Origin of the sequence: Butyrivibrio sp. DSM 10294, from assembly GCF_028539135.1 — a bacterium.
In the GTDB taxonomy this organism is placed as follows: Bacteria; Bacillota; Clostridia; order Lachnospirales; family Lachnospiraceae; genus Butyrivibrio.
In genome coordinates, this window is record NZ_JANSWL010000062.1 from 57672 (window position 1) to 115342 (window position 57671).

General features: G+C 44.3%; 63 protein-coding genes (2 of these 63 cut by a window edge). 58 read left to right on the top strand and 5 right to left on the bottom strand.

Annotated elements, in window-relative coordinates; translation table 11 throughout:
• The 15 genes from rpoB to NXH67_RS06195 all read left to right on the top strand — a co-directional run.
• A protein-coding gene (rpoB, locus tag NXH67_RS06125) for a DNA-directed RNA polymerase subunit beta (protein ID WP_272796788.1) crosses the window boundary here: on the top strand, positions 1-3024 show its 3' portion. It extends 846 nt beyond the left edge of the window; 3024 of the gene's 3870 nt are visible here — the last part of the coding sequence; the start codon falls outside the window, past its left edge; the stop codon is at positions 3022-3024.
• 52 nt (positions 3025-3076) lie between these two features.
• Complete coding sequence (gene rpoC / locus NXH67_RS06130) at positions 3077-6805, top strand: DNA-directed RNA polymerase subunit beta' (protein ID WP_272796789.1); 3729 nt, start codon at positions 3077-3079, stop codon at positions 6803-6805.
• Between the two features lie 206 nt (positions 6806-7011).
• Positions 7012-7434, top strand: a complete 423-nt coding sequence (rpsL, locus tag NXH67_RS06135) for a 30S ribosomal protein S12 (protein ID WP_022770014.1) — start codon at positions 7012-7014, stop codon at positions 7432-7434.
• A 180-nt stretch (positions 7435-7614) separates the two neighbouring features.
• Entirely contained in the window at positions 7615-8085 is a 471-nt protein-coding gene (gene rpsG / locus NXH67_RS06140; protein WP_026516618.1) for a 30S ribosomal protein S7, read from the top strand.
• Between the two features lie 57 nt (positions 8086-8142).
• Complete coding sequence (gene fusA / locus NXH67_RS06145) at positions 8143-10260, top strand: elongation factor G (protein WP_022778068.1); 2118 nt, start codon at positions 8143-8145, stop codon at positions 10258-10260.
• A 137-nt stretch (positions 10261-10397) separates the two neighbouring features.
• Positions 10398-11588: an elongation factor Tu gene (gene tuf, locus NXH67_RS06150; protein WP_022778069.1), complete on the top strand. Its 1191-nt coding sequence runs from the start codon at positions 10398-10400 to the stop codon at positions 11586-11588.
• Between the two features lie 366 nt (positions 11589-11954).
• Positions 11955-12317 (top strand): HIT family protein, encoded by a 363-nt coding sequence (locus tag NXH67_RS06155; protein ID WP_272796790.1) that lies wholly within the window; start codon positions 11955-11957, stop codon positions 12315-12317.
• A gap of 34 nt (positions 12318-12351) precedes the next feature.
• Complete coding sequence (locus tag NXH67_RS06160; RefSeq protein WP_272796791.1) at positions 12352-12504, top strand: hypothetical protein; 153 nt, start codon at positions 12352-12354, stop codon at positions 12502-12504.
• Positions 12505-12840: 336 nt separating this feature from the next.
• Complete coding sequence (locus NXH67_RS06165; RefSeq protein ID WP_272796792.1) at positions 12841-13398, top strand: sce7726 family protein; 558 nt, start codon at positions 12841-12843, stop codon at positions 13396-13398.
• A gap of 71 nt (positions 13399-13469) precedes the next feature.
• Positions 13470-14396, top strand: coding sequence for a GNAT family N-acetyltransferase (locus NXH67_RS06170; RefSeq protein ID WP_272796793.1), 927 nt, complete (start codon positions 13470-13472; stop codon positions 14394-14396).
• 123 nt (positions 14397-14519) lie between these two features.
• Positions 14520-15305, top strand: a complete 786-nt coding sequence (locus tag NXH67_RS06175; RefSeq protein WP_272796794.1) for a hypothetical protein — start codon at positions 14520-14522, stop codon at positions 15303-15305.
• Positions 15306-15485: 180 nt separating this feature from the next.
• Positions 15486-15950 (top strand): 8-oxo-dGTP diphosphatase, encoded by a 465-nt coding sequence (locus NXH67_RS06180; protein WP_022778075.1) that lies wholly within the window; start codon positions 15486-15488, stop codon positions 15948-15950.
• Entirely contained in the window at positions 15947-16504 is a 558-nt protein-coding gene (locus tag NXH67_RS06185; protein ID WP_272796795.1) for a histidine phosphatase family protein, read from the top strand. The genes NXH67_RS06180 and NXH67_RS06185 overlap by 4 nt, the downstream gene beginning before the upstream one ends.
• Before the next feature lie 207 nt (positions 16505-16711).
• The gene (locus tag NXH67_RS06190) at positions 16712-17275 is read left to right on the top strand and encodes an NUDIX hydrolase (RefSeq protein WP_022778078.1); all 564 of its coding nucleotides are present in this window, start codon (positions 16712-16714) and stop codon (positions 17273-17275) included.
• A 203-nt stretch (positions 17276-17478) separates the two neighbouring features.
• Positions 17479-18294: an MBL fold metallo-hydrolase gene (locus NXH67_RS06195; RefSeq protein ID WP_272796796.1), complete on the top strand. Its 816-nt coding sequence runs from the start codon at positions 17479-17481 to the stop codon at positions 18292-18294.
• Here the strand turns inward: NXH67_RS06195 and NXH67_RS06200 are convergent.
• A complete protein-coding gene (locus NXH67_RS06200; protein ID WP_272796797.1) occupies positions 18287-18991 on the bottom strand; it encodes a GAF domain-containing protein in 705 nt (234 codons plus the stop codon). The genes NXH67_RS06195 and NXH67_RS06200 overlap by 8 nt on opposite strands.
• Positions 18992-19074: 83 nt before the next feature.
• On the opposite strand from NXH67_RS06200, the gene NXH67_RS06205 reads away from it, so the two are divergent.
• The 6 genes from NXH67_RS06205 to NXH67_RS06230 all read left to right on the top strand — a co-directional run bounded on the left by NXH67_RS06205 (position 19075) and on the right by NXH67_RS06230 (position 27686).
• Positions 19075-22215, top strand: coding sequence for an InlB B-repeat-containing protein (locus NXH67_RS06205; RefSeq protein WP_272796798.1), 3141 nt, complete (start codon positions 19075-19077; stop codon positions 22213-22215).
• A gap of 65 nt (positions 22216-22280) precedes the next feature.
• The gene (locus NXH67_RS06210; protein WP_272796799.1) at positions 22281-23369 is read left to right on the top strand and encodes an NHL repeat-containing protein; all 1089 of its coding nucleotides are present in this window, start codon (positions 22281-22283) and stop codon (positions 23367-23369) included.
• On the top strand, positions 23359-25173 hold the full coding sequence (locus NXH67_RS06215) for a CHASE2 domain-containing protein (RefSeq protein WP_272796800.1): 1815 nt from the start codon (positions 23359-23361) through the stop codon (positions 25171-25173). The genes NXH67_RS06210 and NXH67_RS06215 overlap by 11 nt, the downstream gene beginning before the upstream one ends.
• Before the next feature lie 119 nt (positions 25174-25292).
• Positions 25293-25508 carry a hypothetical protein gene (locus tag NXH67_RS06220; RefSeq protein WP_272796801.1) on the top strand — a complete coding sequence of 72 codons (216 nt, stop codon included), beginning with the start codon at positions 25293-25295 and terminating at the stop codon, positions 25506-25508.
• 9 nt (positions 25509-25517) lie between these two features.
• The gene (locus tag NXH67_RS06225; protein ID WP_272796802.1) at positions 25518-26756 is read left to right on the top strand and encodes a bacterial transcriptional activator domain-containing protein; all 1239 of its coding nucleotides are present in this window, start codon (positions 25518-25520) and stop codon (positions 26754-26756) included.
• A 195-nt stretch (positions 26757-26951) separates the two neighbouring features.
• On the top strand, positions 26952-27686 hold the full coding sequence (locus NXH67_RS06230; RefSeq protein WP_022778086.1) for a GTP pyrophosphokinase: 735 nt from the start codon (positions 26952-26954) through the stop codon (positions 27684-27686).
• 101 nt (positions 27687-27787) lie between these two features.
• Here NXH67_RS06230 and NXH67_RS06235 read toward each other — a convergent pair whose 3' ends face one another.
• The gene (locus tag NXH67_RS06235) at positions 27788-28657 is read right to left on the bottom strand and encodes a class I SAM-dependent methyltransferase (protein WP_272796803.1); all 870 of its coding nucleotides are present in this window, start codon (positions 28655-28657) and stop codon (positions 27788-27790) included.
• Between the two features lie 568 nt (positions 28658-29225).
• On the opposite strand from NXH67_RS06235, the gene rpsJ reads away from it, so the two are divergent.
• The 25 genes from rpsJ to infA all read left to right on the top strand — a co-directional run bounded on the left by rpsJ (position 29226) and on the right by infA (position 42074).
• Positions 29226-29537, top strand: a complete 312-nt coding sequence (rpsJ, locus tag NXH67_RS06240; protein WP_013279995.1) for a 30S ribosomal protein S10 — start codon at positions 29226-29228, stop codon at positions 29535-29537.
• Positions 29538-29668: 131 nt separating this feature from the next.
• Entirely contained in the window at positions 29669-30352 is a 684-nt protein-coding gene (rplC, locus tag NXH67_RS06245) for a 50S ribosomal protein L3 (protein WP_022778088.1), read from the top strand.
• A 27-nt stretch (positions 30353-30379) separates the two neighbouring features.
• Entirely contained in the window at positions 30380-31003 is a 624-nt protein-coding gene (rplD, locus tag NXH67_RS06250) for a 50S ribosomal protein L4 (protein ID WP_022778089.1), read from the top strand.
• Positions 31003-31302, top strand: a complete 300-nt coding sequence (gene rplW, locus NXH67_RS06255) for a 50S ribosomal protein L23 (RefSeq protein WP_022778090.1) — start codon at positions 31003-31005, stop codon at positions 31300-31302. The genes rplD and rplW overlap by 1 nt, the downstream gene beginning before the upstream one ends.
• Positions 31303-31401: 99 nt before the next feature.
• The gene (gene rplB / locus NXH67_RS06260; RefSeq protein WP_022778091.1) at positions 31402-32244 is read left to right on the top strand and encodes a 50S ribosomal protein L2; all 843 of its coding nucleotides are present in this window, start codon (positions 31402-31404) and stop codon (positions 32242-32244) included.
• Between the two features lie 11 nt (positions 32245-32255).
• Positions 32256-32546: a 30S ribosomal protein S19 gene (rpsS, locus tag NXH67_RS06265; protein ID WP_013280000.1), complete on the top strand. Its 291-nt coding sequence runs from the start codon at positions 32256-32258 to the stop codon at positions 32544-32546.
• Positions 32547-32574: 28 nt separating this feature from the next.
• Positions 32575-32970: a 50S ribosomal protein L22 gene (gene rplV / locus NXH67_RS06270; RefSeq protein ID WP_022778092.1), complete on the top strand. Its 396-nt coding sequence runs from the start codon at positions 32575-32577 to the stop codon at positions 32968-32970.
• Positions 32971-32989: 19 nt separating this feature from the next.
• Positions 32990-33661 carry a 30S ribosomal protein S3 gene (gene rpsC, locus NXH67_RS06275; protein ID WP_022778093.1) on the top strand — a complete coding sequence of 224 codons (672 nt, stop codon included), beginning with the start codon at positions 32990-32992 and terminating at the stop codon, positions 33659-33661.
• Entirely contained in the window at positions 33661-34098 is a 438-nt protein-coding gene (rplP, locus tag NXH67_RS06280; protein ID WP_022778094.1) for a 50S ribosomal protein L16, read from the top strand. Before rpsC ends, rplP begins: the two co-directional genes overlap by 1 nt.
• Positions 34088-34291 carry a 50S ribosomal protein L29 gene (gene rpmC, locus NXH67_RS06285; RefSeq protein ID WP_022778095.1) on the top strand — a complete coding sequence of 68 codons (204 nt, stop codon included), beginning with the start codon at positions 34088-34090 and terminating at the stop codon, positions 34289-34291. Before rplP ends, rpmC begins: the two co-directional genes overlap by 11 nt.
• A 37-nt stretch (positions 34292-34328) precedes the next feature.
• On the top strand, positions 34329-34583 hold the full coding sequence (rpsQ, locus tag NXH67_RS06290; RefSeq protein ID WP_013280005.1) for a 30S ribosomal protein S17: 255 nt from the start codon (positions 34329-34331) through the stop codon (positions 34581-34583).
• Positions 34584-34603: 20 nt separating this feature from the next.
• Positions 34604-34972 (top strand): 50S ribosomal protein L14, encoded by a 369-nt coding sequence (gene rplN, locus NXH67_RS06295; RefSeq protein ID WP_013280006.1) that lies wholly within the window; start codon positions 34604-34606, stop codon positions 34970-34972.
• 12 nt (positions 34973-34984) lie between these two features.
• Positions 34985-35314 (top strand): 50S ribosomal protein L24, encoded by a 330-nt coding sequence (gene rplX / locus NXH67_RS06300; RefSeq protein ID WP_022778096.1) that lies wholly within the window; start codon positions 34985-34987, stop codon positions 35312-35314.
• 22 nt (positions 35315-35336) lie between these two features.
• Positions 35337-35876, top strand: a complete 540-nt coding sequence (gene rplE, locus NXH67_RS06305) for a 50S ribosomal protein L5 (RefSeq protein ID WP_022778097.1) — start codon at positions 35337-35339, stop codon at positions 35874-35876.
• A gap of 21 nt (positions 35877-35897) precedes the next feature.
• Entirely contained in the window at positions 35898-36083 is a 186-nt protein-coding gene (locus NXH67_RS06310; protein WP_022764364.1) for a type Z 30S ribosomal protein S14, read from the top strand.
• A 163-nt stretch (positions 36084-36246) separates the two neighbouring features.
• The gene (gene rpsH / locus NXH67_RS06315) at positions 36247-36648 is read left to right on the top strand and encodes a 30S ribosomal protein S8 (protein WP_022778098.1); all 402 of its coding nucleotides are present in this window, start codon (positions 36247-36249) and stop codon (positions 36646-36648) included.
• Between the two features lie 15 nt (positions 36649-36663).
• On the top strand, positions 36664-37203 hold the full coding sequence (rplF, locus tag NXH67_RS06320; protein WP_022778099.1) for a 50S ribosomal protein L6: 540 nt from the start codon (positions 36664-36666) through the stop codon (positions 37201-37203).
• A gap of 21 nt (positions 37204-37224) precedes the next feature.
• Positions 37225-37593 (top strand): 50S ribosomal protein L18, encoded by a 369-nt coding sequence (gene rplR, locus NXH67_RS06325; RefSeq protein WP_022778100.1) that lies wholly within the window; start codon positions 37225-37227, stop codon positions 37591-37593.
• Positions 37594-37611: 18 nt separating this feature from the next.
• Positions 37612-38121 carry a 30S ribosomal protein S5 gene (gene rpsE, locus NXH67_RS06330; protein WP_022764367.1) on the top strand — a complete coding sequence of 170 codons (510 nt, stop codon included), beginning with the start codon at positions 37612-37614 and terminating at the stop codon, positions 38119-38121.
• 16 nt (positions 38122-38137) lie between these two features.
• Entirely contained in the window at positions 38138-38326 is a 189-nt protein-coding gene (gene rpmD / locus NXH67_RS06335) for a 50S ribosomal protein L30 (RefSeq protein WP_022778101.1), read from the top strand.
• Positions 38327-38473: 147 nt separating this feature from the next.
• Entirely contained in the window at positions 38474-38914 is a 441-nt protein-coding gene (rplO, locus tag NXH67_RS06340; protein WP_022778102.1) for a 50S ribosomal protein L15, read from the top strand.
• Positions 38915-38916: 2 nt separating this feature from the next.
• Entirely contained in the window at positions 38917-40236 is a 1320-nt protein-coding gene (secY, locus tag NXH67_RS06345; RefSeq protein ID WP_022778103.1) for a preprotein translocase subunit SecY, read from the top strand.
• A 152-nt stretch (positions 40237-40388) separates the two neighbouring features.
• Positions 40389-41033, top strand: a complete 645-nt coding sequence (locus tag NXH67_RS06350) for an adenylate kinase (RefSeq protein WP_272796804.1) — start codon at positions 40389-40391, stop codon at positions 41031-41033.
• Between the two features lie 18 nt (positions 41034-41051).
• A complete protein-coding gene (gene map / locus NXH67_RS06355) occupies positions 41052-41804 on the top strand; it encodes a type I methionyl aminopeptidase (RefSeq protein ID WP_022778105.1) in 753 nt (250 codons plus the stop codon).
• A gap of 51 nt (positions 41805-41855) precedes the next feature.
• Positions 41856-42074 (top strand): translation initiation factor IF-1, encoded by a 219-nt coding sequence (gene infA / locus NXH67_RS06360; RefSeq protein ID WP_013280019.1) that lies wholly within the window; start codon positions 41856-41858, stop codon positions 42072-42074.
• 62 nt (positions 42075-42136) lie between these two features.
• On the opposite strand, the gene NXH67_RS06365 is transcribed toward infA, so the two are convergent.
• A complete protein-coding gene (locus tag NXH67_RS06365) occupies positions 42137-43129 on the bottom strand; it encodes an aldo/keto reductase (RefSeq protein ID WP_272796805.1) in 993 nt (330 codons plus the stop codon).
• Positions 43130-43314: 185 nt separating this feature from the next.
• Here NXH67_RS06365 and NXH67_RS06370 point away from each other — a divergent pair, with 185 nt between their 5' ends.
• The 7 genes from NXH67_RS06370 to NXH67_RS06400 all read left to right on the top strand — a co-directional run bounded on the left by NXH67_RS06370 (position 43315) and on the right by NXH67_RS06400 (position 48512).
• Complete coding sequence (locus tag NXH67_RS06370; protein ID WP_022778107.1) at positions 43315-44697, top strand: uracil-xanthine permease family protein; 1383 nt, start codon at positions 43315-43317, stop codon at positions 44695-44697.
• Positions 44698-44848: 151 nt separating this feature from the next.
• A complete protein-coding gene (gene rpmJ, locus NXH67_RS06375) occupies positions 44849-44962 on the top strand; it encodes a 50S ribosomal protein L36 (protein WP_013280022.1) in 114 nt (37 codons plus the stop codon).
• 195 nt (positions 44963-45157) lie between these two features.
• Positions 45158-45526, top strand: a complete 369-nt coding sequence (gene rpsM, locus NXH67_RS06380; protein WP_026663745.1) for a 30S ribosomal protein S13 — start codon at positions 45158-45160, stop codon at positions 45524-45526.
• A gap of 99 nt (positions 45527-45625) precedes the next feature.
• Positions 45626-46036: a 30S ribosomal protein S11 gene (rpsK, locus tag NXH67_RS06385; RefSeq protein ID WP_022778109.1), complete on the top strand. Its 411-nt coding sequence runs from the start codon at positions 45626-45628 to the stop codon at positions 46034-46036.
• 148 nt (positions 46037-46184) lie between these two features.
• Positions 46185-46778: a 30S ribosomal protein S4 gene (rpsD, locus tag NXH67_RS06390; protein WP_022778110.1), complete on the top strand. Its 594-nt coding sequence runs from the start codon at positions 46185-46187 to the stop codon at positions 46776-46778.
• A 72-nt stretch (positions 46779-46850) separates the two neighbouring features.
• Entirely contained in the window at positions 46851-47810 is a 960-nt protein-coding gene (locus tag NXH67_RS06395; protein WP_022778111.1) for a DNA-directed RNA polymerase subunit alpha, read from the top strand.
• Between the two features lie 165 nt (positions 47811-47975).
• Positions 47976-48512 (top strand): bL17 family ribosomal protein, encoded by a 537-nt coding sequence (locus tag NXH67_RS06400; RefSeq protein ID WP_026668646.1) that lies wholly within the window; start codon positions 47976-47978, stop codon positions 48510-48512.
• A 149-nt stretch (positions 48513-48661) separates the two neighbouring features.
• Here the strand turns inward: NXH67_RS06400 and NXH67_RS06405 are convergent, their stop codons facing one another.
• A complete protein-coding gene (locus tag NXH67_RS06405) occupies positions 48662-49558 on the bottom strand; it encodes a M15 family metallopeptidase (RefSeq protein WP_022778113.1) in 897 nt (298 codons plus the stop codon).
• 173 nt (positions 49559-49731) lie between these two features.
• On the opposite strand from NXH67_RS06405, the gene NXH67_RS06410 reads away from it, so the two are divergent.
• The 5 genes from NXH67_RS06410 (at position 49732) to truA (ending at position 56688) form a co-directional block, all read left to right on the top strand.
• Entirely contained in the window at positions 49732-53208 is a 3477-nt protein-coding gene (locus NXH67_RS06410; RefSeq protein WP_272796806.1) for a sensor domain-containing diguanylate cyclase, read from the top strand.
• Between the two features lie 119 nt (positions 53209-53327).
• Complete coding sequence (locus NXH67_RS06415; RefSeq protein ID WP_026668648.1) at positions 53328-54176, top strand: energy-coupling factor transporter ATPase; 849 nt, start codon at positions 53328-53330, stop codon at positions 54174-54176.
• A 50-nt stretch (positions 54177-54226) separates the two neighbouring features.
• Positions 54227-55078 (top strand): energy-coupling factor transporter ATPase, encoded by an 852-nt coding sequence (locus NXH67_RS06420; RefSeq protein ID WP_272796807.1) that lies wholly within the window; start codon positions 54227-54229, stop codon positions 55076-55078.
• The gene (locus NXH67_RS06425; RefSeq protein WP_022778117.1) at positions 55072-55893 is read left to right on the top strand and encodes an energy-coupling factor transporter transmembrane component T family protein; all 822 of its coding nucleotides are present in this window, start codon (positions 55072-55074) and stop codon (positions 55891-55893) included. Before NXH67_RS06420 ends, NXH67_RS06425 begins: the two co-directional genes overlap by 7 nt.
• An 18-nt stretch (positions 55894-55911) precedes the next feature.
• Entirely contained in the window at positions 55912-56688 is a 777-nt protein-coding gene (gene truA, locus NXH67_RS06430; protein WP_272796808.1) for a tRNA pseudouridine(38-40) synthase TruA, read from the top strand.
• Positions 56689-56728: 40 nt separating this feature from the next.
• On the opposite strand, the gene NXH67_RS06435 is transcribed toward truA, so the two are convergent.
• Positions 56729-57671, bottom strand: partial view of a 5-formyltetrahydrofolate cyclo-ligase gene (locus NXH67_RS06435; RefSeq protein ID WP_272796809.1) — the 3' portion only. It continues 176 nt past the right edge of the window; only the last 943 of its 1119 coding nucleotides appear in the window; its start codon lies off the right edge, out of view — the gene reads right to left on this strand; the stop codon is at positions 56729-56731.

Consider the following 57671-nt stretch of genomic DNA (forward strand, 5'->3'; position numbering starts at 1 on the left):
AATAAGAAGCTTCATTTCAAGAACCGTATCAACGGACATGTTCTTGCTGAGGACGTTGTTGATGAGACAACAGGCGAGATGATCGCATCAGCCGGAACTAAGGTGGACCGCGCTCTTGCAACAGAGATTCAGAATGCGGCTATTCCTTATGTTCTTATTCAGGGTGAGGAGAGAAACATCAAGGTTCTTTCCAACATGATGGTAGATATCACCAGCTTCATCGAGTGTGATCCTGCTGAGCTCGGAATCAATGAGAACGTATATTATCCTGTTCTTAAGGAGATCCTTGACGAGTACACTGCCAAGAACGATCCTGAGGGACTTGCTGATACAATCAAGAAGCGTGTTCATGAGCTTATTCCTAAGCACATTACCAAAGAGGATATCATCGCATCCATCAACTACAATATTCATCTTGAGTATGGTATCGGTAACGATGATGATATCGACCACTTAGGAAACAGACGTATCCGTTGCGTGGGCGAACTTCTTCAGAACCAGTATCGTATCGGTCTTTCAAGACTTGAGAGAGTTGTTCGTGAGAGAATGACAACCCATGATACAGAGGAGGTTTCTCCTCAGGCTCTTATCAACATCAAGCCTGTACAGGCTGCTGTTAAGGAGTTCTTCGGATCTTCACAGCTGTCACAGTTCATGGATCAGAACAACCCTCTTGGTGAGCTTACTCATAAGAGACGTCTTTCGGCTCTTGGTCCCGGTGGTCTTTCAAGAGACAGAGCCGGATTCGAGGTTCGAGACGTTCACTATACTCACTATGGACGTATGTGCCCTATCGAGACTCCCGAAGGTCCTAACATCGGACTTATCAACTCACTTGCAAGTTATGCAAGGGTTAACGACTATGGCTTCGTAGAGGCTCCTTATCGTAAGGTAGACCAGTCAGATCCTGAGAATCCAAGGGTTACTGACGAGGTTGAGTACCTTACAGCGGATGAAGAGGATAATTACCATGTAGCTCAGGCTAATACTCCTCTTGATGAGAACGGATACTTCAAGAAGAAGACTGTATCAGGCCGTTTCAAGGATGAGACATCAGCTTATCCTAAGACAGCTTTTGAATATATGGACGTATCTCCGAGAATGGTATTCTCAGTTGCTACAGCACTTATCCCGTTCCTTGAGAACGACGATGCTAACCGTGCGCTGATGGGTTCAAACATGCAGCGTCAGGCTGTGCCGCTTCTTACAACAGAAGCTCCTGCAGTAGGAACAGGTATGGAGAGAAAAGCTGCTGTTGACTCAGGTGTCTGCGTAGTTGCAAGAAAAGCAGGAACCATCGATTTCGTTGACAGTAAGCTCATCCAGATGACATATGATGATGGAGAGAAGGAAGAATTCCACCTGATCAAGTTCCAGAGATCCAACCAGAGTAACTGCTACAACCAGAGACCTATCGTATTCAAGGGTGATCACGTTGAGGCAGGACAGGTTATCGCAGATGGTCCTTCAACATCACAGGGAGAACTTGGTCTTGGTAAGAACCCTCTTATCGGTTTCATGACCTGGGAAGGTTACAACTACGAGGACGCTGTTCTTCTTTCAGAGAGACTTGTACGTGACGATGTTTATACATCTGTTCATATTGAGGAATACGAGGCAGAGGCTCGTGAGACCAAGCTTGGACCTGAAGAGATTACTCGTGACGTTCCCGGTGTTGGTGATGATGCCCTTAAGGACCTTGACGATCGCGGAATCATCCGTATCGGTGCAGAGGTTCGTGCCGGTGATATTCTTGTAGGTAAGGTTACACCTAAGGGTGAGACCGAGCTTACTGCTGAGGAGAGACTCCTTAGAGCAATCTTCGGTGAGAAGGCTAGAGAGGTTCGTGATACATCTCTTAAGGTTCCTCACGGAGAGTATGGTATCGTTGTTGATGCCAAAGTATTCACAAGAGACAACGGAGATGAGCTTTCACCCGGAGTTAACCAGGCTGTTCGTATCTACATCGCACAGAAGAGAAAGATTTCTGTAGGTGATAAGATGGCCGGCCGTCACGGTAACAAGGGTGTCGTTTCAAGAGTACTTCCTATCGAAGATATGCCTTATCTTCCTAACGGCAGACCTCTTGATATCGTGCTTAATCCTCTGGGCGTACCTTCCCGTATGAATATCGGACAGGTCCTGGAGATTCACCTTTCTCTTGCAGCAAAGGCACTTGGATTTAACATCGCTACACCTATTTTCGACGGTGCTAACGAGATTGACATTCAGGATACTCTTGAACTCGCTAACGACTATGTAAATTCTACATGGGATGAGTTCGAGGCTAAATATAAGGATCTTGTAGATCCCGATATCATGCAGTATCTGTATGATAACAGAGACCACAGAGAGCTTTGGAAGGGCGTTCCGATCAAGTCAGACGGAAAGGTTCAGCTTCGCGACGGTAGAACCGGTCAGAAGTTTGATTCACCTACAACCATTGGTCACATGCATTACCTCAAGCTGCACCATCTGGTTGATGATAAGATCCATGCACGTTCAACCGGCCCTTACTCACTGGTTACACAGCAGCCTCTTGGAGGTAAGGCACAGTTCGGTGGACAGCGTTTCGGAGAAATGGAAGTTTGGGCGCTGGAAGCTTACGGTGCTGCTTATACACTTCAGGAAATCCTTACAGTTAAGTCTGATGACGTTGTAGGACGTGTTAAGACATATGAAGCAATCATCAAGGGTGACAACATCCCTGAACCCGGTGTACCTGAGTCATTCAAGGTTCTCTTGAAGGAGCTTCAGTCACTTGGTCTTGATATCAAGGTGCTTCGTGAGGACAACACAGAAGTAGAGATTATGGAAAGCGTTGATTATACAGATTCTGATTATCGCTTCGAGATCGAGGGTGATACATCAGGACGTGATTACAGTCAGGAGTCATTCGGAGCTAACGGATATACAGAGCAGCACTTCGACGAGAGCGGCGAGCTTGTATCCGATGAAGAAGCAGCTGATGATTTCGGTTCAGATGATTCATTTGAAGACGATTTCGGTTCAGATGAAGAGTAATTATTGTAACTATTAACGCACAGAAAAGAGGTTACGAATGTCTGATTCAACTATGAATAAAGCAATAAATGAAGCTTCAAGCGGAAGATCTACTCAGCAGCAGACTTATCAGCCCATGACTTTTGACTCCATCAAGATCGGCCTTGCTTCTCCTGAGAAGATCAGAAGCTGGGCTCACAGAATTGATAATGATCCACACAGTGGAGAGGTTACTAAGCCTGAGACAATCAACTACAGAACACTTAAGCCTGAGAGAGACGGTCTGTTCTGCGAGAAGATATTTGGACCTACCAAGGACTGGGAATGTCACTGTGGTAAGTATAAGAAGATTAGATATAAGGGTGTTGTCTGCGACCGTTGCGGCGTAGAGATCACCAAGTCAAGTGTACGTCGTGAGAGAATGGGATACATCGAGCTTGCTGCTCCTGTATCACATATCTGGTACTTCAAGGGAATTCCCAGCAGAATGGGTCTTATCCTTGACCTCTCTCCCCGTGTACTTGAGAAGGTTCTTTACTTTGCATCATACATCGTACTTGATCCCGGAGAGACCAACCTTGAGTACAAGCAGGTTCTTTCTGAGAAAGAGTATCAGGATGCAAGAGAAGAGTGGGGCGGAAGATTCCGCGCCGGAATGGGAGCTGAGTCTATCAAAGAGCTCCTTCATGATATCGACCTTGAAGCTGAGTACAAGGAGTTAAAAGAAGGTCTTGATACCTCCAGCGGACAGAAAAGAGCAAGAATCATCAAGAGACTCGAAGTTGTAGAAGCCTTCAGAGAGTCAGGAAACCTTCCTGAATGGATGATCATGGATTGCATCCCGGTTATTCCTCCGGATCTTCGTCCTATGGTACAGCTTGACGGTGGACGTTTTGCTACATCAGATCTTAACGATCTTTACAGAAGAATTATCAACAGAAACAACCGACTTAAGAGACTTATCGATCTCGGTGCGCCGGACATCATCGTTCGCAATGAGAAGAGAATGCTCCAGGAGGCTGTTGATGCCCTTATCGATAACGGCAGAAGAGGAAGACCTGTAACAGGACCCGGTAACAGAGCACTTAAGTCACTTTCAGACATGCTCAAGGGTAAGTCAGGACGTTTCCGTCAGAACCTTCTTGGTAAGCGTGTAGACTACTCAGGACGTTCAGTTATCGTCGTAGGACCTGAACTTAAGATTTATCAGTGCGGCCTTCCTAAGGAAATGGCTATTGAGCTGTTCAAGCCTTTTGTTATGAAAGAGCTTGTTTCCAGAGGAATCTCACAGAATATCAAGAATGCCAAGAAGCTCGTTGAGAGACTTGACGAGCAGGTATGGGACGTACTTGAAGATGTTATCAAGGAGCATCCTGTTATGCTTAACCGTGCTCCCACACTTCACAGACTTGGTATTCAGGCATTTGAGCCCATCCTTGTAGAAGGTAAAGCTATTAAGCTTCATCCTCTTGTATGTACACCTTTCAACGCCGACTTCGACGGTGACCAGATGGCTGTACACCTTCCTCTGTCAGTAGAGGCACAGGCTGAGTGCAGATTCCTTATGCTTGCACCCAACAACCTGCTTAAGCCTTCAGACGGTGGTCCGGTTAACGTTCCTACACAGGATATGGTACTTGGTATCTACTATCTTACACAGGAGAGACCCGGAGCCCTTGGAGAGGGCAAGTTCTTCAAGAGTGTTGACGAGGCAATTCTTGCTTATGAGAACGGCTACCTCACACTCCAGACAAGAATCAAGATCAGAATGGACAGAACAACTCCCGATGGAGAGATTGTTAACGGTATCGTAGAGTCCACTCTCGGAAGATTCCTCTTTAATGAGATCATCCCTCAGGATCTTGGATTTGTAGACAGAAGCAACCCTGAGAACTACTTCAAGCTTGAGGTAGACTTCATGGTTGGTAAGAAGCAGCTTAAGAATATCGTAACTGCTATGATAAATACCCACGGAACATTTGCTACAGCAGAAGTTCTGGATATGATCAAATCAACAGGTTATCACTACTCAACACGTGCTGCCATGACCGTTTCTATCGCAGACATGACCGTGCCTAAGCAGAAGCAGGAAATGCTCGACGAAGCACAGGCAACAGTTGATAGAATCGCAGCTAACTACCGTCGTGGTCTTATTACCGACGAAGAGCGTTATCGTGCGGTTGTTGATACCTGGATGGAGACAGATAAACAGCTTACAGAAGAACTGCTTAAGGGACTTGATAAGTACAACAATATCTACATGATGGCTGACTCCGGTGCCCGTGGTAGTAACCAGCAGATCAAGCAGCTGGCCGGTATGCGTGGACTTATGGCCGACACAACCGGACGTACCATCGAGCTTCCTATCAAGTCAAACTTCCGTGAAGGTCTTGACGTACTGGAGTACTTCATGTCAGCTCACGGAGCTCGTAAGGGTCTGTCAGATACAGCTCTTCGTACTGCCGACTCAGGATACCTTACACGTCGAATGGTAGACGTATCACAGGAACTTATCATCCGTGACATCGACTGCTGTGCAGACAAGGAAGTTATCCCCGGAATGACCGTTAAGGCATTCATGGACGGCAAGGAAACAATCGAGCCTTTGAAGGACAGAATTACAGGAAGATATTCCTGCGAGACTATCAAGGATAAAGATGGAAATGTGATCGTTAAGAAGAACCACATGATCACACCTTCACGTGCTGCTAAGATCCTTTCAGTTGGTGTTAACGCAAAGGGTCAGCCTGTTGAAGCTGTTAAGATCCGTACAATACTTACCTGCCGTTCACACAACGGTATCTGCGCTAAGTGCTACGGTGCAAACATGGCAACAGGTGAGGCTGTTCAGGTCGGCGAGGCAGTTGGTATCATCGCTGCTCAGTCAATCGGTGAGCCCGGAACACAGCTTACAATGAGAACCTTCCATACCGGTGGTGTTGCCGGTGGCGATATCACACAGGGTCTTCCCCGTGTAGAGGAGCTTTTCGAGGCAAGAAAGCCTAAGGGACTTGCCATCATCTCCGAGCTTGATGGAAAGGTTGAGATCAGAGATACAAAGAAGAAACGTGAAGTAATCGTTACCAACGATGAGACCGGAGAGTCTAAGGCATACCTTATTCCTTACGGATCACGTATCAAGGTTCAGGACGGCGTAACAATTGAAGCCGGTGATGAACTTACAGAAGGTTCAGTTAACCCTCATGATCTTCTTAAGATCAAGGGAATCAGAGCCGTTCAGGACTATCTCCTTAGAGAGGTTCAGAGAGTATATCGTCTGCAGGGTGTTGATATCTGCGATAAGCATATCGAAGTTATCGTTCGTCAGATGCTTAAGAAAGTAAGAATCGACGAGAGCGGCGATACAGATTTCCTTCCCGGAACTCTTGTAGATGTTCTTGATTTCGAGGACAGCAACGAAGAACTTATCTCTGACGGCAAGAAGCCCGCTGAAGGCAAGCAGGTAATCCTTGGTATCACCAAGGCAGCCCTTGCTACCAACTCATTCCTTTCAGCTGCTTCCTTCCAGGAGACAACCAAGGTTCTTACAGATGCAGCTATCAAGGGTAAGGTTGATCCACTTATCGGTCTTAAGGAAAACGTTATTATCGGTAAGCTGATTCCTGCCGGAACAGGTATGAAGAGATACAGAAACACAGCTCTTAATACCGACGCTAACTTCAAGGATCCTGATAAGCTTATTCTCAAGAAGAGAAGAAACTTCGATGATGATTTCATCAGTGAGGACGAGGACATCGATCTTGTTGATGATGAAGTAGTTGTTACCGACGACGAGGAATAATTATTCTTCGCATGATTTGGGTACATATTAATGAAAAATTTAGTTGACAACCCAAATGATAGTATTTATAATTCATAATTGCGTGTATCGACAAAGGGGTGAAATTATGCCCCTTTGTTGTATGCATATATAACTATATGCTCTGAAACAGGGCATATATGAGCGTTTTATGCTCAAGTTTTCTATCAAAATAGGAGGTAAGAAGAATGCCAACATTTAACCAGTTAGTTAGAAAGGGTCGTCAGACATCTGTTAAGAAGTCTACAGCACCTGCTCTTCAGAAGGGTTTCAACTCTCTTCACAAGAAGGCAACTGCTACAGCTTCTCCTCAGAAGCGTGGTGTCTGCACAGCTGTTAAGACAGCTACACCTAAGAAGCCTAACTCTGCTCTGAGAAAAATCGCCAGAGTACGTCTTTCTAACGGTATTGAGGTAACAAGCTACATTCCTGGTGAGGGACACAACCTTCAGGAGCACAGCGTTGTTCTCATCCGTGGTGGAAGAGTTAAGGATCTGCCTGGTACAAGATACCACATCATCAGAGGTACTCTTGATACTGCAGGCGTAGCCGACAGAAAACAGGCTCGTTCTAAGTATGGCGCTAAGAGACCTAAGGCAGCCAAGAAGTAATTAATTATTTAATTACAGAACTATTAATAGTACTAATTTAATAAGTGTTGGGATTCTGTTCTATTCTATAAATATAGTAATTAGTTAGAAAACCGCACGAACACTAATTAGTGAGTACCGATGATTGTAGTAAGCAGTGATTTTATTACTATCATTGCAATTCTAAAGGAGGGAAGAACCGTGCCGCGTAAAGGACATATTGTAAAACGTGACGTATTAGCGGATCCTTTATACGATAACAAGGTTGTAACCAAGCTTGTCAACACAGTTATGCTTGATGGCAAGAAGGGTGTAGCTCAGAAGATCGTATACGGAGCATTCGCACAGGTAGAGGAGAAGGCTGGTAAGCCTGCTCTTGAAATATTCGAGGGAGCTATGAATAACATCATGCCTGCTCTCGAAGTAAAAGCTAGACGTATTGGTGGTGCTACTTACCAGGTTCCTATCGAGGTTAGACCTGATAGACGTCAGGCTCTTGCACTTCGTTGGCTTGTAAACTTTTCACGTGCTAGAGGCGAGAAGACTATGGTTGACAGACTCGCTTCAGAGATTATGGATGCATACAATAACACTGGTGCAGCTGTAAAGAGAAAAGAAGACATGCACAAGATGGCAGAAGCAAACAAGGCATTCTCACACTACAGATTCTAATCTGTACTTGGGAATTATCAGGTTAAGCTTCATTTAATAATTTAGGAGGAAGAACCTTTGGCTGAGAGACAATACCCATTGGAGAGAACCAGAAACATTGGTATCATGGCTCATATCGATGCAGGAAAGACTACTCTTACTGAGCGTATTCTTTACTATACCGGTGTTAACTATAAGATTGGTGAGACCTACGAAGGAACTGCTACCATGGACTACATGGCTCAGGAGCAGGAGAGAGGTATCACAATCACATCCGCAGCTACAACTTGCCACTGGACACTTCAGGAAAACGGAAAGACAAAGCCCGGCGCTTTAGAGCACCGTATCAACATCATTGATACACCCGGTCACGTTGACTTTACCGTTGAGGTTGAGCGTTCACTTCGTGTACTTGATGGCGCCGTAGGCGTATTCAGTGCGAAGGAAGGCGTTGAGCCTCAGTCTGAGAACGTTTGGCGTCAGGCTGACGGATTTAATGTTCCTCGTATGGCATTCATCAACAAGATGGATATCATTGGAGCAAACTATTTCGGAGCTGTTGAGCAGATTCGCAATAGACTTAAGAAAAATGCTATTATGATCGAGATTCCTATCGGAGCTGAGGATCAGTTCATGGGAGTTATAGATCTTTTCGAGATGCAGGCTTACATCTATAACGGTGATAAGGGCGAGGATGTTCAGATTGGTGAGATTCCTGCTGACCTCAAGGATGATGCTGAGCTTTATCACTCAGAGCTCGTTGAGAAGATCTGCGATCTTGATGAGGACCTTATGATGCAGTACCTTGAGGGTGAAGAGCCGTCAGTTGCTGACCTTAAGGCAGCTCTTCGTAAGGCTACATGTGAGTGTAAGGCATTCCCTGTTTGCTGTGGTTCAGCCCACAAGAACAGAGGTATCCAGAAGCTTATCGATGCTGTTATCGAATTCATGCCTTCACCTCTTGATATCCCTGCTTGTAAGGGAACAGATATGGATGGCAACGAGATTGAGGTTGAGTCAACAGATGATGGCCCCTTCGCAGCTCTCGCATTCAAGATTGTCAGCGATCCTTTCGTAGGAAAGCTTGCATTCTTCCGTGTATATCGTGGTACAGCTAATTCCGGATCTTATGTACTTAACAGTACAAAGGATAGCAAGGAACGTCTTGGACGTATCCTTCAGATGCACGCTAACAAGCGTTCAGACCTTGAGAAGGTTTATTCAGGTGATATCGCGGCAGCTGTTGGTCTTAAGAACACAGTTACAGGTGATACACTCTGTGATGAGAAGAACCCTGTAATCCTTGAGTCTATGGAGTTCCCTGATCCCGTTATCGAGCTTGCTATCGAGCCTAAGACTAAGGCTGGTCAGCAGAAGCTTGATGAGGCTCTTATGAAGCTCGCTGAAGAGGATCCTACCTTCAGAGCTCATACAAACCCTGAGACAGGTCAGACCATCATTGCTGGTATGGGTGAGCTTCACCTTGATATCATCGTTGACAGACTTCTTAGAGAGTACAAGGTTGAGGCTAACGTTGGTGCTCCTCAGGTTGCTTACAGAGAAGCTATCACAAAGGCTGTAGACGTTGAGTCTAAGTATGCTAAGCAGTCCGGTGGACGTGGTCAGTACGGTCACTGTAAGGTTCGTTTCGAGCCCATGGATGCTAACGGAGATAATCTTTACCAGTTCGATAGCGAAGTTGTCGGCGGTGCTATTCCTAAGGAATTCATCCAGCCTATCAGCGAAGGTATCGAGGAGGCTATGAAGGCCGGAACTCTTGGTGGATATCCTGTTGTTGGTGTTCATGCTACAGTTTATGATGGATCATACCATGAGGTTGACTCATCAGAAATGGCATTCCACATCGCTGGATCTATGGCATTCAAGGATGCTATGCAGAAGGGTGCACCTGTTCTTCTTGAGCCTATCATGAAGGTTGAGGTTACTATGCCTGAGGAGTACATGGGAGACGTTATCGGTGACGTTAACTCTCGTCGTGGACAGGTTGAAGGTATGGACGACCTTGGCGGTGGTAAGATCGTTAGAGCACATGTACCGCTTGCAGAGATGTTCGGATATGCAACAGACCTTCGTTCCAGAACACAGGGACGTGGTAACTACTCAATGTTCTTCGAGAAGTATGCTCCTGTTCCGAAGAACGTTCAGGAAAAAGTCCTTTCTAACAAGGGCAACTGATAAAAAAGTAAATGTGAGCCGCTTAAATCAAGCAAAATGCTTGATTTAGTGGCAAACATTTAATATAATCGATATAGTCGGTTAAATTATGTATGAAAATGTTTAAGTAACATTTCACTTAAGGAGGATTTTTAGAAATGGCAAAAGCTAAGTTTGACAGAACCAAACCGCACGTTAACATTGGTACAATCGGACACGTTGACCATGGTAAGACAACTCTTACAGCTGCTATCACAGCAGTACTTGCTGACAGAGGATTCAGCCCTGCAGTAGCATTCGATCAGATCGATAAGGCTCCTGAAGAGAAGGAAAGAGGAATCACAATCAACTCTGCTCACATCGAGTACGAGACAGAGCACAGACACTATGCTCACGTTGACTGCCCTGGCCACGCTGACTATGTAAAGAACATGATCACTGGTGCAGCTCAGATGGATGGATCAATCCTCGTTGTTGCTGCTACTGATGGTGTTATGGCTCAGACAAAGGAGCACGTTCTTCTTGCTCGTCAGGTAGGCGTTCCTTACATCATCGTATTCATGAACAAGTGCGATATGGTTGATGATCCTGAGCTTCTTGACCTCGTTGAGATGGAGATCAGAGACCTTCTTACAGAGTATGAGTTCCCTGGAGATGACACACCTATCATCCGTGGTTCAGCTCTTAAGGCTCTTGAGGATCCTAAGTCCGAGTGGGGTGAGAAGATCATCGAGCTCATGAACACAGTTGATGAGTATATCCCTGAACCTACTCGTGAGACAGATAAGCCTTTCCTTATGCCTGTTGAGGACGTATTCACAATTACAGGACGTGGAACAGTTGCTACTGGTAGAGTAGAGAGAGGTCACCTTAACCTCAACGACGAAATCGAAATCGTTGGAATCAAGGAAGAGACATCTAAGTCAGTATGTACTGGTATCGAGATGTTCAGAAAGACTATGGATTACTGCGAGGCTGGTGACAACGTTGGTCTTCTTCTTCGTGGTGTTGACCGTGATGGAATCCAGAGAGGTCAGGTTATCACAAAGCCCGGCACAGTAACTTGCCACAAGAAGTTCACTGCTGAGGTTTACGTTCTTACTAAGGACGAGGGTGGCCGTCATACACCTTTCTTCACAAACTACAGACCTCAGTTCTATTTCAGAACAACTGACGTTACAGGTGTCTGCAACCTCCCTGATGGTGTTGAGATGTGCATGCCTGGTGACCACGTAACAATGTCTATCGAGCTTATTCACCCTATCGCTATGGAGCAGGGTCTTAAGTTCGCTATCCGTGAGGGTGGACGTACAGTTGGATCAGGTAAGGTTGCTACAATCGTTGAGTAATTCTTATCGGATTGCATAAACACTGAATTCAAAGAGCTTCAAGCCTTGTGCTTGAGGCTCTTTTTTTATTTGTTTTTAAAAGCGGAAAATGGTAATATTCTATTAAGGAGAAGGCAAACGCCTTCTGGGCTGGTCGAAAGACCCGGGTCCACCAACAAGCGGGTAAGACACCCGCTTTTTCTATGGGGTTAAAAGGAGCTTGATACACCAATCTGGAGTATCAGAACTAACTCCTTTTATACAAAAATGGGACACTCGGAAGTAAGACGTGATGATGATTTCATTTATTATTCTAAACAACGATGAACTATTTAGCCCCGGTGTAAGGAGGACTAATGCTTAAGAAAGCAAAAGTGGAGGATGCTATTGAGTAACTGTGAGTGGTGTAATCTATCTGATGAAGATAAAAAATACACATTGTATGAGGATGAGTGGACTGATTTGCGGCTAATTATTCAAAGGATAGAATCCTGCTTGAAGGCAATTCTTGGAGCAGATCTATGTAACTGGACATGTCTTCTGAATAACTTCTACAAAGATGATAATCCAAATCCGCATGTTCATTTGCATTGTCGACCAAGATACAGTAAGCCGGTAGTAATTGGTGACAACAGTTATATCGATGAAGAGTTTGCTCATCATTATGCTTTGAAGAAGCCTAGTAAGATTACTGATGAGGATAAGCAAAATATATATGTCATGATGAAAGAATTCTTATCTTTAAATTGATAACATTATAATAAAATAGTAATGGAGGCTTGGTATGCTTGAATTAAAGGGGATAAACACTGATGCAGAAAAAGAATGGGAATTTGTCAGGAATATGCCGGTAGATGAAAACGGGCTGACTAATTTGATGTCAGGGAATCATGATAAAAACAAAAGAGTTGGTCTGATGCATACGAATTACTTCTAGAGCCAACCAATAATATGCATTTCATAGGCTAAGCTGAGCAGAACGGGACTGTTACAGAGCGTACATGCATATGAAAGTGTATCTAATAAGGACTTTAGTATGTAGGATGTGACCGGGGAGAGCTTGGGGAGAGAATCGAGAAAGGCGGAAAGCATATGAAGAGGAAGAAAATTGAAGTTTTCATATGCATAAGTGAGTGAAAAACTTAAAATATAAGGGATTTAGCCATCTGCAAGGCATATTAAAAGATGCATTTAACTTGATCTCGTATGTCTCAGGCATAAATCAAGAAGCAGTTTAGTGGTTGGATAGAGATTGTAATGAGGTATTTGAGTTATGCTCCGTGATGCAGATATAAGGGATGGCCTTTGCGACTACCTTGAAATAAAATATGGAAAGATACGCTTCTTTGAAGAGCTCACAATGGGCAGATCAAGAGCAGATATAGTCATGGTTACAGATCAGGGGCTGTATGGCATAGAGATTAAGAGCGATGCGGATACCTATGAAAGGCTTACTAGGCAGGTCAGGGACTACGACAGATTTTTTGACTATAACTATGTTGTCGTGGGAAGCAGCCATGCAGGGCATATAAGGGAGCATGTTCCGGACCATTGGGGAATCATTACTGTTGAAGATGACGGTGGAAAGCTCGACTGCTACGAGATGCGTATGCCCCAGCGCAGTCCAAAGGTAAAGCTGAACAACCAGATGGGACTGCTGTGGAGGAGTGAACTTGCCGTAATGCAAGAGAAGAATGGTCTGTACAAGTACTCTGACAAGAGTAAGATGTATCGCAAGAAGTATCTTATAGCAAGCGTGGATAAGGAACTACTTAGAAAGCAGATGTTGGAAGTCCTTTTTGAGAGGGATTACTCTATTTTTGAGGACTAGGTAAGATATTTCTGAATGATTTACTCTATAAAAGTATTGAATAAGTGTTTGTTGGGAGGATGTAGGCATAAATGATAACTATAAAAGAATCAACATACGAGGATGTCAAGAATATACAGAGCCTCTGGGCAGATGAAGATGTTATGAAATACATCTGGCCGGGAGGATTACAGGAGACAGAAGAGGGTGTACGGCAGTGGCTGGATAGATTTATAGATTCCAGACCAATGCAAAATCACTATTCTATATTTGAAGATGGCAAATACTGCGGCGAGACTCAGTATCGCATAGATGAGGCAACTAAAAATGCATCATTAGACATCAAGCTGTTTAAATTTGCAAGGGGCCGTGGGATCGCAAAGCAGGCACTGCTTAATTCTATCGTGGAAGCGTTCGAACATGGGGCTGAAAACCTGTGGGTTGATCCACATCCATCCAATGTTAAAGCGCTAAATCTGTACCGTAGGCTGGGGTTCGTACAGAAAGAAATGCCGGAGTATGTTATCGCTATGGGAGAAGATCCTGCGGTTTATACCTATATGGAACTTCGTAAAAATGATTTTTATAATAAGTTTGAAAAGTCTTGTGGAGCGATAGTTTATACGGTTGAAGACGGGACAATTAAATATCTTCTTGTAGAAGAAATGAGCGGATTCCATAGTTTTCCCAAAGGACATATGGAAGAAGGCGAGACAGAAAAAGATACTGCTCTTCGTGAAATAAAAGAAGAAACAGATCTTGATGTTAAGCTTTGTACTGACTTTAGAGAAAGCGAGTTGTACCGGCTTTCGGAAAAACCTGGCATAACAAAGCAGGTTGTGTATTACCTTGCTGAATATAAAGATACATGTCCGCACATCGTAAGACCAAACGAGGTCAGGTCTCTCAAGAGCCTTAGCCTGGAAGAAGCTATTAATGTTTTAGAGTATGACAACAAAAAAGAGATGCTTAAAAAGGCTGATAGCTATATTAAGAGTAAGGCAGAGGCGCACCTATAAATAATTAAAGGATAATGCCGATATAATAGATAGCAATGGAAATGCGTGTCTTTTCAATGGATTGACCATCCTTGAAGGGGCACGTTTTTTATTTCTTGGAAACACTTTTTATCCGGAGGCAATATGGGAATAACGGCAATATCGAATGATTATCTGATGGGATCGTATAAGTCTTCTTTAGAAAAAGAGAATACTAAAGGCGCAGAAGGCGTAGGAAGTTTTGGCCGGACACTTAAGGCTGAAACTGAAAAGAAATGCCCCTACAGCTTTTTGGCGAAGGATGGTGTCATACAGTATAAAGGAGTAACTTTCGTCTGCGACTACGAGCAGAATGCTATAACTCTGGGAAATATGTATGAAAAAGAAAAGGTGCTGAAAATAGCCCTTCCAAGCGGTGGCAGCCTTCATGTGAACGTAGATAATATCGATACTTTGGCAAAGGCAGCAGGCATGTTTACGCCCGAGGATCTCAAGGCCATTATGCGTGCAATTTCTGAATATAATCACTGCACCAGGAAACGCATGGAGATGGAGGAGGAAAAAACTGAAACCGCAGAGGAGGCAGCTTCAGAGTCAGAAACTCCGGATGCTGAAAAAGAATCTGAGATAGAGCCTGAGACAGTTAAAACGACTTTGACGGAGCAGATCAGTGCTTTCAGAATGGAGCTTTTTGAAAAGCTGATAAATAATGAGACGGAGGTCAAAATTCAGATAGGGAGCCAGGAAATGAGTGTTAAGGAATGGGATAAGCTCATGGACAGGATTGATAAAGAGCTTGAGAATGTGCATGAGGCCCTCCTTGAGAAAGAGGAGAAGCAGGAGGAGAAGGATCAGGAGGAACGGATAAGAAAACTTTTTGAAGAGAGAAACGCATATGAAGAAACATATACTGCTTATCTGGAGGCTTAAGGGGAAGCATATTGCGATCAGAAGGTTGCTGACAATGACACAATAAATATTATTATTTAACGGGTTTCAGGCATAATGCTTGGAACCCTTTTGTTATGGGCATTTTGAATACAAAGTAAATGACAAACCCTTGCCCGGACAGTATAATTTGAGTATTGATGCAAAGGAGACGGGGAGTATATGGGTAGAACAGAAATTGCTGAAATAACAGTTCTTTGTCTTATTTCAGACGGGGACAAAGTGCTGCTTCAGAATAGAATTAAAGAGGACTGGAAAGGTTATACTCTTCCCGGAGGTCACGTGGAGCCCGGGGAGTCTTTTGTTGATGCGGTTATTCGAGAGATGAAAGAGGAAACGGGGCTGGACATAAAGAATCCAAGGCTGGCGGGAGTCAAGCAGTTTCCAATAATAGATGGTGGAAAGGAAAATGGAAGATACATAGTATTTCTTTTCAAAACAAGCGAGTTTAGTGGAGAGGTGATATCTTCATCCGAAGGTAAGATGGAGTGGGTTGAATACAGCAAACTGGAGGAATTAGACACCGTGAATGACCTGGAAGAACTATTGGAAGTCATCAATAATCCTGAGCATACAGAGTTCCAATACCTGGTGGATGGAGATAACTGGACGGTATCGATTAAATGAGAATAGTTGTAATTAGACATGGAAAAGTACTTCATGACTGGAAAAAGTGGTGTACATCGGCTGAGTTTGATGAGCAGTGTTCATTGTATGATAAGGCTCCGATTGATGTAGCATCTATAGGCACTGCGCCTGCAAGTGCGATGAGTAACAATGCGCAGAACATATACATAAGTGAATTGAACAGAACCTTGCAGACCGCAGAAGCGATATTTGGCAAAAGAGATTTCAAGAGAACGTCGTTGATAAATGAGGTTCCGCTTCGCTCTGGTTTTGATACAGCGGTCAAAATGCCTCTATGGTTTTGGAATGTGTTGGGGAGGTTGCAGTGGCTGACTGGAATCAAGAGGCAACCTGAGATTAAGGCACATACCACTATAAGAGCAGAGCAATTTGTAAAACAGATTATCAAGAGTAATGAAGATTGTGCAATAGTCACACATGGTTTTTTCATGCACACATTGATCAAGGCACTGAGAAAAGAAGGCTTCACGGCAGACAAAAATCGTGTGGAATACAGGAATGGGGAAGCAATTGTACTAAGGCGCGATGATTAAAGGGGACTCGTAGGTGATATGAGAAAAGACATTTTGGGGAATAAGTAAGCTGAGAGACATTTCTTCATATGCAAGAGAAAATGCCACAGGAGCAGAGAGGGCCGCTGTGATCGAGGAGCAGGACAGATTCGGGAATACTTTATGAAACATGAGCTGTGACAGTTAAATAATGTCAGGCAAAAGATGATCATTATATAGGAGGCAGCAATGAGTAACAACACAAAAGAATCAGACAAGATGCCAAAGAGACTGGAGCGAACCACCATCTACGAAAGCGACTACGTTTGCCTTTACACAGACAAAGTAGAACTTCCCAGCGGACAGATAATAGATAAGTATCATCAGATCCATTACCCCCATGAGGCTGTCAGTATCGTGATCTTTAATGAGAAGAACGAGATCCTTATGATCCACGAGAAAAGGTATACAGTGGGAAGACTGGAGTGGGAGATTCCCGCTGGGCGTGTCGAGGACGGAGAATCAAAAGAAGATGCAGCCAGGCGCGAGGCCATGGAGGAGACCGGTTGTACTCTGAAGGACTTACAATTTCTCTGCTCTCATAATCCTGCCAACGGAATGGCTGATAATGTCCTGCACGTTTTTGGCGCCAAGGTAGACACAGAAAGCAGCATTCTGGACGTGGATGAAGTGGCAGAAAAAGTGTGGATGCCCATAGATGAAGTCAAAACGCTCCTTAGAGAAAACCGCACTATGGACGGCGTTTCAATACTGGCAATCCTGTTTGCCCTTGAGTTTTACAACTACAATTAAGATAAGGCGGAATGTTTGTGAACAATTTACTGTAGAACATATAAGCAGGCCTTGGTGATAATTTCACTGATGCCTGCTTTTTCGTATAAAAATTTATAATATTTTAATAAAATAAAGGGTGCCAACCTATACCTGTTAAAGGGATAATAGTAAGTAGAATCAGATGTTTATGCCAAACTAAACGGGGAAAGGAGGAAGCGGCAATGGCGGGATCGCCTTTTTCCCTGACGATACTGGGAGCCAGAGGCTCTGTTCCGGTAAGCGGAAGTGAATATATCAAATACGGCGGAGCTACCTCCTGCTACATGCTGGAGGCGGGAAACCAGGTGGTTTTCCTGGACGCCGGTACAGGGATAATCGATGCGCCAAGTCTTGATGACAAGGAAGGCATCTATGTTGTCATGTCCCATCCCCATCTTGACCATATTATCGGACTTCCCTTTTTCCCTGAATTATCCAAAAAGGACAGGAAGATAACCCTGTATGGGAGGCAGGCAAACGGCAGATCCATAGAGGCCCAGATAGAAAAAGCCTATTCACCGCCCTATTGGCCTCTGACCATCGCGGAATACCCTTCCAACTTCGTATACGTGGATCTGGAGCTTCCGCTGTCCATACTAAACGGAAGGGACGTGATCCTTATAGAAGGCATGGAAGTCAGGCACCCCGGAGGGTGTCTGGCCCTTTCAGTGACCTACGAGGGTAAAAAAGTTGTGTATGTCACGGACTGTGAGATAGGAGAGAGCCTCTCCGACAGACTGGTCCGTTTCAGCAAAAATGCTGATGTACTTTTGTGCGACGCACAATATACATCAGCTGAATATGAGAACAGAAAAGGCTTTGGCCACTCCACGCCGGAGATGGCGATTGAGCTGTACAAGGCCAGTGAGGCAGGTAGGCTCCTTTTGATCCATCACGATCCCAAACACAGAGACAGTGATCTGGAGAAACTTGAGGCAGAAATAGGTGATAAAAACATCGCCTTTGCAAGAAGCGGAATGAGAATTGAGATCACTTGATGCTCTTGGTGTGCCAGCCGGAGGTCCCGGATTTCTTTTGAGTTTTTTTACCAATGCCGCCGGCTTTGGCCTTTGGTTTGGAGGACCTGGACTTACCGGAAGAATCATTTTCTTCGGAATCTTCCTTCTTGGTGAGTTCTGCCAGCTGTCCCTTTAGCTTGAGATTTTCCAGATACAGAGCGGTTATGGAAGCCACTGCGCTGACCCGCATCTCCTGTTCCTGGGTAAAAGGTATCCACATGCCATACTTATCCTTGGCATTAATGAGCTGCAGAACGCCCATTACCTCGCCGTTACCTACCAGCATTGGCACAACCAGCATTGAGCAGGTGCGGTAATTGTTCATTGCATCGTAGTTGCGGGTGCCGGTGAAATCAAACTCCTTGGAGACGTAGACATCTTTGAGATTAAGTCTCTTTTTGGTGATGGCGGAGTAGGCGCAGGCGTACTGTTTCTGCATAGGTACCGGCGGAATATCCAGAGAACCGGCCTGATAATTCATGGCGATGCTCTTGGATATGGTGTAGATATATCTGAACATGAGCTTGTTGTCCTCGATGGTGTAGATGGTACCTCCATCACAGTTGCCAATCAGCATTGATTCCTTAAGGGCCACCTCAAAGAGAACATCCTGGTCCACGGGTCGGGACATAAGTGTTGTCAGGGTTACAAGACGATCAAGATTGTATCCGCTCATAGATTAGTACCTTTCTCAGGCAGAGCCTTATTCTAAATAACGTTCATATATTAACAATTATATCATCTTGGAGAGAAAAAGTATTGAGACTTTACAGGAAGTTAATGAAGGCCGGGATTCCCTATGTGGCCATCTCCATATTGCTGCTGCTTAACTGTCTTTTCGCATCCTCGCTGTATACGAGGGCTGAAGAGATTGTTTCTGATGCAGCAAGCGTCATAAGACTTTCCAGGATTGAGGGCACGGTCGAGGTAAGTGACAGCGCGGGAAAAGAAATAAAAGCAACCGACAACATGCGCCTTTTTACCGGCAATCATATCACTACAGCATCCCGTAGCTTCGCTTATTTCAAACTTGATGAATCCAAGGCTGTCAAACTGGACTCTGTAAGTGAGGCAGAGATCAGGAAGAACGGCAAGAAACTGGAAGTTCTCCTTGCTTCGGGAGGGCTCTATTTTGATGTCTCCAAGCCCCTTGCAGAGGATGAGACCCTGAATATCAAGACCTCAAATATGATCATGGGTATCAGAGGAACCAACGCGGATGTTACCATAGTTGATCATAGTCATGTGGTGATCAATCTATATACCGGAAGACTTGTCTGTACTGTGACCAACACCAGGACCAATGAGACCACAACCCTTGAGCTGGAGCCAGGGCAGAGCGGTACTTTTGCAGTCGCAGAAACCGGCATTACAGGTGAGATTGATGAGACAGGCGAGGAAGATAAGTCAGATAAAGGCGACGATAAGGCAGGATTGTCGGTCAGCGCAGAGGTTGGAGATATTGATCTTGATGATGTTAAGGGCTATGTCCTTATGGCTATTATTGAGGCGGGAAGATCTGAGGAGATAAAAGAAGCCAGCGGAATTGACGTAGGAAGCATCCCGTTGGAGGAAATAGAGCAAAGGATACAGGAAGACGAGGCGGTCAAAGAAGAACTTATTGCCAGAGTCGAAGAAGAGGAGCGGATTCAGGAGCAGAATGTCTCCAAGGATAATGTATGGGAGATCAATCCGGATACCGAGGATACTGAGAATAATTCGGAGGACGTTCCGGAGAGAGAATCTGAGAGTGGCAGGGGAACAGGCACAGGTTCTGTCGGTACAGCTACCAGTGCTTCAAATGTTCAGATTCCCGCAGGAATCGGAGTGCCAACAGGTATAGGTGGTAACGGCGGGAATGCAGGAAACACCGGTAACGGTAATGGCGGCGGCTCAGGCGGCGGAGACAATTCCGGCAATGAGCAGCCCTCCGACAATACAGACAGTGGAGGGAACGATAATAACGATGACAATAATAACAATGACAATAATGATGACAAAAATGACGATGATAAAAAAGAAGACGATAAGACAGAAAAAACCTACAAGATAACCGTAGCTACAGCAGAGAACGGCAGCGTAAGTGTGGATAAGAGTTCTGCCACGAAGGGCGCTACCGTTAATATTACAGCGACTCCGGCTGAGGGATATGAGGTTGATTCTGTTTCTGTAACCGGAGTAAGCGTATCCGGAAGCGGCAGCAGTTACTCTTTTACCATGCCTGCAAAAGATGTTACTGTTACCGTGACCTTCAGGGCAATACAGGAACAGACCTACAGTATATCAGTATCATCGGGAAGAGGTGGAAGCGCAGCAGCTTCTGCCGGTAGTGCCATAAAGGGTGAGCGGATCACAATAATCTGCTCGCCGAACGATGGATATGAAACGGAATCCGTAACTGCTACAAGTTCTGATGGAAGTGTTTCCGTATCTGGAAGCAGAAACAGTTATTCCTTTACCATGCCTGCGGGCGATGTTACAGTCTCCGTATCTTTCAGTAAAAAGCCTGAGACAACTTACAGCATCTCTGTATCTGCAGGAACCGGTGGAAGCGCCACTGCATCAGCAAGCAGCGCAAGTCAGGGAACCAATGTGACCATATCCTGTGTACCGGCAGAAGGCTATGAAGTTGATAGTGTGACTGCTTCCGGTCCTTCAGGTAGTGTGAGCGTAAGCGGAAGCGGCAACAGTTATTCCTTCACTATGCCCGCCGGAAACGTCAGCGTCAGCGTAACCTTTAAGCTTTTGCCTGCTACAACCTACAGCATTACTATTGGAAGTCTTGAACATGGTAGTATATCGCTTGGAACCACATCAGCTGCAGAAGGAGATACTGTGTCATTTACCCTTGCTCCTGACAGCGGCTATAAGGTTGATACCGTATCTGTTACAGATGCGGATGGCAGTGCAGTGGCTGTATCCGGAAGTGATAACAGCAGATCGTTTACAATGCCCGGGAAAAACGTGACTGTCAGCGCCACATTTGTATTGGAAGTGGTAACGCATACCATTACATACCAGTTTAATCATGATGGTGTTGCTACGGTAAGCGGACCTGACAGCGCAACGCAGGGAGCTTCAGTAGAGGTTACTGTGACTATTAATGTCGGAGCAAACTATGTCTTTAAGAAGGCGGAGATTATGGCAGAGGGCGAGAGTACAAAGACTCGCAATACCTCCACATTTACTTTTGTGATGCCTGATAAGGACGTAACGGTGAGCATCACACTTGAGGAAAATCAGGCACATACTGTGACATTAGCGACAGATGGGATGCAATTCTCTGATAATACAGGCCCTACTAAGCAGTATGCTAAGGATGAGACTGTGGAAGTATATGGACAATTACAAAAGAACGATGGGGCAGGACTTACTCTTTTAACAGATATTAAATACAGTGGATCAACAACGCCTGAAACAAGCTTGGCATTACGACTGGCATATCATGGTGACCAAAACCATGTTTCAACCTGGTTTACAATGCCGGATGAGGATGTGACGGTAATCGCAGAATATTTGACCGGGCTCTATAAGTGCCCGCGGCAGCAAATGGAACTGAATGACAATGGCAGTAGCATAGGCAGAGTAAGAATACAGTATTCTGATTATGCATCCTATCCTTTTGAAATAGAGGGTTATAACTATGCGCAAAGCGGAAGAACAATGTATATCAGTATATCCGGTCTGGATTCAAGTAAATTTGATTCCCTGAAAAGTAGCAATACAGCTATCACCATTTCCTGTCAGGGGGGCTCGTCTGTTACTGTAACTATTCCGGATGATAACTACGGACCGCCTATCAGTTTCATGATGCCGTCGGATGATATACAATCGATCACTATAAAGCTGACAGAAAAGGATGGAACTACCATTCATACGATGACTGTAACTACTCCGTAACGATTCGGAAAATATCAGATAATGCATAAAGGTATGAAACAGGAAAATACATGAATATGAGTCACATGAAGCCTAACTTAATATTGCTGATTGCGATGTTGCTTGTACTATCCGGCTGTGAAAGTGATACTGAGCAGACTGATACGCCAACATCAGAGCAGGTAGCGGAGTATGCTGCGAGCGAAAGCGCGCCTGAAGAAGCCGCTGCTATGCAAGAGGAGAAAACAACCGGTGCATATGAGCCCGGGATTGAGTATCCGCCTCTTGATTTCTCTCTTCTACCTGAGTACCTAAGCCCCTGCGGCTTTGCTCTCGACGGTGATGCTCTTCTTATAACCGACAGCTATTCCAAAAAAATCTGGAGGCTTAGCCCTGAAGGAGCGGAAGTATACGCCGGAGACGACACCACTTTGGACATCTATGGCGAGCCTCTCGGAGGATATAATGATGCGGACGCAGATGCCTCTTTTTTCAGAATGCCCTGGGCAATATCTCCTTTTCTTGAAGGATATGTGGTATCGGATACTGACAATAATGCACTGCGGCTGATAAGAGAAGGCAGAGTGGAAACGGTAAATGCTGCAATGGATGGTGAGAGCGGTGGTAAGCAGGGAGCTGTCTATAATCATCCTACCGGTCTTGCTACAGATGATGCCGGTAATATCTATGTGTCTGACACCAATGAAGGCAAAATAGCGGTTATTAACTTTATCGGTGAGTACCATGTTTTCCTGGACAATCTGAACAGTCCTATGGGCCTTGCATATCACGACGGTTACCTATATATAGCTGAGACCGGAAATAACAGGATTCTTCGGGCACAGATAGGCGATCCTTACCGGGATGAGCATGAATCGGAGATCGTGGCAGGTTCCGGAGAAGTGGGAGATAGCGATGGGGAGGCATTACAGGCTTCTTTTTCATCGCCGATGGGAATTGCAGCCCCTGATGATGGAAGCCTATTTGTCGCTGATTCCGTAAATGGCAGACTAAGGAGGATCAGTGACGGACAGGTTACAACGATAGATGTAACAGATCCGGCTGCTTCTGAGGTAGAACTTACAACACCTGTGGGCATCTGCATCAGAGGAAAAGAGATATATGTAGCCGACAACTTTGGCAGAAGAATATTTGTGATTCCTTATGAAGAATAAAAAGAAAACGGATAAGCTCCTGAAAAACATAATTGCCCTTCTCGTGGCTGCGGCCTTCACTCTGGTGGCAGCATCCGGGCTTCTTGATGCCTGGGATAATACCGTGAGTGATGTGCTGTATCAGAGGCAGCAGGCTACAGACGGTGAGATACTTGTGCTGGGCATCGACAGAAAAGCACTGGAGGAATTGGGACCAATGCCCTGGCCAAGGAGCGTTATGGCGGATGTCATATCTATCCTGAACAGCGTTGAGGAGAAGCCTTCTGTGATCGCAATCGATGTCCTCTATATAGGAGAGAGTGCTGACTCGGATAGCGATGCTTATCTGGCTGCGGCCGCAGAGAATGGCAGAAATGTAGTCACTGCCTCAGCAGCATCTTTTGGAAGTGACATAGTTGTATCAGACAGCAGTTTTTTGGTGGATAAAAGGAGTGTTCAGGCCTACGACAGACCCTATGAGGCTCTTGAAAACGTCACGGCAACCGGCCACATCAATACAATGGCCGATGCTGACGGTGTTATCCGCCATGCTCTTTTATATGTAGATGTTCCGGAATCTGGGAGGGTACAGTCCTTTTCAAGAACCATTTATGAAAAATACTGTGAGGCCGAAAATCTTGAACCGGCGCCTTCACCTACAACAAAGGATGGATTTTTCTATATTCCATATACTGGAAAAAGCGGAGCCTATTACGACTATATTTCCGTGGCGGATATCTGTGATGGAAGCATTCCGCCGGACTTTTTTGCCGGGAAAATAGTTCTTATAGGGCCCTATGCACCGGGACTTCAGGACGAATACCGGACCTCTATAGATCACGCAGTTCCAATCTACGGAGTTGAGATTCAGGCTAACCTCGTGGATGCCTTCAGAAGGGGCTTTTTCCCTCAGGAGGCTTCGCAGAATCTCCAGCTTGTCGCCTTGTTTATCATCAGCTTTTTTATGCTTCTGTTTTTCTATGACAGAAAAATACTTCAGGCTTTGGCAGGGGAAGTGCTGGTATGCCTATTAGCACTTCTTATATGCCATGTTCTCTATATGAAGGGCGGTGTGGTGCTTCATGTTCTGTGGATACCGCTTTTTGTCAGCGTACTTTTTGTGGTGTCGGTGGCTCTTAATTATATCGGAGCCCAGCGGGAAAGGCGCATGGTTGAGAACACCTTTGGCCATTATGTGGATCCCGCAGTCATGAAACAGCTCCTTGAACAGGGAACATCAGCCTTGGAGCTGGGAGGCAAGATCTATGATATAGCAGTCCTTTTTGTCGATATCAGAGGTTTTACGACTATGAGCGAGACCCTTGATCCGCCAACGGTTGTGGAGATCATCAATTCTTATCTGACCCTCACTACGCAGTGTATTATGAAAAATCACGGAACTTTGGATAAGTTCGTGGGAGACTGTACCATGGCATTCTGGAATGCGCCTGTTCCCCAGGAGGATTCAGTGTATCTGGCATGCTGCGCCGCAATGGACATGGTGGAGGGCTCCAAAGCCCTTGGCGAAGAGCTTCAGAGGCGGTTTGGCAGAAGTGTTTCTTTTGGTATCGGTGTTAACTGGGGACCCGCTGTTGTAGGAAATATCGGTGCTCCGCATCGTATGGATTATACTGCCATTGGTGACACCGTCAATACAGCTGCTCGTCTGGAAGCCAACGCCCCCGGAGGTACAATCCTTATATCAAGGGCTGTTGCGGATATGCTGGGGGACAGGGCGAAGGTAACATCCCTTGGTGATAGCATTAAGCTTAAGGGAAAGGCGGAAGGATATGAGATTCTTACCCTGGATGAACTGGTAAGATAATACAATCCGCGACAAAAAAATACTATTTCACGACAAAATTTGTTTGTGAAATAATATTTCGTGCTATATTAGACTCGTAAGATAGACGAATAGTCTGCGATTATTTATGAGGGAACGGGATGGATAGTAACATGTATGATGAAAGTGGCCTGCTCATTGTGAAGGAGAATCACTGCTGCGAGCACTGGGAGCCTGATGATGGGGTTCTGGTTCCGATGAAAGAGTGCTGGTGTTGCAAGTGGTCTAACTTTCGGAATGAGATCAAGAATTCTTCAAGTGAATGCTTTAGCGTTTGTAATTATGTGGGCAATGCAAAAGAAGCAGTAACCAGGTGAGGAACTCATATGGAGAACACGGGGACGAAAATAAAACTACATATACAGCTGTTTGGCGGGCTTGCGATTTCTTATGAGGGGAAGAACATATCGATCGGCAAGAATAAGACAGCCAAATACATACAGCTTTTAGAGATAGTCTGGCTTAGCGGACGAAAGGGAATACCCAAGGATACTCTCATCAACATCCTCTACGACAGAGAAGAACAGTCCAATATCAGCAACAGCTTCAACAATCTGATCTATCAGATGCACAAGCAGCTGAAGAAATCCGGACTTCCTGACAGCGACTATATCGTGAACAGAGACGGAATCTTTTTCCCTGATGACAATGTGGAGATTGATTCTGATGCGGTCAGGTTCACAGAGTGTGTGGAGAGTGCCAGGAACTGCAATGACAATACCACGGAGATAATCCTTTACAAGCAGGCTTTTGACCTGTATGTATCGGAGCTCCTTCCTGAGATATCCACGCAGGAGTGGGTCATTATGAAGAGCGTTCAGTTCCAGAAGATGTATTCAGAGTGCGTCGTATCACTGGGCAACTATTATCAGAAACGCAAGGATTATGATGCCATGTACCGCGTATACAAGAAGGCGGCGGAGCTGTATCCGGATGATGAGTGGCAGGTTGGAGAGATCAATGCGCTGATAGGCATGGAGGCATACAAGGATGCCTATGCTATTTATAACGAGACTGTCAGGTACTACACTGATGAGCTTGGTATTACTCCCAGTAACGATCTTCTTGAGTGCTATGACAAGATGAGCAGGAAGATCACCAACTCTCCAAACGAGATACTTCAGATAAGAGATGACATCCTTGAACACAGGGAGAGCGTTGTTACAAGTGATGAAGGCGCCTATGACGTATCTTATCCCAGCTTTATCGATGCTTATCACATCCTTAGCAGGAACATGGAGAGAAATGGGCAGTCTGTATTTATGATGCTACTTACCCTTGTAGACTATGAGGGCAAAAAGATATCCAATCAGGCCAAGCTTGAAGCAAGGAGTAAGCTCCTTCAGCAGGCTATATCCGAAACTCTTCGTCAGGGCGATACTTACTGTAAGTATTCGGCATCCCAGTATCTGGTCCTTCTTGTGGGAACCAGCAAGGAGAGCTGCAAGATAGTATTTCGAAGGGTTCTGAACAAGCTCAAGGTTCTGGCAGGACCCAGAACAGAGCTGGAATACAGCGTTGTATCTCTGGCAGAGCTTCCCGACAAGCTGGCGGAGGCAAAGTAACAGCCACAGCTTTTAATATGATTTACAAGATTCTTTTCGGGGGAAAAGGATATTCTTATGAGAATTCCGCAGGCGCCTTGTGCGCTCTGCGGAATTTTGGGCGTTATAGAAAAGCTTTATATTTCGTTCACAGAATTTTAAAGGAATATTGATATACTATACATAGAAGAATCAGGCAGAAAGGAAGTGAAGTCTATGGCAGTTAAACACCAGGACTACTCCAAAGTCGATTTCGCAGCGATTGCGGGCGGCGTAGACAAGATGATTGAAAGCGATTCTATAACTCAGACAGATATAGAGAATATCCTTAAGATCAAGGATCAGGTAAGAGAATTTCAGGTTCTTATGATGAAATACGAATGTGCTTTATCAGAAGTAAGGACCAAGTTTGATGTACTTAACAAGGAATTATCAGTCATAACCAACAGAAATCCCATCGAGTCTATCAAGATGAGGATCAAGACTCCCGTCAGTATCTATAACAAGCTTAGCAATAAGGGCGTTGATTTCACTCTTGAGAACATCAACGATCAGCTCTCCGACATAGCCGGTATCAGAGTAATCTGTTCCTTTGTAGATGATATCTACATGCTGGCGGAATGTCTTCAGAACCAGGACGATATAACGGTATTACAGAAAAAGGACTATATCAAGAAACCCAAGAAGAGCGGTTACAGAAGCCTTCATCTTATAATTCAGATACCTATATTCCTTACCGACAGGAAGGAATACATGAAGGTAGAGGTTCAGTTCAGAACCATAGCAATGGATTTCTGGGCAAGTCTTGAACATAAGATGAAATACAAGAAGAATATCGAGAACCAGGATGTTATAGTTGATGACTTAAAATTCAGTGCAGACCTTATCAATCAGCTGGATCGCAGAATGCAACAGATCAGAGAGCGGATTGATGCAAGCGAAGATAAGTGATAGGTTTGGAAATAATACAGCTTTCATAATCATGTCATGAGTAAGAGCCGGAGGGAACAACCTTCCGGCTCTTTTGTCTTAATTTATTAATAATGTATGCATCAGTCATTTATTGCAGTCCAGCGTCCGCTTGCGCCGCAGGGAAGCACAAGACCGTTGCCCTTAACGGGAAGTCCGATCTCATCAGCTTCAACTGTGCCCTTATGAATGGGATCAAGGACAGTGTGAAGCATATAAGAAAGAACAGCCGGCTGCAGGCCTGTTGTGTATGAATTAATCAGGAAGAACAGCGGCTTATCTGATAAAAGCTGAGAAGATAGCTTGATGAAAGGGAAAACCGATTCTTCAATCTTCCAGATCTCACCCTTGGGACCTCTTCCGTAGGAAGGAGGATCCATGATGATTCCGTCGTACTTGTTGCCGCGTCTTATTTCTCTTTCAACGAATTTTACACAGTCATCAACAAGATACCTGATGGGGGCATCGCCAAGACCTGAGGACGCAGCATTCTCTTTTGCCCAGGCTACCATGCCCTTGGCTGCGTCAACGTGAGTTACACTGGCACCTGCCTTGGCAGCTGATACTGTAGCACCGCCGGTATAGGCGAAAAGGTTAAGAACCTTGATCGGGCGATCAGCTTCTTTAATTAATGAAGAGAACCAATCCCAATTGGCTGCCTGCTCAGGGAAAAGGCCTGTGTGCTTGAAACTGAAGGGCTTAAGGTTAAAGGTAAGTTCCTTATAATTAATGGACCATTCTTCGGGGAGATTCTTGAACTCCCATTCACCGCCGCCCTTGTTGGAGCGATGGTAGTGACCGTTCCATTTCTTCCAGCCGAAGTGCTTTTTGTCTGTGTTCCATATTACCTGGGGGTCCGGTCTTACAAGAAGGTAGTCACCCCATCTCTCAAGCTTCTCACCTGAGGAGGTGTCGATAACCTCATAGTCTTTCCATCCGTCTGCAATCCACATATGTTTCTCCTTATAAATGTCTATGGACAATAAATATTTTATAATTGTTTACTTATTGATAATGGTTATTTACTTATATTAATGATAGTATCAGTAAAATGCGCATTTTAAAATAGGAAAAAGCGCAGGATGTATTCTACTACCGAAGGAGCTGCCGGAGTAGTGTGAATTTCCAATATGATAAAAAACATCAAGAAAAACAAGCGAAAAACACCTAATATGCGAAAAAAGAGATTAATTTTAAAAAAGGTGTTGCATTAAATACCAAAATGTTTTATACTCATAAACGCTGTGACATGATAGCTATGAAGCGTGAGGTTGCTGCTTTATCCAGTTAAGCAGGTTTTCCGTGGAGCGAATGTCAAGGACCGAGTGATCGGCCAAACAAACTGACGACAAGTCACTGTACAGTTAATTTAGGTCTGCCGACTAACCCGAGGCAGAAACGACGTGTAGGATAAGTTCGGGATCTTATTTTGCGATGAGGTTCTGGACACACACGGGAGAGTGTACAGTCACCGCTTGTCGTACTTATTCATAAAAGTGCGAAAAGGAGGCGACTTTTTTTATGGCAAATCAGGTAATGAGAATTACACTTAAGGCTTATGATCATCAGCTTGTTGATGCATCTGCCAAGAAGATTATCGAGACAGTCAAGAAGAATGGATCTCAGGTTTCCGGACCTGTACCTCTTCCTACTAAGAAGGAAGTTGTTACAATTCTCCGTGCTGTTCACAAGTACAAGGATTCCAGAGAGCAGTTCGAGCAGAGAACACACAAGAGACTTATCGATATCATCACACCTACATCAAAGACAGTTGAGGCTCTTCAGAGACTCGAGATGCCTGCAGGTGTTAACATAAATATCAAGATGAAATAATAACAGACCTCTACTAGTATGATGCGAGACGCATGATGCCGCGATAACTGGAGAGTTGCTGATAGGCAATTGAAGCGACATTGCGAATGAAGTAAGCATCCGCTGTAGACGTAATAAGGAGGTAAAAAAACATGAAGAAGGCTATTTTAGCTACTAAAGTCGGAATGACTCAGATCTTCAAGGAAGATGGTTCACTGGTTCCTGTAACTGTTCTTCAGGCAGGACCATGCGTAGTAACTCAGATCAAGACAGTTGAGAACGATGGTTACAGCGCTGTTCAGGTTGGTTACGTTGACAAGAAAGAGAAGACTGTCAACAAGGACAAGAACGGCAGCAAGACAATCTATCACCGTCATGGCGCTACTAAGGCTGAGCAGGGACATTTCAAGAAGGCTGGAGTTTCTTGCAAGAGATATGTAAGAGAGTTTAAGTTCGAGAATGCTGCTGATTATGCACTTGGCGCAGAGATCAAGGCTGATATCTTCGCAGAAGGCGACAAGATTGACGCAACAGCTGTTTCAAAGGGAAAAGGATTCCAGGGTGCTATTAAGAAGAACGGTCAGCACAGAGGACCTATGGCACACGGTTCCAAGTTCCACCGTCATCAGGGTTCTAATGGCTCAAGTTCAGATCCCAGCCGCGTATTCAAGGGCAAGGGAATGCCTGGTCACATGGGCAGCGTAAAGGTAACAGTTCAGAATCTTGAGGTTGTAAGAGTAGATGCTGACAAGAATCTTATTCTTGTTAAGGGTGCTATTCCCGGACCTAAGAAGGGACTTGTTACAATCAAGGAAACCGTTAAGGTTGAAGGCTAATAGAACGCGAAAGGAGGAACCATACAGATGGCTAATGTATCTGTTTACAATATGGAAGGCAAAGAAGTTGGCTCAATTGAATTAAATGATGCTATCTTCGGAGTTGAAGTAAATGAACATCTCGTACACATGGCAGTTCTTCAGCAGCTCGCTGACAAGCGCCAGGGTACACAGAAAGCAAAGACACGTTCTGAAGTTTCCGGAGGCGGAAGAAAGCCTTGGAGACAGAAGGGAACCGGTCACGCAAGACAGGGTTCAATCAGAGCTCCTCAGTGGAAGGGCGGCGGAGTTGTATTTGCTCCCGTTCCAAGAGATTATTCTTTCAAGATGAACAAGAAAGAGAAGAGAGCTGCTCTTAAGTCTGCTCTTACAGACAAGGCAGTTAACAACAACATCGTAGTTGTTGATGAGCTTAAGTTCGACGAGATCAAGACCAAGAAGTTCGCTGAGGTTATGAACAACCTTAAGGCAACTCGTAAGGCTCTTGTAGTTCTTGCAGACAATGATAAGAACGTAGTTCTTTCAGCAAGAAACCTCGCTGAGGCTAACACAACACTTACAAACACACTTAATGTTTATGATATCGTAAACGCTAGAACACTCGTCCTTACTAAGGATGCAGTAGCAAAGATAGAGGAGGTGTATTGCTAATGGCAGCATTACAGTATTATGACGTAATCCTTAAGCCTGTTCTTACAGAGAAGAGCATGAACGGCATGGCAGATAAGAAGTACACTTTCCTTGTTAATCCTGAAGCTAACAAGACACAGATCAAGGAAGCTGTAGAGAAGATGTTCGAGGGAACAAAGGTTGCCAAGGTTAACACAATCAATTCCGACGGTAAGAGAAAGAGACGTGGAATGATCGTAGGCTTCACAGCTAAGACCAAGAAGGCTATTGTTCAGCTTACTGAAGACAGCAAGGACATCGAGATCTTCCAGGGACTTTAATTATAAGTAACTCATAACTATACGTACGGATCCAAACAAAGTCCGGGATCCAAATGATTTGATCATTAGATACGTGATAAACAAAAAGGAGAAAAAATCATGGGAATTAAGAAATACGGCCCATATACCCCTTCCAGAAGAAACATGACAGGATCTGATTTCTCAGAGATCACAAAGAAGACTCCCGAGAAGTCACTCGTTGTTTCAAAGAACAGCAAGGCTGGTCGTAACAACCAGGGTAAGATCACTGTTAGACATCGTGGATGCGGCGGCAGAGTTAAGTACAGAATTATCGATTTCAAGAGAAACAAGGACGATATGCCTGCAAAGGTTATCGGAATTGAGTATGATCCTAACAGATCAGCAAATATCGCGCTCATCGAGTACGAGGATGGCACAAAGGCTTATATCCTTGCACCTAACGGTCTTAAGGATGGCATGACAGTTATGAACGGTGCTAACGCAGAAGTTCGTGTTGGTAACTGCCTCCCTCTTTCACAGATTCCTGTCGGTGAAAACGTACACAACGTTGAGCTTTATCCCGGAAAGGGTGGCCAGATGGTTCGTTCAGCCGGTAACGCTGCACAGCTTATGGCTAAAGAAGGTAAGTATGCAACACTTCGTCTTCCTTCAGGCGAGATGAGAATGGTTCCTATCGAGTGCCGTGCAACAATCGGTGTAGTAGGAAACGGTGATCACAACCTTATCAACTATGGTAAAGCCGGAAGAATTCGTCACATGGGTATCCGTCCTACAGTTCGTGGTTCTGTTATGAACCCCAACGACCATCCACACGGTGGTGGTGAAGGTAGAGCTCCTATCGGACGTTCTGGCCCTAGCACACCTTGGGGCAAGCCTGCTCTTGGTTACAAGACACGTAAGGCTAAGAAGGCTTCTAACAAGCTGATCGTAAGAAGAAGAAACGGTAAAGCCATCAAATAAGGAGGAATGAAATGTCTAGATCACTTAAAAAGGGACCTTTTGCAGACGCAAGCCTGCTTAAGAAGATAGATGCTATGAACGCAGAGGGCCAGAAGCAGATAGTTAAGACCTGGTCACGTCGTTCTACAATTTTCCCGTCTTTTGTTGGACACACAATCGCTGTTCATGACGGAAGAAAGCATATTCCTGTATATGTTACTGAAGATATGGTTGGACACAAGCTCGGTGAGTTTGTTCCCACAAGAACATTCAGAGGACATGCTGGAAATTCTCCTGCAGAGAGAAAGAGCAGCGTAAACTAATATTTGTTCGACGAAAGGAGGTTAATCCATGGAAAACGAGATCAAGCATAGATCAAAAATTAAAAGAGACAGAAATCGTGACAATAAAGAAACAAGACCTTTTGCAAAGTTATCTTATGCAAGAATACCAGTTCAGAAGGCATGCTTTGTCATGGATGCTATCAGAGGAAAGGATGTTGAGACTGCACTTGCAATCCTCGCATACAATCCCAGATATGCTTCAAGCGTAATCTACAAGCTTCTTAACAGCGCTGTAGCTAACGCTGAGAACAACAAGGGCATGAACAGAGCAAATCTTTACATTGCTGAGTGCACTGCCAGCAACGGCCCTATCATGAAGAGAATTCAGCCTAGAGCACAGGGCAGAGCTTACAGAATTAACAAGAGAATGAGTCATCTGACTGTTATTTTGGACGAGAGATAATTGAAAGGAGAAGCACAAAATGGGACAGAAAGTTAATCCTCATGGTCTCAGAGTTGGTGTAATCGCTGACTGGGATTCCAAGTGGTATGCTGAATCTGGCGATTTTGCCAATAATCTTGTAGAAGATTACAATATCAGAAAATTTCTGAAGAAGAAATTATATGCAGCTGGTGTTTCTAAGATCGAGATCGAGAGAGCATCAGACAGAGTTAAGGTTATCGTTTACACAGCTAAGCCCGGTGTTGTTATCGGTAAGGGCGGTGCTGAGATCGAAGTAACCAAGAAAGAGCTTTCTAAGCTTACAGACAAGAAGGTTCTTGTTGATATCAAAGAGATCAAGAAGCCCGATAAGGATGCACAGCTCGTTGCAGAGAACATCGCTCAGCAGCTTGAGAACCGTGTATCATTCAGAAGAGCAATGAAGTCCTGCATGAGCAGAACAATGAAGACAGATGCCCTTGGTATCAAGGCATGCTGCTCAGGCCGTCTCGGTGGTGCTGATATCGCTCGTTCAGAGTTCTACAGTGAGGGAACTATTCCTCTTCAGACACTTAGAGCTGATATCGATTATGGTTTTGCTGAAGCAGACACAACCTACGGTAAGGTTGGTGTAAAGGTATGGATCTACAAGGGTGAAGTACTTCCGACCAAAGCAGGTGAGAATTCAGATAAGGAAGGGAGCGATAAATAATGTTAATGCCAAAGAGAGTTAAGCACCGCAAGCAGTTCCGCGGTTCAATGGCTCATAAAATTACTCGTGGTAACAAAATTAGTTACGGTGAATTCGGTATCGTTGCGCTTGAGCCTTGCTGGATCAATTCAAACCAGATTGAGGCAGCCCGTGTAGCTATGACACGTTTCATCAAGCGTGGTGGTCAGGTTTGGATCAAAATCTTCCCTGACAAGCCTGTCACATTAAAGCCTCTTGGAACTCGAATGGGTTCTGGTAAGGGTGCAACTGACAGATGGGTAGCTGTTGTTAAACCCGGTCGTGTAATGTTCGAGATCGGTGGTGTTGCCGAAGCCGATGCGAGAGAAGCTCTTCGTCTTGCGACTCACAAGCTTCCTTGCAGATGCAAGATCGTATCTAAGGCTGATTTGGAAGGCGGTGTATCTAATGAAGACTAATAAGTATGTAGAAGAGCTTAAGGCTAAGTCAGCTGATGAGCTTCAGACAGAGCTTGTTTCAGCTAAGAAGGAGCTTTTCAATCTTAAGTTCCAGAACGCTACAAACCAGTTGGATAATACAGCAAGAATCAAAGAAGTAAGAAGAAATATTGCAAGAATCCAGACTGTTATTACACAGAATGCTAAGGCTTGATCGCCTTAACCTTGACTTTATAAAGGAGAAATAGACCGTGGAAAGAAATTTAAGAAAAACGCGTGTTGGTAAAGTAACAAGCGATAAGATGGATAAAACCATCACAGTTTCCATTGAGGACCATGTTAAGCATCCTCTTTACAAGAAGATCGTAAAGAGAACTTATAAGCTTAAGGCTCATGACGAGAACAATGAGTGCCGTATTGGTGACACAGTTAAGGTCATGGAGACAAAGCCTATCTCCAAGGATAAGAGATGGAGACTTGTATCCATTATTGAACGTGCAAAGTAATTCAAAAAAGGAGAAATATCATGATTCAGCAGGAAAGTAGACTGAAGGTCGCTGATAACACAGGTGCTAAAGAGCTTCTTACAATCCGTGTTATGGGTGGATCTACAAGAAGATATGCGAGAATCGGCGACACAATAGTTGCTTCTGTTAAAGAAGCAACACCCGGTGGAGTTGTAAAGAAGGGTGACGTTGTTAAGGCTGTTGTCGTTCGTACTGTAAAAGAGACACGTCGTAAGGACGGTTCCTACATCAGATTTGATGAGAACGCTGCTGTTGTTATCAATGAAGATGGTACGCCTAAGGGAACACGTATATTTGGACCCGTAGCCAGAGAGCTTCGTGAGAAAAAGTTCATGAAGATCCTTTCTCTTGCTCCGGAAGTATTATAAGGAGGCGCCCATATGTCAACAAGTAAGATCAAGAAGGGTGATATGGTTAAGGTTATCGCCGGTGGTGAAATCGACAAGGAAGGAAAAGTCCTTTCAGTTGATACAAAGAACGGAAAGGTAGTCGTTGAGGGTGTCAACAAGGCAATCCATCACGAGAAGCCTTCTGCAAAGAATCCTAATGGCGGTATTGTAGAGCGCGAAGCTGCTCTTGATATCTCAAACGTTATGTTACTTCATAACGGACAGCCTACCAAGGTCGGATTCAAAGTAGAGAAAGACGAGAATGGTAAGGTTGTTAAGAAAAGCCGCATCGCTAAGAAGACCGGTGAGGTTATCGACTAATTCAGGAAGGAGGTAAATAACGTTGAGTAGATATAAGGATTTATACAAGAACGAGATCGTTGATGCTATGACAAAGAAGTTCGGTTACAAGAACGTAATGGAAGTTCCCAAGCTCGACAAGATCGTTATCAATATGGGCGTTGGAGAGGCTAAGGAGAATGCTAAGCTTCTTGAGAATGCCGCTAATGATATGGCTATTATTTCTGGTCAGAAGCCTGTAATCACAAAGGCTAAGAAGTCAATCGCTAACTTCAAACTTAGAGAGGGTATGCCTATCGGATGTAAGGTAACTCTTCGTGGCGACAAGATGTACGATTTCCTTGATCGTCTCGTAAACCTTGCACTTCCTCGTGTACGTGACTTCAGAGGAATCAATCCCAACGCATTTGATGGCAGAGGAAACTATGCTCTTGGTATCAAGGAGCAGCTCATCTTCCCTGAGATCGAGTACGATAAGATTGACAAGACAAGAGGTATGGACATCATTTTCACAACAACAGCTAAGACAGACGAGGAGGCTCGTGAGCTTCTTACTCTGTTCAATATGCCTTTTGCAAAGTAATTATAGGAGGGAAAGAAACACATGGCTAAATTATCCATGAAGTTAAAACAGCAGATGAAACCAAAGTTCTCTACACGTGCTTATAACCGTTGTAAGATCTGCGGTCGTCCTCATGCTTATCTTAGAAAGTACGGAATCTGCAGAATTTGCTTCCGTGAGCTTGCATATAAGGGCGAGATTCCTGGTGTTAGAAAAGCATCTTGGTAATTCACACAGTTTATAATTGTGATCCGGGATGGGGATCACATTTTATAAAAAAATAGAAGTTTAGTAATTGAGGGCTCAGCCCTCAGACATTGCGGCTTCGTGTCTCTGCTCAATTCGGGGAGTAGTAAGGCGAAGCAATAATAATTAAGGAGGCAATTATAAAATGGCAATGAACGATCCTATTGCAGATATGCTTACAAGAATTCGTAACGCAAACACTGCAAAGCATGACACTGTTGATGTTCCTTCTTCAAAGATGAAGCTTGCAATCGCAAACATCCTTCTTGAAGAGGGTTATATTAAGAAGCTTGATGTAATCGAAGATGGCGCTTTCAAGACTCTTCACATCACTCTTAAGTATGGCGTAGACAGAAACGATAAGGTTATCACAGGCCTTAAGAGAATCTCTAAGCCCGGTCTTCGTGTATACGCAGGCAAGGAAGAGCTTCCCAGAGTATTAGGTGGTCTTGGTATTGCAATTCTTTCAACTAACCAGGGCGTTGTAACTGATAAAAAAGCAAGAGAGCTCCAGGTTGGTGGCGAAGTTCTTGCATTCATTTGGTAAATTGGAGGTACGGGCATGTCACGAATTGGAAAAATGCCAATCGCAGTTCCTGCTGGTGTAACAGTAGAAGTTGCAGAAAATAATAAGGTGACTGTAAAGGGACCTAAGGGTACCCTTACAAGAGTTTTCCCTGCAGAGATTCTTTTCGAGCAGGGCGACGGACAGATCGAGGTTAAGAGACCTGACGATCAGAAGAAGACAAGAGCTTTACACGGCCTTTCAAGAAGCCTTCTCAACAACATGGTTGTTGGTGTAACAGATGGTTTTGAGAAAAAGCTTGAGGTAAACGGTGTAGGTTACAGGGCTGCTAAGAATGGCAAGACACTCTCTCTTACACTTGGTTATTCACATCCTGTAGAACTTGAAGATCCTGAGGGAATCGAGACAGTTGTAGAGGGTCAGGTAATCACAGTTAAGGGTATCGACAAAGAGGCGGTTGGCCAGCACGCTGCAATCATCAGAGAGAAGAGAGCTCCCGAGCCTTATAAGGGCAAAGGAATCAAGTATTCTGATGAGGTTATCAAGCGTAAAGTTGGTAAGACCGGTAAGAAATAATTAAGATAAGGAGAGTGCAAAATGGTTAGTAAGGAATCAAGACAGAAAATTCGTGTTAAAAAGCACATGAAGATTCGTAATCGTTTCAGCGGCACAGCTGAAAGACCACGTTTAGCAGTATTTAGAAGCAATAATCATGTATATGCACAGGTTATTGATGATGTTGCCGGCAAGACACTTGTATCTGCTTCAACTCTTGAAAAAGATATCAAGGCTGAGCTTAAGAATACAGACGACATTGAAGCAGCAACAAAGGTTGGAGACGTTGTTGCAAAGAGAGCTCTTGAGAAGGGCATCAAGGCTGTTGTATTCGACAGAGGCGGTTATATTTACCACGGCAAGGTTAAGGCTGTTGCCGAGGCTGCCAGAGAAGCTGGCTTGGAATTCTAAGAAGGGAGAACACACAAAATGAAGCGTAATATCGTTGATGCAAGTCAGCTCGAATTGACAGATAAAGTTGTAACCATCAAGCGTGTTACAAAGGTTGTTAAGGGTGGACGTAACATGAAGTTCACTGCACTCGTAGTAGTTGGTGACAACAATGGACACGTTGGTGTAGGTCTTGGAAAGTCTACTGAAATTCCGGATGCTATCCGTAAGGGTAAGGAAGATGCTACCAAGAACCTGATCACTGTTCCTCTTGATGAGAACAACTCAATCACACATGATTTTATTGGTAAGTTCGGATCTGCTGAGGTTTTACTTAAGAGATCTCCTGAAGGTACCGGTATCATCGCTGGTGGTCCCGCTCGTTCCGTATGTGAGCTTGCAGGCATCAGAAATATCAGAACAAAGTCACTTGGTTCAAATAACAAGCAGAACGTTGTTTATGCTACAATCAATGGCCTTGCTCAGTTAAAGACACCTGAAGAAGTAGCTGCAAAGCGCGGTAAGTCTGTAGCAGAAGTAACCGCATAATAAAAGGAGAAAATCAATGGCAAACGAGAAGAAACTTAAGATCACATTGGTTAAGTCCACAATTGGAGCTGTTCCTAAGCAGGTAGCTACCGTAAAATCAATGGGATTCAAGAAACTTAACAGTTCTGTTGAACTTCCTGACAACTCTGCAACAAGAGGTCAGATTCAGCAGATCAGACACCTTGTAAAGGTTGAAGAGATCTAATATCGTTTTGGTACAAAATTAACGGTAATAGAAAATTTTTGTAAATAAAATTTCATCCGGGACTGTTTTACTGTATGCAAGTGGTGTATAATAATATATGTGCTGCGTTGAGCGTACAAAGTCCCGGCATCTATAAGGAGGAATATCATGGAATTATCCAACTTAAGACCTGCTGAGGGTTCTGTACAGAGCGATAATTTTAGAAGAGGTCGTGGCCATGGTTCAGGAAATGGCAAGACCGCTGGTAAGGGACACAAGGGTCAGAAGGCTCGTTCTGGTGCTCCCAGACCTGGTTTCGAAGGTGGTCAGATGCCACTGTTCAGAAGACTTCCTAAGAGAGGTTTCAAGAACATCAACCATAAGAATATCGTAGGCATCAATCTTAGCGCACTTGAAGTATTTGATAACGGAGCAGTTGTCGATATTCAGGCACTCAAGGATCAGGGAATCATCAAGAAAGAACTTGACGGCGTGAAGATCCTCGGCAACGGAGAATTTACTAAGAAGCTTACGGTTAAGGCTAATGCGTTCAGCGCATCTGCTAAGGAGAAGATCGAGGCTCTTGGTGGAACAACAGAGGTGATCTAATAATGTTTAAGTCCCTAATGAATGCATTAAAAGTCAGAGAATTAAGAGTAAAGATCCTTTTCACAATTGCGATGCTCGCAGTTATAAGACTTGGATCTGCGGTACCGGTTCCCGGTATGAATGTCTCAGTATTCCAGAATTGGTTTAAGAGCCTTTCAAGCAGCGATTCTTTTGGCTTCATGGATCGATTCACCGGTGGATCCTTTGAGAACATGTCAATCCTGGCACTCAATATCACACCGTACATTACTTCATCCATTATTATCCAGCTTCTCACAATTGCAATTCCCAAGTTTGAGGAATGGCAGAGAGATGGTGAGGATGGAAGAAAGAAGCTTACAGCACTCACAAGATATGTGACTGTAGCACTTGCTTTGATCGAGTCCATTGCAATGGCTATTGGTTTTTACAGAAATCAAGGCTTCCTCACAGAGCAGTCAATCTTCCTGGTAATCCAGGTTGTTGTAGCTCTTACAGCCGGCAGTGCATTCCTGATGTGGATAGGTGAAAGAATCACAGAAAATGGGGTTGGAAACGGTATATCTATAGTTCTGACTATCAACATTCTTTCAAGAATGCCGTCAGATTTCAAGGCGCTTTACGATCAGTTCGTAAGCGGCAAGCCTATTGCAAGGGGAGTTGTATCAGGCATTATCATTATTGCAGTAGTTGTTGCGATGGTTGTAATGGTAGTTCTTCTTAACGGCGCTGAGCGCAGAATTCCTGTTCAGTATGCTAAGAAGATTCAGGGAAGAAAGACTTACGGTGGAAACCGTTCCGAGATTCCTCTGAAAGTCAATACAGCCGGCGTTATGCCAATCATTTTTGCAATGTCTCTGTTCCAGTTCCCTATTATAATCACACAGCTTGTTGGTTATAAAGGAACAGGATTCTGGGGTAAGTTCGTTGCATATTTGAATCAGAGCAACTGGTGCAATCCTAACCATTGGAATTATTCAATCGGTTTAATTGTTTATATTTTATTGTTGATCTTCTTTGCTTATTTCTATACTTCAATCACTTTCAATCCGATTGAGATTGCAGAGAACATGAAGAAGCAGGGTGGATTCATCCCGGGAATCAGACCTGGTAAGCCTACCAGCGAGTACCTTAACAACATTCTGAACTACATCATTTTCATTGGAGCATGCGGACTCACCATCGTTGGTGTACTTCCTATCTTCTTCAATGGTATGTTCGGAGCTAAGGTTTCCTTCGGCGGCACCAGCCTTATCATCGTAGTAAGCGTTATCTTAGAGACAATCAAGCAGATTGAATCTCAGATGCTCGTTAGAAACTACAAGGGATTCCTTGAAGATTGATTATTAAAAACAATATGAGGTTTCAGGATTTGCTTATGTAAATCCTGAAACCTTTTTTGTTCTATCTCTTTTTCTATGGAAAAGTTTGTGATAACATAGTTAGTTGTGAGGTTTTTTCGAAAAATAATAGGAAAAGAGAAGGAAACACAAGTATGAAAATTATTATGTTGGGTGCACCCGGAGCGGGAAAAGGTACACAGGCTCAGATGATCGCGGATAAATACAATATCCCCCACATCTCTACAGGAGATATTTTCAGAGCTAATATCAAGAATGGAACAGAGCTTGGCAAGAAGGCCAAGGAGTATATGGACAAGGGACTTCTTGTTCCCGATGAGCTCACAGTTGAGCTTCTCCTTGACAGAGTTGCCAATGAGGATTGCAAGGACGGCTATGTTCTTGATGGATTTCCACGTACTATTCCCCAGGCTGACGTTCTGGATGCAGAACTCACCAAGCTTGGTGACAAAGTAGATTTTGCTGTAAATGTAGACGTTCCCGACGAGAACATTGTTCGCAGAATGTCAGGAAGAAGAGCCTGCCTTAAGTGCGGTGCTACTTACCATATTGAGCACATTCCTCCGAAGCAGGAAGGAATCTGTGATAAATGCGGAAGCGAGCTTGTTTTGAGAGCGGATGATGCGCCTGAGACAGTTCAGAACAGATTATCCGTTTATCATGAGCAGACTCAGCCACTTATTGATTATTATGACAAGAAGGGCATTTTAAGAACCGTAGACGGAACAAAGGATATGAAGGACGTATTTAATGCTATCGTCGACATTCTTAATGCATAAGATTTCGGTACATACCATATGGCTATAACAATTAAAAGCGATGAAGAATTGGAACTGATGAGGAAGTCGGGACATCTTTTGGCTAAGGTTCACGAAGAACTCCATGCCGCCGTAAGACCCGGTATCTCAACTCAGGAGCTTGACGAGATTGGCGAGAGGACAATCAGGGCATTGGGAGGCATTCCCAACTGCAAGGACTATGAAGGATTTCCTGCAGCCGTGTGTATATCAGTCAATGATGAAGTTGTCCATGGAATACCCAGTAAGGACAGGATCCTTAAGGAGGGTGATATAGTCACCTTCGATACGGGACTTATCTATAAGGGATACCATTCGGATGCGGCCAGGACCTGGGGCGTTGGCAAGATCTCAGATGAGGCTCAGAAGCTAATTGATGTTACCAGAGAGAGCTTTTTTGAAGGAATCAAAAAGGCCAGGGCCGGCAACAGGCTTCATGAGATCTCAAATGCGATAGATGCATATATTAAGCCCTACGGCTACGGCATAGTCAGAGAACTGACGGGACACGGTATAGGAACGAGCCTGCATGAAGAGCCCAACGTACCTAATTTCAGACAATGGCGCAGGGGCGTCAAACTGAAGAAGGGAATGACGATCTGCGTAGAGCCCATGATCACCATGGGACAGCGATATGTAGGATGGCTGGACGATGAATGGACAGTGGTAACTGTTGACGGATCGCTGGCTGCACATTATGAAAATACCATCGCCATAACAGATGGTGAACCGGAGATATTGACAATAGTGTAAGCATAGGATATTATGCTATTCGGGTTTTTGATTAGATTAAGGAGGAAAAAGATGTCAAAGGCTGATGTAATTGAAATTGAAGGAAAAGTTATCGAGAAGCTTCCCAACACCATGTTCCAGGTAGAGCTTGAGAACGGCCATGTTGTTTTAGCTCATATCAGTGGTAAACTTAGACAGAATTTCATCAGAATTTTGCCCGGTGACAAAGTAACACTTGAGCTGTCACCTTACGATCTTACCAAGGGCAGAATCATCTGGAGAGATAAATAATATATCGAAATATAAGACGGCATCGGATATCAAGGTATCTGATGCCGCTTTTTTATTTCATATTAAGATCTGCATATTTCGTCGATCGCATTCAGTTCTTCCTGTGAAAAGACTGTATTTTCAATTGCTTTTATGTTATTAAGAATCTGAGATGGTTTGGATGCACCTATCAAAACCGATGTAATATAGTCGTCTTTAAGATCCCAGGCAAGAGCCATTTCTGCAAGAGTCTGATTTCTTCTTTTGGCTATTTCATTAAGTGCCCTTATCTGTCCGAGTTTTTCTTCGGTCAGCTGACCTTCCTTAAGGAAACGACCATCGGTACGGATTCTGCTGTCTTCAGGAATTCCGTCAAGGTATCTGTTTGTCAGAAGTCCCTGTGCAAGAGGAGAGAAGCAGATGATTCCTTTGCCGAGCTTTTTTGAAGTCTCCTTAAGACCGTTCTTTTCTATGCTTCTGTCGAAGATGCTGTAGCGATTCTGGTTGATGATGAAGGGCACCTTTAGATCCTCGAGGATCTTAGTGGCTTTTTCAAGTGTCTGTCCATCATAGTTGGAAAGGCCGGCATACAATGCTTTACCGCTGTGGACAATCTGGGACAGTGCATTCATGGTCTCTTCCAGAGGCGTCTCAGGATCCATTCTGTGGTGATAGAATATGTCTACATAATCAAGCCCCATGCGCATCAGCGACTGATCAAGGCTTGCGATCAGGTATTTGCGGCTTCCGAAGTTTCCGTAAGGACCGGGCCACATGTCATAGCCTGCCTTGGTTGAGATAATAAGCTCATCCCTGTAGGGCCAGAAGTATTCCTTCATGATCTTGCCCAGGTTGGTCTCAGCGCTGCCGGGCTGAGGGCCGTAGTTATTTGCCAGGTCAAAATGCGTGATGCCGTTGTCAAAAGCGGTTTTACACATCTCTACCATGTTTTCGTAATTTCCTGTATCCCCAAAATTGTGCCAGAAGCCCAGAGAAACGGCGGGAAGGAGCAATCCGCTTTTGCCGCATCTGTTGTATCTCATTGTGTCATATCGTTTTTCGCTTGCTCTATACATTGTGTTTTAACCTCCTTCTAACATTGTAATATTGAAGATAAATACAAGAAAGTAAAAAAGGTGAAAATTATAAGCAAATTTAATCAAAATCTGTTATAATCTTTAACGGTTGAAAATTAAATATGTTTCAGTTGTCGCAAAGAGGCTTGGGGAAGCCGTTTTGGCGATGGCAAGGAGGAGAAGCTATGGGAGAAAAAAGACAGGCTATTTATGACGCTACAACGCTGGGGAAGCCTAAGATGGCGCTGCTGGGATTACAGCACATGTTCGCTATGTTTGGGGCTACTATTCTTGTTCCGATTCTGGTCAACGGTTATTTTAACGGAGAAGGCCTTTCGGTACAGGTAACACTTTTATTTGCAGGACTTGGTACACTTCTTTTTCATTTATGTTCTAAATTCAAGGTTCCGGCTTTTCTGGGATCATCATTTGCATTTCTTGGCGGATTCGCCACTGTTGCCAACTTAAATACAGGTAAATATGCTGAGATGACTTACGGGGAGAAACTTCCTTATGCATGCGGAGGTATCGTAGTTGCAGGACTTTTATATCTTGTTCTTGCACTTGTTATCAAGCTTGTGGGAGTTAAAAAGGTAATGCACTTCCTTCCACCTGTAGTTACAGGACCTATCATCATCTGCATCGGTCTTTCACTGGCACCTTCTGCTGTTAACAATGCATCCGTTAACTGGCCTTTGGCTCTGGTTGCTCTTGCGGTTGTTATCGGATTCAATATCTGGGGCAAGGGAATGCTCAGAATTATTCCTATTCTTCTGGGTGTTGTTATCTCTTATGTTGTTGCTCTTGGACTTCAGGCAATAGGCTTTACCAATGCAGACGGCAGCGCTATCATCGATTTTGCACCTATCGCATCAGCAAGCTGGGTTGGACTTCCTCCCTTTGTACTTGCTAAGTTCGATATCACTGCTATTCTTGTAATGGCACCTATCGCAATTGCTACCATGATGGAGCACGTTGGAGATATTTCTGCTATTTCCGCTACTACAGACAGAAACTTCATTGAAGATCCCGGTCTTCACAGAACTCTGCTCGGAGACGGCCTTGCTACAGCTCTTGCTGGAATGTTCGGCGGACCTGCCAATACAACATACGGTGAGAACACAGGCGTTCTTGAGCTGTCCAAGGTATATGATCCCAAGGTTGTAAGACTTGCAGCATGCTACGCTATCGTGATCAGCTTCATTCCCAAGCTGGCTGACATCATCGGCACAATGCCTACTGCCATCATTGGCGGTATCAGCTTCGTTTTATACGGAATGATCTCTGCTATCGGTGTTCGTAACGTAGTTGAGAACAAGGTTGACTTCACTAAGTCAAGAAACCTCATTGTAGCAGCAGTTATCCTGGTATCAGGACTTGGCTTCTCAAACGGAATCACCTTTGAGATCGCAGGCACATCCATTACACTTACATCTCTTGCAATCGCTGCACTTCTTGGAATCATCCTCAATGCAGTACTTCCCGGAAATGATTACGACTTTGGCGTAAATCACCAGGGCGATATCAACAGAGGCGTAAGCTTCAACAATCATGAAAATGTAGGATGACAAATCGTAAAAATATTGTTCAATAATCAAAAAAACACTTGCAAGTTGCTTTTGCTTATGATATAGTGTTAGATGGTCTTTTTAGAAGAAGGGCGTATTATGCCCTTCTTTAGGTATTACATGCTTTTTACCATGCAGGAAAGGAGTAACGATGAAAGTTAGGTCTTCTGTTAAGCCTATGTGCGAAAAGTGCAAGGTTATTAAGAGAAAGGGCGTAATCAGAGTAATCTGTGACAACCCTAAGCACAAACAGAGACAGGGTTAATTCGAGCCGTTTTCGGATTACTTTTTGATACCAATGTGTATTGGAGAGTCGGATTAAACTTTGTCCGATTGGGTCGCGAAATTCTTTTTTGACCCCAATCAAACAAGTAACAGCTCCGCATAAATAAGTCGGAGCAAGAGGAGTAAAGCTTCTCATATCAGTAAATTATTTATTTTTTCAAATGGAGGAATTAAAATGGCTCGTATTGCAGGTGTAGATTTACCTAGAGATAAGCGAGTAGAGATCGGTTTGACATACATCTACGGTATTGGTAGAACAAGCTCAAACAAGATTCTCGAAGCAGCAAAAGTAAATCCGGACACACGTGTTCGTGATCTTACAGACGAAGAAGTAAAGAGAATTGCCGAGATCATCGGTAACGACTACGAAGTAGAAGGTGACCTTAGAAGAGAAGTTGCCATGAACATCAAGAGACTCACAGAGATCGGATGCTTCAGAGGTATGCGTCACAGAAGAGGACTTCCTTGCCGTGGTCAGAGAACTAAGACAAACGCAAGAACAAGAAAAGGACCAAAGAGAACAATCGCTAACAAGAAGAAATAATTTTTTTCGTGAGCTTTTGTATCATATAAGCTTGTGCATGGCGGGCTTAGAAGTAACATTATAACTAGTATTTATAGGAAGAAAGTAGGTTAGTTTAAAATGGCAAATCAGAAATCATCTTCAGCTGCAAAGAAGGCAGCTGCAAAGAAACGTGTCAAGAAAAACGTTGAACACGGACAGGCACACATCCAGTCATCTTTCAATAACACAATCGTTACATTGACAGATGCTGCAGGAAACGCTCTTAGCTGGGCAAGTGCCGGCGGTCTGGGATTTAAGGGTTCAAGGAAATCTACTCCTTATGCTGCACAGGTAGCTGCAGAGACAGCAACTAAGGCTGCTCTTATTCACGGCCTTAAGACTGTTGATGTATTCGTTAAGGGACCCGGTTCAGGAAGAGAAGCTGCAATCAGAGCTCTCGCTGCAAGTGGTCTTACAGTTACATCTATCACAGACGTAACACCTGTACCTCATAACGGATGCCGCCCACCTAAGCGTCGTAGAGTATAATCGGGTTTCCGATCTATTCACAGCATCGAGTTACATGTGCATATAAATTTATGATATTAACTCGTTGGACGAAGGTGCAATTATTCAAAGCATTGTAAACAACATCAGATATCAGGGTATATCTGAGTAAAAGAAAGGAGCCAACAAAATGGCAGTAAACAGAGTTCCCGTATTAAAAAGATGCAGATCACTTGATCTTGATCCAACTTTCCTTGGATATGACAAGAAGTCTAAGAGAACATCAGCTAGAGCTGGTAAGAAGATGAGCGAGTACGGACTTCAGCTCCGCGAGAAGCAGAAGGCTAAGTTCATCTATGGCGTTCTTGAGAAGCCTTTCAGAAACTACTATGACAGAGCCGACAGAATGAAGGGCCAGACAGGTACAAACCTTATGACAATTCTTGAGACAAGACTTGACAACGTAGTATTCAGAATGGGATTTGCTAGAACAAGAAGAGAGGCTAGACAGGTTGTTCTTCATAAGTTCATCACTGTTAACGGCAAGGTTATCAACATCCCTTCATACCTTATCAAGGCTGGCGACGTTATCGAAGTTAAGGAAGCAGCTAAGAACATCCAGAGATTCAAGGATATTTCTGAAATCACTGCTGGCAGACTCGTTCCCGAGTGGCTTGATGTTAACAAGGAAAACCTTCAGGGTACAGTAAAGGAACTTCCTTCAAGAGAAGTTATCGACGTTCCTGTAGACGAAATGCTTATCGTCGAGTTGTATTCTAAGTAATAAATATAGAATTGCGTTGCAATTTTGTGTTAAAATTATCTTGTTAACTAACCACATAAGGAGGGTATATCAGTGTTTGATTTTGAAAGACCAAATATTGAAGTTGCTGAAATTTCAGATGATAAGAAATATGGTAAATTCGTAGTTGAGCCTCTTGAGAGAGGTTACGGTATTACACTGGGCAATTCCCTTCGTAGGATTATGCTCTCTTCATTACCTGGAGCAGCAGTAAGTCAGGTCAAAATCGAAGGCGTACTGCATGAGTTCAGCTCCATCCCCGGCGTTAAAGAGGATGTGACTGAGATCATCATGAATATAAAGAACCTTTCCATCAGAAATTCTTCTGACACAAACGAGCCTAAGACTGCATATATTGAGTTCAACGGCGAGGGCGTTGTTAAGGCTTCAGATATTCAGGTTGACCAGGACATAGAGATCATGAATCCTGATCAGGTTATCGCTACACTTTCCGGCAAGGATGCTAAGCTCTACATGGAGCTCACCATCACTAAGGGAAGAGGTTATGTAAGCTCTGACAAGAATAAGTCCGGCGATCTTCCTATCGGAGTTATCGCTATCGATTCTATCTACACACCTGTAGAGAGAGTAAATGTAACTGTAGAGAATACTCGTGTAGGTCAGGTAACTGACTTTGACAAATTAACACTTGATGTTCACACTGACGGAACACTTGCTCCCGACGAGGCAGTCAGCCTTGCAGCTAAGGTCCTTAGTGAGCACTTAAGCCTCTTCATTGATCTTTCTGAGAATGCCAAGACCGCTGAGGTTATGGTTGAGAAGGAAGACGATGAGAAGGGCAAGGTTCTCGAGATGTCAATTGATGAGCTTGAGCTTTCAGTTCGTTCATTCAATTGCCTTAAGAGAGCCGGTATTAATACCGTTCAGGAACTTGCAAACAAGACTCCTGACGATATGATGAAGGTTCGTAACCTTGGACGTAAGTCCCTCGAGGAGGTTCTTGCTAAGCTTGATGAGCTTGGACTTTCCCTGAGACAGGATGGCGAGCAGTAAATCTTATCAATTAGTTTATGAATTATCCGCGGAGGGTAAATCCGATGGGTACCGAAGCGGATTTCTCATGGCATTTATTAACAGCATCCGGGAAGTAAGTCCAATGAGCATTCTCAGATGTACCACAGAAGGGGGAACCCTTCAGATGAGAAAGGAATTAAAACAATGGCAATGTACAGAAAGCTTGGAAAAGCTACAAAACCCAGAAGAGCACTTCTTCGTAACCAGGTAACAGCACTTCTTTACAACGGAAAGATCGTTACCACAGAGGCAAGAGCTAAGGAAATCAAGAAGATCGTAGAGCCTATGATCACTCTTGCAGCTAAGGAAAAGGACAACTTCGAGACTCTTACAGTTGATTGCAAGGTTCCTGAGAAGGACAAAGACGGCAAGAGAGTAAAAGAGGTTGTAGACGGCAAGAAGGTTACAAAGTATACAACTGTTAAGAAGGAAATCAAGAAGGATCTTCCTTCAAGAATGCACGCAAGACGTCAGCTCCTTAAGACTCTTTATCCTGTAACTGAGGTTCCTACTGAGAAGGCAGGAAGAAAGAAGAACACTAAGGAAGTTGACCTTGTAGCTAAGCTGTTCGACGAGTATGGCCCTAAGTACGCTGATCGTAAGGGTGGTTACACCAGAATGATCAAGATCGGCCAGAGAAAAGGCGATGCAGCTATGATGGTTGTTCTTGAGCTCGTTTAATTGCGCGAGTAATGAGCCACGTCAGATGAAATGATAAAAGAGAGTTAGAATGCTTGCATTCTTAACTCTCTTTTTTTTATTTCAGATGATGCGGCGAATGCCGCGTCAACGAGGGATTTGCGAAGCAAATTCCGAGTCTGTGTGGATTATTACGGTCTCTCGAAGTGTTGATAATCCTTAGCCGAATTCCAATCCCCGCCCCAGGTGAAGCCGTGCTGCTTAAAAAGTTTGTAGGCAAGGTCATTTTCGTCAATCTTGTATGGGAATGCTGCGGATCTGTCTTCGTACTGACGGCTGCCTTCCGGTGAAACCTTGGTTGTACCGTCCTTATTGTAGGTGATATAAGGGTTATAGAAGGGATTCAGGTCAATGGCAAGACCATAGGCGTGATTGGATAATCTTGTGGTTCCCTCCACTACGCGGTAATTGAAGCAGGAAGTGTTGTTGGCTTCCATGGAGGCTGTGTCATCGCCTCCGAACTCATCTATAAGCTTAATGCTTTCTATCTGATATCCGTTCTTATACAGTTCGTAAAAGATCTCTACCACATCATCTGCGATTTTTCTGTTGCAGATCATTTCACCGATCTGGGTATTGCCCTGGAAATCATTGTACAAAAGTGAACAAAATCTTAGTTCATCAGGACTGATGTTGTCGTTTTCCACATAGGATATACCTGTTATTCGGGCTATGACCTCATCAGATAGCGGTTCATAATAGAAATTTTCCATGAATGTTACTCTTTCAGGGCTTGGGGTGGGAGTTTCTATTTCAACTGTAGCAGCTTCTGCAGCTATTTCTGTATCAACAGTTTCATCATTAGCAATTACTTCATCCGATGAAGATTCTGAGCCTGCAACCACGGCGCTTTCCGTCGCAGAGCTTGATTCCTGAGAACTTGCTTTCTCAGAACTTTCCTGTGCGGAAGCCTTTTTTAGACCATATTCCTCAAGAGTTTCTCCACCGTTCATTACTCTGGCTACGATGGAAATAATAACGATAAGCCCCAGTAACAGGGCGAATTCCTTTAAAACGCTTTTTTTCATACCGGTCCTCATCAAGTAATAGTATTCTATGAAGATTTTACCACAAGTACAGGTTATAAACTTTTAATATTTAAGAAATTGAAGGATGAACGATATGCCGATAAAATATTATTATGGATTAGTATGAGGAAGTAGGCTCGCCAATAGGTGTACAGGAATAAGTGGAGAGTTATATGCCGATATACAGTTATAGTGACATCGAACAAAAATTAATAGAAAACAGCCTGATCCCGTTTGCTGTCTTTCAGTACTGTGAGGGAAAGATAGTTACTATTGCTGTGACAAAGGGCCTTAGTGCACTGTTTGGATATGAGAGCCTTGAGGAAACCTATGAAGGGATGAATAACGATTTATTCAGGAACTGTCATCCTGATGATCTTACCAGGCTGAAGGATATGCTAAAAAGACTGTCTATAGATAAGGATGAAGTTAAAACTATCTATAGATATAAGATTGGCGCAGAATACAGAGTTTTCCGTTTTCACGGTGTGAATATCTACAAGGAGGGCGGCATACGCCTGGTTAACGGATGGTTTGCTGATGAAGGCACCTACATGGAAGGGGATGACACAGATACATATTCAAACACTATTTCCAAAGCTGTCAGGGAAAGAACAAAGCTTCATTTCTTCAATTACGATTACCTGACAGGCCTTCCCAACATGGGTTATTTCTTTGAACTGGCAAAAAACGGAAGGGAAGAGATCCTTAAGTCAGGAGAAAAACCCTGTGTACTGTTTTTTGACCTGTGCGGAATGAAGGCCTATAACCAGAAATTCGGATTCCCGCAAGGAGATCAGCTTCTTATTGAATTTTCCAGAATGATCGCTAAAAAGTTTGGACAGAATAACTGCGGACGATTCGGAGGTGACCATTTCTGTGCATTTACGGCGGAAAAAGGACTGGATAAGGCTCTGGATGAAATTTTAGAGGAGTCAAAATGGATAAATAACGGCCAGAATCTCCCTGTGAGAATCGGCGTATATAAATATATGGGAGAGCTGGCAAATCCCAGTATTGCCTGTGACAGGGCAAAGAGAGCCTGCGATGCGGTAAGAAGCAGCTATTTTTCCTGTGTAAGTTATTTCGATGAGGAAATGCTGAAGTATGCTGAGGAAAGAGAATATGTAATAACAAATATAGATAAAGCTCTGGAAGAAGGCTGGATCCAGGTTTTCCACCAGCCCATTATCCGTACTGCCAATGGAAAGGTATCCGACGAGGAGGCTCTTGCCAGGTGGGACGATCCGGACAGGGGAATGATCAGCCCCGGTGTATTCATCCCTGCCCTTGAGGATGCCAGGATCATATATAAGCTGGATCTTTTTGTGGCAAAAGAGATCCTGAAAAAGATGAAAAAGCAGATGGCAGCCGGCATATACGTGGTGCCTGAATCTGTTAATATATCCAGGGCGGATTTCAACATATGCGATATTGTTGAAGAAATAACCAAGCTAGTGGATGAGTCGGGAATCGGTAGAGACAAGCTCACTATAGAAATCACAGAAAGCGGCGTGGGAACCGATGTGGAATATATAAAAACCCAGATCGAACGTTTTCATGAACTGGGCTTTAAGGTTTGGATGGATGATTATGGCAGTGGTTATTCGTCTCCCGAGATCCTTCAGGAGATTCCTTTTGATACCATCAAGCTTGATATGGATTTCATGAGGAAATTTGACAAGGGGGATTCCTGTAAGATCATCGTAACTGAGCTTGTTAAGATGGCGGGGGCCCTTGGAATAGAGACGGTGGCGGAAGGCGTTGAGACCGTGGAGCAGGTGGAGTTCCTGAAGGAGATAGGCTGTACCAAGATCCAGGGTTATCACTTCTGCCAGCCCATATCCATTGAAGCACTTTTTGACCGCTATGCAACCGGCAAGCAGATCGGCTTTGAGAATCCCGATGAGTCGGATTACTATACAACCATAGGTAAAATAAGTTTGTATGATCTTCATATGTCCGCCGAGGGCGATGAGGACATGTTAGGCAACTATTTTGATACCATGCCTATGGCTATCATGGAGACCAGCGACACAGATATGTGGCTTGTCCGGGCCAATAAGCCCTATAAGGACTTTTTTTCTAAAAACTTCGAAGGCTACGATATGAATGGAGTGGCTAATCTTGAAGTTATGAAAAAGATGCGTGGCTCCGCCTTTAGTAAGGCTATAATCCAGTGCGGCAAGGATGGAAGAAGGATTATCATCGATGAAAGAGGTATTGATGGCACCATTTTGCACATTTTTATCAGAAGAGTTGCCATTAATCCGGTGACAGGTGTAAGGGCCATTGCTATAGCTATTTTGGGAATAAATGAGGACAGGGGCGCAGAGGAGCTTACCTATACCTATATTGCCCAGGCTTTGTCTTCAGATTGTATTAATCTGTACTATGTCGACCTTGATACGGATAAGTACATTGAGTACAGCTCCGGTGACGAATATGACGATCTGGCCATTGAGGAGCACGGAACTGACTTCTTCGAAAAAGTAAGACAGGGTGCAATGTTCAGCATCTATGAGGAAGACAGGGACTTTTTCCTTGAGAGCTTTACCAAGGAAAAGGTTGAAAAAAAATTGGCTGAAGAGGGCACATACACGCTGTCCTACAGGTATCTTATGGACGGAGAGCCAATTTATGTACACATGAAGATTGTGCGTATCAAGATGAAGGGCAACAGCATCATCATCGGTGTCAGCAATATAAACACTCAGATGAAGGAGCAGGAGGCCATGGAGAGGGTTAAGGAAGAGAACCTTACCTATTCAAGGCTCTCGGTTCTTGCGGAAAACTTCATATCGATCTTTGTAGTGGATCCTGAAACCGGACATTATATCAGATGCGCCACCAACCACGAAGTAGATCGATACACCATCGGCATGGAGGGAGAGGATTTCTTTGAACGTTTTGTGGAGTCGAGAAAGAAATTTGTCTACCTGGAGGATCTTGATTATGCCCTGAGCCAGCTCACCAGGGAAAATATCCTTAAGTCGATCGAGGATAATGGCGTATTTACGATAAATTACAGGATCTTTATAAATAATGAGATCAGATACTGTAAGATAAAAGTGGCCTTTGCCGAAGAAAAGGGTGGCAGGCAGCTTATCTTTGGCATCAGTGATATAACAGATGAGGTTCTTCATGAGCAGGAGGTTGAGCAGAAGCTCATTCGAGCCAGAAATGAAGCCAATGTGGACGGACTTACCGGTGTTAAGAATAAGCACGCCTACGACAACATGGAGAAGCAGATCAACAGGATGATAAAAGACGGCTCAGCTCCCGAATTTGCGCTGGTGGTACTTGATATCAACGGCCTTAAGACGATTAACGACACCCTCGGGCACCAGGCCGGAGATGAATTTATCAAGAAGGGCTGTAGCATTATATGTGATGTATTCAGACATTGCCCTGTTTTCAGAGTGGGCGGAGACGAGTTTGTGGTGGTTATCCAGGGAAGAAGCTACAAGCATGTAGATAAGATAATGCAGTTCTGGGAAAAGACCATTCAGGAAAGCATTGCCAATAACAGTGTTGTCATCGCCGCAGGCATGGCAAGGTTCACGGATGATAAGGAGGTCAAAACAGTATTTGCCAGGGCTGATGCACTTATGTATGAGAACAAAAAGGCACTTAAATCAGCAGGCTAAATGTATACACAGAGTACACATATGGTTTTTAAAGCGGCGTAATCTTGTATTTACGCCGCTTTTTTAGTACACTAACAATTATTGATAAATACTGGGTATTGGATATTATTATGAAAAATATGATCAAAACAGACAAACTGGTATTTGAATATATAAGGCGCGACGAGGAAGGCAATGTAGAGGGCATCACCAGAGCCATAGACGGCGTTGACCTGGAGGTTAAGCCCGGGCAGTTCATTGCTATCCTGGGCCACAACGGCTCAGGCAAATCAACCCTTGCCAAGCACTTCAACGCTCTTCTTTACCCCACAGAGGGTGAAGTCTACGTGGATGGCTACAACACCGAGGATGATGACCACCTTTGGGACATCAGGCAGGAAGCCGGAATGATCTTCCAGAATCCTGACAATCAGATCATCGGACAGGTTGTAGAAGAGGATGTGGGTTTTGGCCCTGAGAACATGGGAGTTCCCACGGACGAGATCTGGGAGCGGGTAGATGAGAGTCTTAAAGCTGTGAATATGCTGCAGTTTCGCAAGTCCTCACCCAATCACCTATCCGGAGGCCAGAAACAGAGAGTTTCAATTGCAGGCGTAATCGCAATGCACCCCAAGTGTATCATTATGGATGAGCCTACAGCCATGCTTGACCCCAACGGACGAAAGGACGTGATAAGAGCCGCGAGAGCCCTGAACGATGTTGAAGGTATTACGGTTATCCTGATCACCCACTACATGGAAGAGGTTGTTCATGCTGACAGAGTCTTCGTCATGGACAAGGGCAAGGTTGTAATGGAGGGAACGCCCAGAGAGATCTTTTCCCAGGTTGAGAGACTTAAGGAGCTTCATTTGGGAGTTCCCCAGGTCACAGAGCTTGCCTATGAGCTCAAAAAGAGCGGTGTGCCGCTTCCTGATGGTGTTCTTACCAGGGAGGAGCTTGTATCAGAGCTCAAGAAGCTGGCGAAATGATTTTTACAGACAAAAAGGCGATAATATTGCCGATTTAACACGGAGATAACATGTCAATTATTCTTGATCATGTCAACTACATATACGACGAAGATACCGCAATGGCTCATGCTGCGCTTATTGACGTCAATCTGAACATCCCCAAGGGACAGTTTATCGGACTTATCGGTCACACGGGCTCCGGCAAGTCCACCCTTATCCAGCATATGAACGGCCTTGTGAAGCCTACCAGCGGTACAGTTTATTTTGATGGTAAGGACATAAGCGAACAGGGCTACGACAAAAAGAGCCTCAGGGCCAAGGTGGGACTGGTTTTCCAGTATCCCGAGCATCAGCTCTTTGAGACCGACTGCTTTAAGGACGTATGTTTTGGCCCCAAGAATCTGGGACTTTCCCAGAAAGAGGTGGAGCTAAGAGCCTATGAGGCCCTCAAGCAGGTTGGTTTTGACGATGAGTATTTTTACCAGTCGCCCTTTGATCTGTCAGGTGGACAAAAAAGGAGAGTGGCTATCGCAGGTGTTCTTGCGATGAAGCCTGAAGTGCTGATCCTGGACGAGCCCACAGCAGGTCTTGATCCCAAGGGAAGGGATGACATTTTGAGTCTGATTTCCACACTTCATAAGGAAATGGGGATTACTATTATTCTTGTGAGCCACAGTATGGAAGATGTTGCGGACTATGTCGACAGGATAATCGTTATGAATAAGGGCAGAGTCTTTCTGGATGATGAGCCCAAGAATGTTTTTGCCCATTACAAGGAGCTTGAGGAGATCGGACTTGCGGCACCTCAGGTTACCTATGTGATGCAGGAGCTTGCCGCTTCGGGACTTAATGTGGACACCAATGCCACAACCATTACGGAAGCTAAAAATGAGATTTTAAAGGCGCTGGGAAGATGTTAAGAGACATAACCTTAGGACAATATTACAGAACTGAATCGGTGATCCACAGGCTGGACCCAAGGGTTAAGCTGGTGGCTACTTTTGCGTTTATTATTTCGCTGTTTATCGCGGGAAATTTGCTTGGTTATATCATTGCCGCACTTTTCCTCGCTCTTTGCATAAAACTCTCAAATGTGCCCCCTAAATTCATGTTCAGGGGTATGAGAGCAATCTTCTTCCTGCTGATGATAACCATGGTGTTCAATCTTTTCCTGACGCCGGGTATTCCGCTGGTTAGTTTCTGGAAATTTACGATAACAAAAGAAGGCCTTCGAATGGCGGTTATGATGGCTGTAAGGCTGATTTTCCTTATAACCGGTTCATCGATCATGACACTGACAACTACGCCCAACAATCTGACGGATGGTCTTGAGAGCCTGCTTAATCCCTTGAAGAAGGTGAAGGTTCCTGTTCACGAGATCTCGATGATGATGTCCATTGCTCTTAGATTTATTCCTATCCTTATGGAGGAGACGGACAAGATCATGAAGGCACAGATGGCGAGAGGCGCTGATTTTGAGAGTGGATCACTGATAAAGAGGGCCAAAAGCCTGGTTCCGCTGCTGGTGCCGCTGTTTGTTTCAGCTTTCAGAAGGGCCAATGACCTGGCTATGGCCATGGAGGCAAGGTGCTACCGTGGCGGCGAAGGCAGGACCAAGATGAAGCCCCTGATCTACAAGAGGATTGATCTTATTGCATATATCGTACTGGTTATATACCTCGCGCTTATCATTGTTGCGAGAAGGATCGACCTTCTGGGAATTATTGGATTCTAAGCTTGTATTGGAGAAAAGATGTCACAGACCCGCAGAATAATGCTGATAGTTTCATATGATGGCACCGCCTACAGCGGATGGGCTCTTCAGGAGACTACCCCTGACACCATAGAGGGAAGGCTTAACGAAGCCATTTTTCGTCTCACGGGAGAAAAGACAGAGGTGATTGGCGCAAGCCGCACTGATGCAGGGGTTCACGCCTACGGAAATGTGGCGGTTTTTGATACGGATTCTACGATTCCCGGGGACCGATTTATGTTTGCGCTCAATCATGAGCTTCCGCAGGATATCAGGATAACGTCTTCACGGCAGGTGGCAAGGGAGTTTCATCCCAGGCACTGTAGCACGGAGAAGACCTATGAATACAGGATTCTGAACACTCAGATCTGTGATCCGACCAGGAGAATGTACACATGTCATTTTTCAATGCCTCTTGATGTGGACATCATGAATGAGGCGGCTTCATATCTGGTGGGAGAGCATGATTTTACAAGCTTTTGCAATGCTCAGTCTCAGGCTCTGACCCATGTAAGGACCGTGAAGGATGTTCATGTAAGGCGTGAAGGGGATGAAGTTATCATCAGCGTTACGGGCAATGGCTTTTTGTACAACATGGTGAGAATTATCGCCGGAACCCTTATGCAGATAGGAAGAGGCAAGGGCGGCCCTGCCGAGATGAAGACCATTTTGGAGAAAAAAAACAGAGCTGCAGCGGGACCTACAGCTCCTCCGGAAGGACTTTTTCTGATAAAATATGAATTTCTGGACGGAATCCCTGAACCTGAGCAGGAGTAAGATACAAAAATTGCCGGTCAAGCAAGATCGGTACTTCCGGTCAAACGGCGTATTTGCTGTGCTCGGTTATGATCTGGTCAGGTTTGATGTCGTGTTTATCAGTGGCGATCATTGTATCACTGATCTGCAGCTGAAATGCTATAGCAATCTTACTAATTTCCTTGTGCTTTTCAAGAAAAGTATCATAGAATCCGCCGTTATATCCAACGCGGTTGCGGTATCTATCAAACGCAACTCCGGGCATGATTACCAGAGTGCCTCGTGATGTGTCTTCTGTTTCGGGGTAGATTACGGAGTTATCGGAAAGATTAGGCTCCCTGATTCCATTAAATCCTGCGATCAGCTCCTCGGGACTGTTTATCTGAATGAATTTCATCTGGCGCTTTTCTTTGTCTATGACCTTGGGACAAAATACTTTTTTGCCCTCATCCAGGCAGTTTTGGATTATTGTATCGGTGCTGACTTCGGATCCTGTTGATGCGTAGATCAGGATGTTTTCAGCGTTTTTGTATTCAATAGTATCGGACAGTTTAGTGAAGATTATTTCACTTTTATCGGCAATGTCGTCCTGGGAAAGGGCGTTTCGCTGCATCAGGACTGTTTTTCTGATATCACTTTTACTGGAGTAGGTTTTCCAGTAATTCCTAAGTTCATTGAACTTGATTATGGAAAGGATCGCTATTATAAGGGGCCAACCCCAAATAGTGAATAATGCTGCAGGTTCAGGACTGATAGAATCGATAGCTATGCTTAAAAACTCCACAACATAGAGTACACCCGCAAGGGTAGGGCAGCTTAGCAGTATAAGAGCCAGGGCAAAAAAGGCTTGCGGATAGGACATTTTATGATATACTTCACGTGCTTCGTAGGATGAGAGCAGAAATTTGTAGTTGAAGAGCACTATTCCGAGAAAAATAAGTAAACCTGCAAAATAAGCAAAGAAATTGTAGGTGTATGTGTCGGTGGAAATAATTAAAAGAAAA

Bases quoted from the DNA above. Each gene is read 5' to 3' on its own strand.
- rpoC (WP_272796789.1), top strand. From the start codon at position 3,077: ATGAATAAAGCAATAAATGAAGCTTCAAGCGGAAGATCTACTCAGCAG.
- rpsL (WP_022770014.1), top strand. From the start codon at position 7,012: ATGCCAACATTTAACCAGTTAGTTAGAAAGGGTCGTCAGACATCTGTT.
- tuf (WP_022778069.1), top strand. From the start codon at position 10,398: ATGGCAAAAGCTAAGTTTGACAGAACCAAACCGCACGTTAACATTGGT.
- NXH67_RS06160 (WP_272796791.1), top strand. From the start codon at position 12,352: ATGCTTGAATTAAAGGGGATAAACACTGATGCAGAAAAAGAATGGGAA.
- NXH67_RS06165 (WP_272796792.1), top strand. From the start codon at position 12,841: ATGCTCCGTGATGCAGATATAAGGGATGGCCTTTGCGACTACCTTGAA.
- NXH67_RS06170 (WP_272796793.1), top strand. From the start codon at position 13,470: ATGATAACTATAAAAGAATCAACATACGAGGATGTCAAGAATATACAG.
- NXH67_RS06175 (WP_272796794.1), top strand. From the start codon at position 14,520: ATGGGAATAACGGCAATATCGAATGATTATCTGATGGGATCGTATAAG.
- NXH67_RS06180 (WP_022778075.1), top strand. From the start codon at position 15,486: ATGGGTAGAACAGAAATTGCTGAAATAACAGTTCTTTGTCTTATTTCA.
- NXH67_RS06185 (WP_272796795.1), top strand. From the start codon at position 15,947: ATGAGAATAGTTGTAATTAGACATGGAAAAGTACTTCATGACTGGAAA.
- NXH67_RS06190 (WP_022778078.1), top strand. From the start codon at position 16,712: ATGAGTAACAACACAAAAGAATCAGACAAGATGCCAAAGAGACTGGAG.
- NXH67_RS06195 (WP_272796796.1), top strand. From the start codon at position 17,479: ATGGCGGGATCGCCTTTTTCCCTGACGATACTGGGAGCCAGAGGCTCT.
- NXH67_RS06200 (WP_272796797.1), bottom strand. From the start codon at position 18,991: ATGAGCGGATACAATCTTGATCGTCTTGTAACCCTGACAACACTTATG.
- NXH67_RS06210 (WP_272796799.1), top strand. From the start codon at position 22,281: ATGAAGCCTAACTTAATATTGCTGATTGCGATGTTGCTTGTACTATCC.
- NXH67_RS06215 (WP_272796800.1), top strand. From the start codon at position 23,359: ATGAAGAATAAAAAGAAAACGGATAAGCTCCTGAAAAACATAATTGCC.
- NXH67_RS06220 (WP_272796801.1), top strand. From the start codon at position 25,293: ATGGATAGTAACATGTATGATGAAAGTGGCCTGCTCATTGTGAAGGAG.
- NXH67_RS06225 (WP_272796802.1), top strand. From the start codon at position 25,518: ATGGAGAACACGGGGACGAAAATAAAACTACATATACAGCTGTTTGGC.
- NXH67_RS06230 (WP_022778086.1), top strand. From the start codon at position 26,952: ATGGCAGTTAAACACCAGGACTACTCCAAAGTCGATTTCGCAGCGATT.
- NXH67_RS06235 (WP_272796803.1), bottom strand. From the start codon at position 28,657: ATGTGGATTGCAGACGGATGGAAAGACTATGAGGTTATCGACACCTCC.
- rpsJ (WP_013279995.1), top strand. From the start codon at position 29,226: ATGGCAAATCAGGTAATGAGAATTACACTTAAGGCTTATGATCATCAG.
- rplC (WP_022778088.1), top strand. From the start codon at position 29,669: ATGAAGAAGGCTATTTTAGCTACTAAAGTCGGAATGACTCAGATCTTC.
- rplD (WP_022778089.1), top strand. From the start codon at position 30,380: ATGGCTAATGTATCTGTTTACAATATGGAAGGCAAAGAAGTTGGCTCA.
- rplW (WP_022778090.1), top strand. From the start codon at position 31,003: ATGGCAGCATTACAGTATTATGACGTAATCCTTAAGCCTGTTCTTACA.
- rplB (WP_022778091.1), top strand. From the start codon at position 31,402: ATGGGAATTAAGAAATACGGCCCATATACCCCTTCCAGAAGAAACATG.
- rpsS (WP_013280000.1), top strand. From the start codon at position 32,256: ATGTCTAGATCACTTAAAAAGGGACCTTTTGCAGACGCAAGCCTGCTT.
- rplV (WP_022778092.1), top strand. From the start codon at position 32,575: ATGGAAAACGAGATCAAGCATAGATCAAAAATTAAAAGAGACAGAAAT.
- rpsC (WP_022778093.1), top strand. From the start codon at position 32,990: ATGGGACAGAAAGTTAATCCTCATGGTCTCAGAGTTGGTGTAATCGCT.
- rplP (WP_022778094.1), top strand. From the start codon at position 33,661: ATGTTAATGCCAAAGAGAGTTAAGCACCGCAAGCAGTTCCGCGGTTCA.
- rpmC (WP_022778095.1), top strand. From the start codon at position 34,088: ATGAAGACTAATAAGTATGTAGAAGAGCTTAAGGCTAAGTCAGCTGAT.
- rplN (WP_013280006.1), top strand. From the start codon at position 34,604: ATGATTCAGCAGGAAAGTAGACTGAAGGTCGCTGATAACACAGGTGCT.
- rplX (WP_022778096.1), top strand. From the start codon at position 34,985: ATGTCAACAAGTAAGATCAAGAAGGGTGATATGGTTAAGGTTATCGCC.
- NXH67_RS06310 (WP_022764364.1), top strand. From the start codon at position 35,898: ATGGCTAAATTATCCATGAAGTTAAAACAGCAGATGAAACCAAAGTTC.
- rpsH (WP_022778098.1), top strand. From the start codon at position 36,247: ATGGCAATGAACGATCCTATTGCAGATATGCTTACAAGAATTCGTAAC.
- rplF (WP_022778099.1), top strand. From the start codon at position 36,664: ATGTCACGAATTGGAAAAATGCCAATCGCAGTTCCTGCTGGTGTAACA.
- rplR (WP_022778100.1), top strand. From the start codon at position 37,225: ATGGTTAGTAAGGAATCAAGACAGAAAATTCGTGTTAAAAAGCACATG.
- rpsE (WP_022764367.1), top strand. From the start codon at position 37,612: ATGAAGCGTAATATCGTTGATGCAAGTCAGCTCGAATTGACAGATAAA.
- rpmD (WP_022778101.1), top strand. From the start codon at position 38,138: ATGGCAAACGAGAAGAAACTTAAGATCACATTGGTTAAGTCCACAATT.
- rplO (WP_022778102.1), top strand. From the start codon at position 38,474: ATGGAATTATCCAACTTAAGACCTGCTGAGGGTTCTGTACAGAGCGAT.
- secY (WP_022778103.1), top strand. From the start codon at position 38,917: ATGTTTAAGTCCCTAATGAATGCATTAAAAGTCAGAGAATTAAGAGTA.
- NXH67_RS06350 (WP_272796804.1), top strand. From the start codon at position 40,389: ATGAAAATTATTATGTTGGGTGCACCCGGAGCGGGAAAAGGTACACAG.
- map (WP_022778105.1), top strand. From the start codon at position 41,052: ATGGCTATAACAATTAAAAGCGATGAAGAATTGGAACTGATGAGGAAG.
- infA (WP_013280019.1), top strand. From the start codon at position 41,856: ATGTCAAAGGCTGATGTAATTGAAATTGAAGGAAAAGTTATCGAGAAG.
- NXH67_RS06365 (WP_272796805.1), bottom strand. From the start codon at position 43,129: ATGTATAGAGCAAGCGAAAAACGATATGACACAATGAGATACAACAGA.
- NXH67_RS06370 (WP_022778107.1), top strand. From the start codon at position 43,315: ATGGGAGAAAAAAGACAGGCTATTTATGACGCTACAACGCTGGGGAAG.
- rpmJ (WP_013280022.1), top strand. From the start codon at position 44,849: ATGAAAGTTAGGTCTTCTGTTAAGCCTATGTGCGAAAAGTGCAAGGTT.
- rpsM (WP_026663745.1), top strand. From the start codon at position 45,158: ATGGCTCGTATTGCAGGTGTAGATTTACCTAGAGATAAGCGAGTAGAG.
- rpsK (WP_022778109.1), top strand. From the start codon at position 45,626: ATGGCAAATCAGAAATCATCTTCAGCTGCAAAGAAGGCAGCTGCAAAG.
- rpsD (WP_022778110.1), top strand. From the start codon at position 46,185: ATGGCAGTAAACAGAGTTCCCGTATTAAAAAGATGCAGATCACTTGAT.
- NXH67_RS06400 (WP_026668646.1), top strand. From the start codon at position 47,976: ATGGCAATGTACAGAAAGCTTGGAAAAGCTACAAAACCCAGAAGAGCA.
- NXH67_RS06405 (WP_022778113.1), bottom strand. From the start codon at position 49,558: ATGAAAAAAAGCGTTTTAAAGGAATTCGCCCTGTTACTGGGGCTTATC.
- NXH67_RS06410 (WP_272796806.1), top strand. From the start codon at position 49,732: ATGCCGATATACAGTTATAGTGACATCGAACAAAAATTAATAGAAAAC.
- NXH67_RS06415 (WP_026668648.1), top strand. From the start codon at position 53,328: ATGATCAAAACAGACAAACTGGTATTTGAATATATAAGGCGCGACGAG.
- NXH67_RS06420 (WP_272796807.1), top strand. From the start codon at position 54,227: ATGTCAATTATTCTTGATCATGTCAACTACATATACGACGAAGATACC.
- NXH67_RS06425 (WP_022778117.1), top strand. From the start codon at position 55,072: ATGTTAAGAGACATAACCTTAGGACAATATTACAGAACTGAATCGGTG.
- truA (WP_272796808.1), top strand. From the start codon at position 55,912: ATGTCACAGACCCGCAGAATAATGCTGATAGTTTCATATGATGGCACC.